Here is a 48,020-nt window from a genome sequence, read left to right on the forward strand (position 1 = left end):
CCAGGTAATTCCTCTATCTTCCATCCAACGGGTAAAAGGAACATTAAGGTAAGTAGTCGTTATTTTGTCCAACGCTCCTTTGAATACATCATCCAATCCATACGGACGCGCAACAAACTCATTCTCACCGATAGGAATAATGTCGATGCAAACCCCATCCGGCAAATTGATGCTCCACTGGTTTTCAGGAACTCCTGTAATAATCTGGCGGGAACCTAATTTCCATTCTTTTCCCACATGGCTATTCTCAATCCATAAATTGGCGTTGTCGGCAGAAAGAGAAACTTGTGTGATGGAATTCTGTATAAAGATAGCCGGATTTGGCTTTACTTTCCGGTGCATGATTCTTCTTTGGTCCCGTACCTTGTCCTGTATGGCTAAAGTAGAAGAAATCAGTTCGTGACTTGTGCCGTAATGGTAGAATTCTCCACCTGGCAACGGCAATATAGCTACGGATAACTGATTGATTTCTTCATCTTTCGTTTTAGGATGCTCTCCCAAAGCCAAACCATAGTCCGAGTATAAGTCATAATAAGTAATATCCTTCGTACCTTCTTTCAATGACCGTTTCATCAATACTTCTATGGCGCGGTCACTCAAAATCCAGATGCCGATATCCATCAGGAAAAGATGAGTTTTCGACAATCCTTCCAACTCTTCCAAAGAAGGTTTCTGCAACATGAAATCGAGCACCTCCGGTTTTTTCCGGTCGGAAACAAACACGCCATGATGAGTTGCCAATGAAGGATTCACCCACAGCCCGTAGCATACTACATCTGCGTTCGGAATATCCTGAAGCGGTTTTTCCGAACGGATATATACGTCTCCGCTAGCAATCAGCGTATTCAGACCGGCCGGAGCCTGATTCATAATCCTTTCATAGAGCGGGAGCTGCAATGATAACAGATTCTGTCCCAGCTTTTGTCCTCTTTCCCAACTGAAGATCGGGATAGGAGTTAATATTTTGCCGGAAGGGCCGTAGCTGGGTAGCCGACGGCTTTGTCCGCCTGCATGGAGCAATATTTTTTTTTCGTGTCCTATCCAGTTGCTGAAAGACTCTTGTGGAGCGAATGCCTGATGGCAAGCTTGCAATAACCATGTGGTTCCGCCGCCGGAGCCTAGTTTGCTCCCTATGGGGTCTGATGTACAAAACCAATCGGTATGGTTAACTTCTTCCAGTTCGTGGAAGCAATGGATCAAATTGGGTGGTAAAGATAATAACTTTTGCATAGTAGAATCTGCGTTGGCTTAGATAGAATCTAAGCGAATTAAACTCCCGTAAAAATACTATTTATATTCCTGCTTTTCAATATTTTTCTTCTGTTTTGAAGAATAAATTTTCTTTTCAGCTTTTAGATGTCATTTTCAGTCATCATGTCCCAGGTGTCATTAAGTGCCTGCATGGATGGAAATAATAAATCAGCCCCGGCATCCAGCAACACTTGCCCGTTCAAAGGACCCGTATTGACTGCTATGGTGAAAATACCCGCGTTGTGTCCGGCTTCCACTCCTAACGGAGCGTTTTCTACTACAACCGCTTCATCCGCTTTGATCCCTCCTTTTTTCAAAGCCATCAAATACGGCTCGGGATTGGGTTTGCCATATTTTACATCGAACGCTGTAACCATCAGTTCTTTGTGAAACATTCCCGGATAGTGGTGTTCCAGCCGTTCGAGCAGGGATAACTGACCGGAGCCGGTGACCACCATCGGAATCAGCCCGTCCTTCTTCACTTTTTGCAGTAACTCCCATGCACCGGGCATAGGCTTTGCTTCGGGATATGAATTGAACAAAACACTTTTCTCCTGATAGATACTTTCTATCTCCTCCTGTGTGGCTTCTCTACCCAATTCACGTTGAAAAACAATATTGATTGTAGAGGCTCCTGTCCGTCCTTCATGCATATATGCTTCTTCGCGACTAAGAGTGAGCCCATGAGATTTCATTACTTTATGCCAGGCTTCCGAATGATAAGGCATAGAGTCAAAGAGTACGCCGTCCATGTCAAACAGGACGGCTTTCAGTTTCTTTTTCATACTTTGTACGTTGCGGAATCTTTTTAAGATGATATTTTATTTTTTATGAGCATTTTCTTCAGATCAGACACGGGAATAACTACATCGTATTGTTTCCCGGAATCCTTGCCGATATATCTGTAGGTAATATTTTTATTGTTCTCCACGCAGGTTTTTATGAATATCTGGGTGGCAGGATCGGTCTGACTTGCTAGCGTTGACACAATACCCTCTTTCACTTCAGCTGCGTTTTCTTCAATCTGGCTGATAGGACACAACTCTTCGTCCACACTGCATATATAAACAACCGATTCACCTATGATTTCGATTTTTTCGACAACGACTTCTTCACTGGCCTGCATTGGAAATTGCAGATTCGCCATTTTCAGTTGCGCTTCAAGCTTTGTCTGTCCGCTTTGTGCCGGGTCGGCATTTGTATTGATAACCTCTTTCAATTCTTCGGCAGTAAGTTCGCAAACCGCTTGTTCGCCCGACTTATTCCCTACAAATATCATGTGTAATCCGGAATTACACTTAGCCATCAATTTCAGCATTTCCTTTACATCAGCAGCCGGATTCTGAAACATCATTTTGATAGATGATTTCATGCTTTCCGGATTATCTTTCAAAATCTTAATATTGGTAATTTCCTCGTTCATGTTGAGAGTGTACACTACGTTATCCCCGTCGTAGATGATACTGGTAATATTGCCGACTTCTCCCATGTCCAGCGGACACTGTTTGTTGGCTATCCCGATTACAGTTTTGAGTTTGGCTTCCTGACAACCGGTCATGACTATCATTAGCAATGATACGCTACATAGTAGCATGAGTCCACTGGACTTCTTTAATAAATTTCCTGCCATTCTATTTGTTTTTTAAGTTTGATTCGCTTCATCTACAACTGTATACGAGGCAAAGATAACGATAAAAAATGAGAGATAAGTTAGAAAGGGAAGATAGTTGCAAATGACGCTCCCAAGCGATTAACTACATAATTATTTGCTGTTTAGAAGAATATGTGTATTTTTGTAACGTTATAAACTCGACGATAGCATGAAAAAGAGAGTATTATTGTTGCTACCATTGTTTTTAGGCGCCTGCTCTGATAGTGGGGAAAGTCCTGTTATCAAGATAGAAAAGCTTTATGCGAAGATCGAATCGGACGGTGAAAATACCAGTTCCGATGAAAAAGACTATGCGAATCAGAGGGAGGAACTGCCCGCCTTGAAAGTGGGAGATGAAGTGAAAGCCTTTCTGCTTTTGGATGGAAATGGGGCAGAACTGAAAACCTTTAAACTTCAGAATGACGATGAAGTGGATACCAAACTCTTTTATGAGCAAACAGAAGTATCTACAGAGGGAAATCTGACAGATGTGGAAAAAGGACAGCTTCGTTTTAAGGATGGGGTGTCAAAAGCCAAAATTATGGTGATTGCGACCATTAAACAGGTAGATAAGAACGGTGATGTGAAATTAGAGTTCTATCTTTCTTCCAAAGCCGAATGTGAAGGAGCACAGGAAGAAATCGGTTTGAAGACGAAAGTGGAAGATGAGAAGTAGAAGTGGTGAGCAGTAAACGGTACAACGGGCAATAAGCGGTACAATCGGAAACTGCAATCAATTGAATATAATAATGAACGGTGAACAAATCCATGTATATAGCATAGTTGTTCACCGTTCATTGTTTATAGTTTACCGTTTATAAAACGTTCTTGATTTATAGTTTTGCACGGATTGCTTTGGATTCCTCTTCATAACCCGGTTTGTCCAGCAAGGCAAACATATTCTTTTTGTATGCTTCCACACCCGGTTGGTTGAATGGGTTCACGCCCAACAAATAACCGCTGATACCACAAGCCTTTTCGAAGAAATAGAGCAGACCACCAATGTTGTATTCGCTCAATTCCGGAAGTACGATGCGCATATTAGGTACGCCACCGTCTACGTGAGCCAGCTGCGTTCCCAGTTCGGCCATCTTGTTCACTTCGTCCACACGCTTGCCGGCTAAGAAGTTCAAGCCGTCCAGATTTGCTTCGTCAGAAGGAACTTCCAGTTTGTGGTTAACTTTCTCTACTGAAATCACAGTTTCGAAGATAGAACGTTCGCCTTCCTGAATCCATTGACCCATAGAATGAAGGTCTGTAGAGAAATCTACCGATGCAGGGAAGATACCCTTATTGTCTTTTCCTTCCGATTCTCCGTAAAGCTGTTTCCACCATTCGCTTACATAGTGCAGTTTCGGGCAGAAGTTAACGAGGATTTCGATCTTCTTGCCATTCCTGTACAACTCATTGCGGGTAGCAGCATAAATAGCAGCCGGGTTTTCAGTAAATGCAACGTCCGATCCGCATACTTTTTCCATATCGGCAGCACCGGCAACCAGTTTGTCGATATCAAATCCGGCTACTGCGATAGGCAGCAAACCAACCGGAGTCAGTACAGAGAAACGTCCGCCTACGTTGTCAGGGATGATAAATGTTTTATATCCTTCTTTGTCAGCTGTAACACGGGCAGCACCTTTTTTAGCGTCCGTCACAGCAACGATTACTTTCTTTGCAGTTTCTTTACCGCGCTGATCTTCACATTGCTTTTTCAGCAAACGGAAAGCAAGAGCAGTTTCGGTAGTAGTTCCTGATTTAGAAATATTGATGACACCGAATTTCTTATCTTTCAGATATTCAGTCAGTTCGTACAGATAATCTTCGCTGATATTGTGTCCTGCATAGATCATGACAGGAGCCGTTTTCTTTTCCTGCAGCCAAGTGAAGCTGTTAGACAAAGCTTCGATTACGGCACGGGCACCCAGATAGCTGCCACCGATACCGGCAACGATTACTACTTCACAGTTATCTCTTAATACTTTTGCTGTAGCGTTCAGGTCGGCTAAGTGTTCTTTAGTGATAGAAGAAGGCAAATGCAACCATCCTAAAAAGTCATTACCTTTGCCTGTACCTTTTTCAAGCATTTCCTGTGCGGCTTTTACTTCAGCTTCGTAAGCAAAAACCTTTTCTTTGGAGATAAATCCAAATGTCTTTTCAATGTTTAAACTAATCATATCGTTCTTGTTTAAAGATTATCTAAAAGAGTCAGTCAGCAATTTAATCTCGATCATTGGTGAGATACGTTCGTATAGGATGTTATACACAGCGTCCAGTATCGGCATATTGACATGATGATGCTTATTGATTTCTTTGATACATTTCGTACCATAGTAACCCTCTGCAATCATTTCCATTTCAATTTGCGCACTCTTCACGGAATACCCTTTACCTATCATCGTTCCGAAAGTACGGTTACGACTAAAGTTGGAGTAGCCGGTCACCAATAAATCCCCCAGATAAACAGATTCATCCACGTTTCTGTTCAACGGATGCACCGTGTTCAGGAAACGATTCATTTCCTGAATGGCGTTAGAAATCAATACAGCCTGGAAGTTGTCGCCATATTTCAGTCCGCTACAGATACCGGCAGCAATGGCATACACGTTTTTGAGCACCGAACTGTATTCGATACCCGCCACGTCATCACTGACAGATGTTTTGATAAAACTGCTTCCCAGACGGCGTGCGAAGATACGTGCCTTGTCTTTATCAGGGCAGGCGATAGTCAGGTAGGAGAGTCGCTCCAAAGCTACTTCTTCTGCGTGGCAGGGACCTGCAAGGACTGCTATGTTTTCTGGTGGCACACCATATTCTTTTGTGAAGTATTCCGATACAATAACGTTGTCATCGGGTACGATTCCTTTGATAGCGGTGATGATAAACTTATCTTTTATCTTGGTTTTCAACTTTTTCAGATGCGCCTTCAGATAAGGAGAGGGAGTGACGAAGATCAGTGTATCCGATTCTTTCACAACATCGTTGATGTTGGAACTGAAAGTGATGCGTCTCGTATCAAATTTCACTCCTGTCAGATAAGCCGGATTGTGCCCTAATCGTTTAAAATCGGCAATGCGGTCGTCTCGCCGCATGTACCAATTGATAGAGTCCTCTTGGGCCAGACACATCTTTGCGATGGCTGTAGCCCAACTTCCTCCGCCCATTATCGCTATCTTGCCGGGTAATTTCATTTGTATGGATTTGGATGAAGAACTTATTAAATTTTCTGTATCCACTCAGTTACGTCGTTTACCGACGGATTGGTCAGTTCTAATTTATATTTCTTGTTAATGCCGCAGATGTCCTGGTGCAGCTTCTGCGGATTGACATCTTTCATGTCGGCAACTGTGTTGTAACCGGCTTTTTGAATCACCGGAACCCAGTCTTCTGCGATTCCCAATTCCATGTATTTGGCAGCAGCGTCTTTTTTCACTACTTTTTCCGGGCGCATTTGCGGGAAGAACAATACTTCCTGAATGGTAGTCTGTCCGGTCATTAACATCACCAGACGGTCGATACCGATACCGATACCCGATGTAGGAGGCATACCGTATTGTAAAGCGCGCAGGAAGTCCTGATCGATAATCATCGCTTCGTCGTCTCCCTTGTCGGCCAAACGCATTTGTTCTTTGAAACGTTCTTCCTGATCCAGCGGATCGTTCAATTCCGAGTAGGCATTAGCCAGCTCTTTACCGTTCACCATCAGTTCGAAACGTTCGGTCAGTCCCGGTTTAGAGCGGTGCATCTTGGTCAGCGGAGACATTTCAACCGGATAATCGGTGATGAAAGTCGGCTGGATATATGTACCTTCGCAGAATTCTCCGAAAATTTCATCAATCAGCTTGCCTTTACCCATCGTCTCGTCGATTTCTTCCATCTTCAGTTCTTTGCAGACTTGGCGGATTTCCTCTTCGCTCTTGCCGTTCAGGTCATATCCTGTCTTTTCTTTGATAGCGTCCAGAATAGGCAGACGGCGGTAAGGAGCTTTGAAGTTGATGGTTTTTCCGTCAACCACTGTTTCTGTGCTACCGTTTACTGCGATACAAATACGTTCCAACAACTTTTCGGTGAAATTCATCATCCAGTTGTAATCCTTATATTGTACGTAGAGTTCCATACAAGTGAACTCCGGGTTATGGGTTTTGTCCATACCCTCGTTACGGAAGTTCTTACCTATTTCATATACACCTTCAAAACCACCTACGATCAGTCGCTTCAGATAAAGTTCTGTTGCGATACGCAGGTAAAGATCCATGTCCAGTGAGTTATGGTGAGTGATGAACGGTCGTGCGCTTGCTCCACCGGCAATAGATTGCAAGATGGGAGTTTCCACTTCCGTGTAACCGGCTTCGTCCAAAGCATTGCGCAATGTTTTCACAACAGTGGCACGTTTCAGGAATGTTTCTTTGATACCGTCGTTCACTACCAGGTCCACATAGCGTTGGCGATAACGGAGTTCGGGATCTTCAAAAGAGTCATAAGCTACCCCGTCTTTGTATTTAACGATAGGCAACGGTTTGATAGACTTTGCAAGTACAGTCAGTTTCTTAGCATGGATACTGATTTCACCCATTTGTGTGCGGAACACGAAACCTTCGATACCGATAAAGTCACCTAAGTCGAGCAGGCGTTTGAATACAGAGTTGTACAGTTCCTTGTCTTCTCCCGGGCAGATATCATCGCGGGTGATGTACACCTGGATGCGACCTTTAGAGTCTTGCAATTCAACGAAAGATGCTTTACCCATCACGCGGCGGCTCATGATACGGCCGGCTACGGAAACTTGGCGTGGCTCCTCGTCGTCTTTAAATTCAGCTTTAATATCTGTAGAGAAAGCATTGGTTACATACTCTGCTGCAGGGTATGGATCAATACCCATCGCACGAAGCTCATTCAGGCTGTTGCGTCGAATGATTTCCTGTTCACTTAGTTCTAATATATTCATTTCGTTACGTATTAACTCAATTTTGGAGGCAAAAATACGAAACTTTTCTCATATATCCTGTAATCCACCTCTTTTTTGTATCTTTGCCGTCTCAAACTAATAGGTATGACAGGACAAAAGACACCCACTGCGTTGGGTACGGAAAAGATTGGGAAGCTTTTAATGCAGTATGCCATTCCGGCAATTATCGCCATGACGGCGTCTTCTCTTTACAATATGGTAGATAGTATTTTTATCGGTCACGGGGTAGGTGCGATGGCTATTTCCGGGTTGGCATTAACTTTCCCGCTAATGAATCTTGCCGCGGCTTTCGGCTCGTTGGTCGGTGTCGGTGCGGCTACATTGATTTCGGTGAAGCTAGGACAGAAAGATTATGATACCGCACAGCAGGTTTTGGGAAATGTGTTTGTATTAAACCTTATTATAGGTATCTCTTTTACGGTAATCGTTCTTCCTTTTCTCGATCCGATACTTTACTTTTTCGGAGGAAGCGATGAAACGGTGAAGTATGCCCGTGAATTTATGCAGGTTATCTTGCTCGGAAATGTGGTTACCCATTTATATCTGGGGCTGAATGCAGTGCTCCGTGCTTCGGGCCATCTGCAGAAAGCGATGATGGCAACAATAACGACAGTGATAATCAATGTATTGCTTGCTCCATTGTTTATTTTTGTATTCGACTGGGGAATCCGTGGGGCGGCTACGGCTACGGTTTGTGCGCAGTTGATTGCATTGGTCTGGCAGCTTCATCTGTTCTGCCGCAAAGATGAACTGATACGGTTGAAAAAGGGGATTTTTCGTTTGAAACGGAAAATCGTGTTGGATTCGCTGGCTATTGGTATGTCTCCCTTTCTGATGAATATGGCGTCTTGCTTTATTGTGATTCTGATTAATCAGGGATTAAAAGAGCATGGAGGTGATTTGGCGATCGGTGCATTCGGTATTGTTAATCGTATTGTTTTTGTCTTTATTATGATTGTATTGGGACTAAACCAAGGGATGCAGCCCATTGCGGGATATAATTTTGGTGCGAAGCTCTATCCTCGTGTGACGGAAGTACTGAAAGTAACCATTTGTTGTGCAACTGTAGTGACAACGATTGGTTTTCTGATCGGTATGTTTATTCCGGAAATCGTATCTTCCATCTTTACTTCGGACGAAGAGTTAATCAGCATTGCTTCTAAAGGTTTTCGTATTGTGGTATTTTTCTACCCGATTGTTGGGTTTCAGATGGTAGCTTCCAACTTCTTCCAGAGTATTGGAATGGCAAGTAAAGCCATTTTCTTGTCGCTGACGCGGCAGATGTTATTTCTCGTTCCCTGTTTATTGATTCTACCTCACTATTATGGACAAATGGGCGTTTGGGCCAGTATGCCTGTGGCAGATTTGGCGGCTAGTCTTATATCCGGAGGAATGTTGTGGTGGCAGTTCCGGCAGTTTAAGAAAGTTACTGTTTGATAAGTTTGTTCCGATATTCTTTAGGAGATATACCGACATACTGCTTGAAATATTTCCCGAAGAATGATTGTGTGGGGAAGTTGAGTTTGGTTGTTATTTCCTTAATACTTAAATCGGTATTATCGAGCAGATATTTAGCTTCTGTAATGACATTCTGTATGATCCACTGCAAAGCACTGCTCCCTGATTTCTCCTTGATGACAGAAGAAAAATATCGGGCGGACAAGCATTGCTTGTCTGCATAAAAAGTAACATCACGTTCCTGACGATAATATCGATAAAGGGTAATCATGAAATTTTGGAAGATTTTATCCTTTTTATCCTGTGGCAGTGGTGTTTGGGGTTCGTTACTGAAATAAATGTTTAATAACTCATAGCATATCACCTGTCCCCAGGATTTGATTAATTCAGAAGTTAAATGTTGTTTCTGTCGGGAACTGTTACAAATATTCTCCCTGTTAATTCGTTTTTCTACAGATTTGAGCAAGTTCTCTACAAATGTATATTGCTCTTCAGAGAGCGACAGGCAGGGATTTTCCCGCAAATAAAGCAAATTTTCCGAGTTAGCTACTTTGTTTACTATTGGTATGACATAATCCAGGTCGACCTCTATCATGATTCCTTCCAAGTCTGCGCTTCTTTGGCGTATCTGTAGAAGGTTGGCTGCTGTATATATGAAAAGATTCCTTTTGTTAATCTGATATGGTCTACCTCCCAACAGGATTTCCGCCTGTCCTTTCTGGCAGAGGAAAAGTCCGCATTGGTTGAATTCGGAAATAATGCATCCTTCTTTCATGGAAGTATCTTCCGGAGATATTATAACATACTTGAATGGCATCAGTGGTTCCATATTCCTTTTCGTTGAAATGAATTTCTTTACAAAGTAATAAACAAATAAATACAAATAGCAAACTATTTCGGCTTTTTATCTTAGGTAACGTACAAATAGAACAATGTTTCGTCTAAATCAACCTTTCTCCTCATGTTTGCTTGGGATACTTTTGTGGCAACTAACTAATAAGTGAAAATATGAGACGATTAGACTTCTTATTAACAGGATTTTTAGCAGTTCTGTTGACTTCGTGTGGGCAACGTGTACAAAACACAGACAGTAAGCCGGCAGTGAAGATTGATACCGTACTTTCTGCCGACAGACAAATAGCTTTGCAGTTTCCGGGTCGAGTGAAAGCGGCACAGGACATAAGTCTGTCTTTCCGGGTGAGTGGTACTATTCAGTATATGCATGTAAATGACGGTGCCTATGTGCGTAAAGGGCAATTATTGGCAGAATTAGATCCGACAGACTATCAGATTCAGCTGGATGCGGCAGAAGCAGAATATCAAAGTGTGAAAGCGGAGGCGGAACGGGTGATGGCACTTTATAAGGAAAATGTGACAACACCGGATGCTAACGATAAGGCCGTGTACGGATTGAGACAGATTACCGCCAAATATAACCATGCTAAAGACCAGTTGGCATACACCCGTTTGTATGCTCCTTTTAACGGATATGTGCAGAAACGTCTTTTTGATTCCCATGAGACGGTAGCTGCCGGTATGCCCGTCGTTTCCATCATCAGTGAGGGAAGCCCGGAGGTGGAGATTAATCTTCCGGCAGTGGAATATATTCGTCGACAGCAGTTTACCCGCTACTATTGTACATTCGATATTTATCCTCATCAAAGATATGCTTTGGAACTGATTAGTGTCACCCCTAAGGCAAATGCCAATCAGTTGTACACTATGCGGCTTCAACTGAAAAAAGAAGATAAACAGGCAGTTCCATCGCCCGGCATGAATACAATGGTAACTATCGAATGTAGTGAAGGAGATGTGTGTAACCTGTCGGTTCCCGGTGGAGCGATTCTTCGTGAGAACGGGCGTACGAGTATCTTTCTTTATGATGCTTCCAGTCACGCTATTCGCCGTTGTGATGTGACAGTAACCCGTCTGCTTAGCGACGGCAGATGCCTGATTACTTCAGACGGAGCGAATCCCGGTGATTTGGTTGTCGCTTCGGGGGTGCATCATGTAAAAGAGGGAGAACAGGTGGAACCGCTTCTTCCGGCTGCTGAAACCAATGTGGGAGGACTGCTATGATTGATATTAGTAAATGGGCATTTGAGAACAAGAAGTTAATCTACTTCCTGATTGCCGTACTGATTGTAGGAGGAGCTTATTCCAGTTATGAAATGAGTAAACTGGAAGACCCAGAAATAACGGTAAAGCTTGCCATGGTAGTCACCACCTATCCCGGTGCGTCTGCGCATCAGGTAGAATTAGAGGTGACGGATGTACTGGAGAAGAATATTCGCTCCATGGGGAATATAGATAATGTGGAAAGTTATTCCTACAACGATCTCTCCCTGATTCAGGTAGAACTGAAAACGACTGTCAAAGAGACGGACGTAGAACAATGCTGGGATCTGTTGCGTCGTAAAGTGGTGAACGCACAGGCAGAACTTCCCGAAGGTGCCAACCCTTCTATTGTAAAAGATGATTTTGGAAATGTCTACGGAATGTTTTTCGCTTTGACGGGTGACGGACTTTCCGACAGGGAACTATCTGATTATTCAGAACTGGTGAAACGTGAAGTCAGTGAACTGGATGGGGTGGAGCGCGTTGACTTATACGGTAAACGTCCCGAATGTATTAACATCTCTCTCCTGCAAGACCGGATGGCCAACTTGGGTGTGAAACCCGCCGAAGTGCTAGCCACATTGAACGGACAGAACCAAACTACTTATACTGGTTATTATGATAATGGCGATAATCGTATCCGGGTGACAGTCAGTGATAAGTTTAAGACGGTAGAGGATATTGGTCGTATGCTGATTCAGGGACATGATGCCGATCAGTTGCGGTTGAGTGACATTGCCCGTATTGCGAAAGATTATGAAGACCCTACCCGCAACGAATTGTTTTATGACCGCCAGCGTGCGATAGGAATCATGGTGGCTGCTTCTCCGGATGCCGACATTATTAAAGTGGGGCATCGAGTGGAAAAGAAACTGGAGCAACTAAAGGCTGAACGCCTTCCGGCAGGAGTAGAGTGTCATAAGGTTTTCTATCAGCCGGAACGCGTAGGCACTTCGTTAGGGACGTTCATTCTTAATCTGATAGAATCTGTGATTATCGTAGTCGTTATCCTGATGATTGCTATGGGATTCAAGAGCGGGGTGATTATCGGTATCAGCCTGGTAGTGACGGTATTCGGTTCCTTCCTGTTCCTTTATTTTATGGATGGTACGATGCAGCGTGTTTCATTGGCCTCGTTCGTGCTTGCGATGGGGATGCTGGTGGATAACGCGATTGTTATCATCGACGGTATTTTGGTAGATTTGAAAGCCGGAAAGAGTCGGATGGAGGCAATGACTGCCATCGGACGGCAGACAGCGATGCCTTTGCTGGGAGCTACTCTGATTGCCATCATCGCTTTTCTTCCTATCTTTATGTCTCCTGATACGGCAGGCGTTTATACGCGCGATTTGTTTATCGTACTCGCTGTTTCCTTATTGCTTAGTTGGGTGCTGGCTTTGGTGCACGTCCCGTTGATGGCTGACCGGATTTTGCATCCGGAAATCTCTGCGGCAACTACTGCTGCCGGAAAACGTGTGTATGAAGGAAAGATTTATGCTGTGCTCCGTTCATTATTGAAATTCAGTCTGGCACATCGTTGGAGTTTTGTGTTTACAATGATTGCTTTGGTATTGCTTTCGGCTTTCAGTTATCGGTTTATGAAGCAGGGCTTTTTCCCGGATATGGTCTACGATCAGCTTTACATGGAATATAAATTGCCGGAAGGGACTAACTCCACTCGTGTAGCACGTGACTTGGAAGAAATCGAAGTTTACCTGAAAAAGCGTCCGGAAGTTACACACGTCACTACTTCTATCGGTGGTACACCTGCTCGTTATAACTTGGTGCGTAACGTAGCCAATCCTTCCTTATCTTACGGTGAACTGATTATCGACTTCACCTCTCCGGACGATTTGGTGGATAACATGGCGGAAATTCAACAATATCTTTCACAACATTATCCGGATGCTTACGTAAAGATGAACCGCTACAATCTGATGTTCAAGAAATATCCTATTGAAGTGCAATTTACCGGTCCTGATCCTGCTGTTTTGCATCAGTTGGCAGACAGTGCCCGCAAGATTATGGAGAATTGCCCGGATGTTTACCTGATTACCACGGACTGGGAACCGCAAATTCCGGTACTGACTATTGAATATGACCAGCCTGCGGCACGTGCTATCGGATTGAGCCGTAATGATGTAAGCCTATCTCTACTGACCGCTACCAGCGGCATCCCTATCGGGTCTTTCTACGAAGGTATTCACAAAGATAATATCTACTTGCGTTGTCTGGACGAACACGGAAATCCGATTGAAAACCTGGGCAATACGCAGATATTCTCGTCTCTTCCTTCTCTGAACGGTTTGCTGACACAGGAAATGATGATGAAACTGAAGACAGGAACACTATCAAAAGAAGAACTGGTGGAAACGTTGATGGGAACAACTCCGTTAAAACAAATCAGTAAGCGGATTGATGTGAAGTGGGAAGATCCGGTGGTTCCCCGTTATAACGGGCAGCGTAGCCAACGGGTGCAATGTTCTCCTGTTCCGGGGGTAGAAACGGAGAAGGCGCGGCAATCCATTGCCACGCAGATTGAACAGATTCCGCTGCCTGACGGATATCGGCTTCAATGGCAAGGCGAGAGGAACGCCAGCACAAAGTCTATGCAATATCTGTTCAAGAATTTCCCGTTTGCTATCATTCTGATGATATCCATTCTAATCATGCTGTTCAAAGATTACCGGAAACCGGTTATCATCTTCTGTACTATTCCGCTGGTATTTGTCGGTGTTGTTGCTGTAATGCTGCTTACCGGGAAGACATTCAACTTTGTGGCTATCGTCGGTACATTGGGATTGATCGGCATGATTATTAAGAATGGTATTGTATTGATGGATGAGATCACTTTGCAGATTAATCAGGGAGTAGAACCTGTGACGGCATTGATAGACAGTTCGCAAAGTCGTCTCCGTCCCGTGATGATGGCTTCGCTGACTACGATTTTGGGAATGATTCCATTGTTGCCGGATGCCATGTTTGGTTCGTTGGCGGCTTCTATCATGGGTGGGTTGCTGTTCGGCACGTTGATAACGTTGCTTTTTATCCCGATTTTGTATGCATTATTCTTTCATATAAAAAAGACAGACAAATGAAAAAAGAAATTCTTGTAGCCATTAGTGTAGCGGGTGTATTGTTCGGCCTGTCGGTTTCTCTTGCCGCGCAAGAAAAACTAAGTCTGGCGCAATGCCGTGAAATGGCACTGAAATATAATAAGGATATGGCTGCCGCTAATAAGCAGACGGAAGCAGCCCGATTGATGTCTCTTAGTTATAAAGCCAATTTCTTCCCTAATTTTACAGTCAACGGAACGGGTATTTATAGCACAGCGGACGGAAGTCTCGGAGTTCCGGGAGGAAACCTTCCGGTTTTCTTGCCCAATCCTGCTACCGGAGAACTGGTATCGAGCGGTTTCGCTTATTTTCCCGGACTGAATCTGGACTATAAGGTCGGAACTGTTTACTCGGGCGGTGTACAAGTGGAGCAACCTCTTTATATGGGAGGAAAAATCCGTGCCGCCTATAAAATGTCACTATTGGGAAAGGAAATGGCACATTTGAACGAAGCTTTAACTACTTCGGAAGTTATTCTGAATACAGATAAAGCATACGTGCAGTTAGTGAAAGCCAAGGAGATGAAAAAAGTAGCGGAAAAATATCACGCCTTACTGACGGAACTTTCCAAAAATGTAAAGAGTGCTCATCGGCATGGCATGAAACCGCAAAATGATGTACTGAAAGTGCAAGTGAAGCTCAACGAGAGTGAACTTTCTTTGCGAAAGGCTGATAACGCCCTCCGTCTTGCAAGTATGAATCTTTGTCATTACATCGGCCGCCCTTTGACAGCACAGATTGATATATCCGATGATTTTCCGGAAGTGGAGCAGGAGTGGAAAGTGCAGGTCTCTGACATAACTGCCCGTCCCGAATATGGAATCTTGAACAAACAAATAGCCATTGCCGAGCAGGAGGTAAAGCTGAATCGTAGTGAACTGTTACCGCGTATCGGCGTCAGAGGTAGTTATGATTATCTTCACGGATTGGAAGTCAATGATGAAACTTTGATGAAAAAGGGTGCTTTTTCCGTATTCCTGAATGTCTCTGTCCCTCTGTTTCATTTTGGCGAACGTACCAATAAAGTAAAGTCTGCCAAAGTGAAGTTGGAACAAGCTCGTCTTGAACAGGAAAATGTCAATGAAAAGATGTTGCTGGAGTTGATGCAAGCTGCCAATAATCTGGATGAGGCCCGGTTGGAAACGGAGCTTTCCGAACGTTCGCTGGAACAGGCAGAGGAGAATATGAAAGTCAGTGGTAAGCAATATGAAGTGGGACTGGAAACTCTTTCGGATTATCTGGAAGCACAAGTGCTTTGGCAGCAGGCTTATCAGACGAAAGTGGATGCCCATTTCCAATTGTATGTGAATTATGTGGCTTATTTGAAAGCGGCGGGACAACTCTCGTCGGAGATATGATAAGATTCTCAATGATACTTACCCTTATGAGAAAAAATACTCATACCTATGAGAATATATTCCCATTGGTATGAGTATTTTTTCTCATAGGTGTGAGTATTGTCCCTTGTCAGAATATCCGGAAACGCCGTTTTATAGTGTTTCTGATAAAGGTCTTACCAATCGAATAAATCAATATATTGGTCGAATTCAGGTTTGTTTTCGATACCATGTTTTAGAAAGACAGCGATAATCTGCTTTTGTTCGTCAGGATGCAGCATCCGTTCTTTGTTGCGGATGCGGTAAAACATGCTGCGCCCCATCAAAGAATATAATTCTTTGCGGATGATGACAGCCGTAGAATATGGAATGTTGTCCAATATGTGGTCTATTCCGCAGGCAAAGCGTGAAGTACGGTATGGCTTGAAAAAACTGCAGTTATTCTCGTTTCCTATTATGTGGTTGGGATTGACTGTTCGGAAATCAGGAACGTTTTGCGGTATACGGAGCGTAGCTTGATGGCGTAGGCATTCATTGCGGCGCGGACATTTGTTATAGGTGCAGTATAAATAATTTTTTGGGACGTCGTTAAAGTCAATTTTTTTGTTCATGATTCTCGATGCTTTTATAGTTTGCTGTTGTTATCCTTTTTTTATTTTATATTCTGCTTGCAAGAGCAAAGGTACGTCTTTTGTTCTATATACAAAATAATAATACAGGCTATTTACTTTATTTCGTATGCAAAATAAAGCTGGTGAGTAAAAGATAACTTCGTAATAACTTGCACTTCCTGATTTATTCAATTGTTTTAGTAGCGTATAAACCAAAAGAAAGGAGTTGTATAGGTATGGCAAGACCAATTAAGGAAACTCCGATACTTTTCGGAGAAGATGCTCGGCGATTTGAAGAACGGATGAAAGAGAAGCGTAGTGAAACGCCGGAGCAGCGGGAAAAAGGTTGAAAGATTATGAACTGGCAATGAAAATCTTAAAAAAATAAAATACGAATCTTTTCTTTATCGGGAAGCTTTGTTAGCTGTAAGTAATGTACTTGAAAATAAAACGGATTGTCGCTTTTTAACTGTAGATGTGTATGCGGCAGCTGTTTCTTTTTATGATAAGAATGGATTTATTCCTTTGAATAATGAAGATGTGGATTCTGCTACACGTTTGCTTTATTTTGACTTGAATGATATTATGAAATAGATTAGAGCAGCTTTATCAAATATTTTGTTTTGTATACGAAACAAAACGACACACCTTTTATTCTATATATGAAACGAAAAACTTATTGAAGCCTGCTTTTTATATACATACGCTTTAATTATACAATCATCATTCGTTTTCTTTCCTAAACATTTATAAATCTCTCTTGTTATTTTCCGAAAAGAATTTGTACCTTTGTCATTGGAACGTAGCATGCCGTTTTATGGTATGCGATTGTGCGTTTCCTCGGTGAACAGGAAATCGTAGCGGATTTTTTTTCAGACACCGGGAGACGCCTGTACTTCTATGACTTCTCATAGGGTACGGGCTGTCTGCCCGTGTCTGAAAGGTAGCCGCTACTACCTCCTGTTTGCGGGATTGTGACAGCTCCGTACTCTTTTATAATAAAAGGTACGGAACTAGTTGATATTATTAATCTAGTTCCGTTTTTTTATGTCAAATTGGCTCACAACAAAACAGATGTCTGAAAGACGCGACATCCAAGAAGCTATTTTAAAGAATTGGGCAAATCTTGGATATATTACGAGTTCCCGAATCAACGATCAGTTGTTTTTGGATGATGAGAGTTTGGATGCTTATCTGGAAGCTCACAAAAGACTTGGTTTAGAAGCAGGTTACCTTTCCAAAATCGTAGAAGAAAAGAAATTGGAACGTGACTTTATCATTTCCAAATACGATGATCTGCTATATGTATTGAGAACACAGAAGACTTGTAAACCTCTATATCAAATAATCATTCGTGAACTGGCAGCATTGATTCTTCACCCTGTTGCCCGCAATGTTTTCTATTCTATTTCTATAGGAGAATCAGTAGAGAAAGTGGCTGGTAGGCATCGAATTACCTATGAAAAGACATTGCAAATTTATAACTCTATACTTAAAGGATTAAAACTGAAGAAAGATATATTGGCTACTTATCGAAAACGTGCTATCAATGCCCGTTTTTTATCTTTGGCAGATAATAATAAGAATATAAATATTGAGCAGGAGGAGTGGATACTTCAATTACCCGTTTGTAAAGTAGCTGATACGCGGTTGGCTAATGTCTTGTATAATCAAGATGTTCGAACGGTAAAGGACTTATTGGAAATCGTATCGGGAAGAGGGTGGAAAAGCCTGTTGAGAATAGAAGGAGTAGGAAAAATCTCCTATTATCATTTATTGTCCAAGCTTCAGATGATAGGTGTTGTGGATGAAAGTTTGGACCGGATTCTTGCCGGACACTCTGTTGGTCGGTTTGAGAAGAGATGATAAATGATGGATAAAGCATAATGCAAAGAAATGGAATGTAAAAAGACTATTTTAAAGGAAGATAAGAATTTCGGCCTTTAAAATAGTCTTTTTATATCGTGTATGTATGAACATACTCTTTATCTTTCCGCCTCTATTGTATAAGTAAAACTGTCTGCCCGGTAGTATCCGATGTTGTATTCAATCGGCACTCCGTTCACATCATAAACAAATCTTTTCCTTATTAATATAGGATCGCTGGATTTTATTTCCAGTTTTTCTGCGATAAATTCCCCTGCAAGTCTCGCTGAAATCTCCTCCTTGCTGGTTTTTACCACTATGTTATATTGAGTTTCCAGCATTTCATATAATGGGCGTGTGTAGTCTTCTTCTCCAGTCAATGGAATGTTCGGATTGAAATAAGAGATAAAGTAGACAAACGGGTATTCCTTTTTTCCTCTGACGCGCTCCATTACTACGCAGCGGGCATCAGGGTTAGAACCTAAATTAAAGAATGTGCCGATTTCTTCAGTCGGACGTTTCAAACTGATATGTAGTTCGAAATTACGAATTTCGATACCTAACATCTTCATTTCCTGCGAGAAACTAAGCCAGTTCTTTACTCCGCCTACGATACCTTTCTTTACCACCTTCGTTCCGTATCCTTTCTTTCGTACTAGAAGTCCCTCAAATACGAGTTTGTTGATAGCTTGTCTTAATGTGTTCCTTGAAATGTGTAATTGTTCAGACAATTCGACTTCATTGGGAAATAGCTTCCCGTTTTTGTACTCTTCAGATTCTATGAGTCTTCTAAGTATCTCTTCTGCTTGAATATGAAGAGGTTTATCACTATTATGGTCTATTTTCATATCTATCCGGATTGGTTTATTTTCAGCAAATATAAGATTTATCAAAAAATAATCCAAGTTTTGTTTGGAATAAAAATAAAATCTATATATTTGCACAATCTAAAATATGTATGAACATATAAAATTAAAAACAACTATAATATGAGAAAAGCTAATTATGATAAATTTCCTTCTACGAAGTTGGCGGGGATGCTTGTTCAGGGTTGGGATGCTATCATTTCTGTGTTAAAAAAGCAAATGGATGCAAGAAAAGTGCTGGCAGTGGATTTATATACTGGAGTATATGAAGAAGAAGTGCTGGATGCTTTTTCAAAAGAATTCTCCGGAAAGGTGATGAATGTACGTGATTTGATGAAACCGGAACAAGAGATCCAAACTTTGACGGAACGCTTCATGACGGAAGATGTGTTGTTTGGCTATGTGACCAATTTGAAGCTGGAAGATTATTTTGATGCGGATAAATTGGCTGCTGCGCAAAAGCAAATTAGTGAAGCGGAGGATACTATTGTAATAATAGGTACGGGAGCTGCCATGGTGGCTCCGCAGGATGCGATGATTGTATATGCGGATATGGCACGTTGGGAAATTCAACAACGTTTCCGTCGGCATGAGGTAAAAGCTTTAGGGATAGACAATCGGAAAGATGCCGTTTCTTTGCAATACAAGAGAGGCTATTTCAATGATTGGAGAGTATGTGATAGGTATAAGGAAAGATTGTTTGACAGGGTAGAATTCTGGATTGACACCCATGTGGCCGGAACACCGAAGATGATTGATAAGGATACTTTCTTTAAAGGGGTAGAGGCAACGGTGAAAACACCGTTCCGGGTAGTTCCTTTCTTCGATCCGGCTCCCTGGGGTGGTCAATGGATGAAAGAAGTTTGCGACTTGGATCGTGAACGCGAAAATTTTGGCTGGTGCTTTGACTGTGTGCCCGAAGAAAACAGCCTCTATTTTGAGGTGAACGGAGTGCGCTTCGAACTTCCTTCGGTCGATTTGGTTTTGCTGAAAAGTAAAGAGTTGCTTGGTGAACCGGTGGAAGCACGCTTTGGAAAAGACTTCCCCATCCGTTTCGACTTTTTGGATACGATAGGTGGAGGTAATTTGAGTTTGCAGGTGCATCCTACCACTCAATTTATCCGTGATAGTTTCGGTATGTACTATACACAGGATGAAAGTTACTACATGGTAGATGCGGAAGAAGATGCCGTAGTTTATCTGGGAGTGAAAACGGGCGTTGATAAAGAAGCGATGATCGACGATTTGCGTAAGGCACAAAAAGGCGAATTGGTGTTCGACGCAGAAAAGTATGTCAACAAGATTCCGACAAAGAAACACGATCACTTCCTGATTCCGGGAGGAACGATTCATTGTTCCGGTGCGAATAGTATGGTACTTGAAATCAGTTCGACTCCGAACCTCTTTACTTTCAAACTATGGGACTGGCAACGTCTGGGACTGGATGGAAAACCACGCCCAATCAATGTGGAACGTGGTAAATGCGTAATCAACTGGAACCGGGATACGGAATATGTAAATGAACATCTTCGCAACCAGTTTAAAGAAGTGGCTTCCGGAGATGGGTGGATTGAGGAACGTACCGGATTGCATCCGAATGAATTTATCGAAACCCGCCGTCACCGTTTCTCGTCACCGGTGCTGCATCACACAAACGACAGTGTAAATGTGCTGAATCTGCTGGAGGGAGAAGAGGCCGTCGTTGAGAGTCCTACTCACGCCTTTGAACCTTTCGTGGTGCATTATGCGGAAACATTTATCATTCCTGCTTCTGTTGGCGAATATACAATCAAACCTTATGGAAAGTGTCGCGATAAGGAATGTGTCACTATCAAGGCATATGTCAGATTTTAGTACTTGAACTTTTAAACCTAAAATAGTATATGTATGAATATGATAAACGGGTAGTTTTGACTCTGGATGCAGGAGGAACAAATTTTGTATTTTCTGCCATTCAAGGGAATAATGAAATGATAAGTCCAATAGGGCTTCCGGCAGTTTCTGATAACTTAGACGAGTGCCTGGAAGTATTGGTGAAAGGATTTGATAGAGTGATAGCTGCTATACCAGTTCCCCCAGTTGCGATCAGTTTTGCTTTTCCGGGCCCTGCTGATTATGAGAATGGAATCATAGGAGATTTGCCCAATTTTCCTTCATTTAGAGGAGGTGTTGCATTAGGTCCTTTTTTGAAGCATAAATACGGAATTCCGGTTTTTATAGAAAATGATGGAAATCTGTTTGCTTACGGTGAAGCCTTATCGGGTGCATTGCCTATGATAAACAGGGAATTATCTTTAGCTGGTTGCAGCAGGGAATATAAAAATTTGATTGGTATAACATTGGGAACCGGATTCGGTGCAGGAGTTGTTATAAATAAAGTCTTGTTGACCGGAGATAATGGTTGTGGAGGGGACATCTGGCTTATGAGAAATAAGAAATATCCGGATATGCTTGCTGAAGAAAGTGTTAGCATACGCGCTGTGAGAAGAGTATACAGCGATTTGTCCGGACAAAGCTCTGCTTCATTAAGTCCAAAAGATATTTATGACATTGCTGAAGGTATAAAGGAAGGTGACAGTCATGCAGCAATCGCAAGTTTTAATGAACTTGGTATAATGGCAGGTGCTGCTATTGCTTCGGTACTGAATGTTGTGGATGGTCTGGTGGTTATAGGTGGAGGAGTCGCAGGAGCCTCAAAATATATATTACCAGCTCTGATAACAGAACTTAGGGCACAACTGACAACTTTTTCGGGAAATAAGTTTCCATGCGTTTCTATGCAAGTATATAATGGAGAAGATGAATCGGAGAGAGCTCGTTTCTTGAGTTTATCTGATAGTCAGGTTGTCATTCCTGGTACTCATTTGACTACTACCTATCATCAATTAAAACAGACCTTGGTGCTGTGCAGTAAAGAAGGTGCTAGCCGCTCTATTATGCGAGGTGCTTATGCCTATGCGCTACAAAAAATAGATTTAACGTAATATTCGTAAACTAAATATCATATGAAAACACTAAAAAAAATCATTTTCATTTCTATTGTATTAGGAATGATATCATCATTAATTATTTCGTGTAAGAGTGATGATAAGCAACAGACAGGGTTACTGACCTTAAGTATTTTGGAGGGGAAAATTAAGATTGGGGATTATGTTTCTGTAGAACTGTCATTGTCTCATCCTGATTTGATTTCAAAAATTGTGGTTAAGAAAAGTATCGAAGGAAAAGAAGTCAGTTCTTATTTAAAGGAACTGAATGTGAAGGAATTGAGCTTTCCATATACATTCACTGAGGAGATTATCGCCGGTGATGAAAATGGAATATTAGTGTACTCCTTTTATGGAATGGATGAGAATAATAGTGTGGTGGATGCCGCAGATCTGGTTTTAACAGTGGAGCTGGCGCAGATTCCGTTATTGCTAAAATATGACTGGGTATTGGCATCACAAACTATTAAAGGAGAAGATACAGCTACTCCCGATTTGAAAGATGATATACATCGGTTTAATTCAGACCTGACTTGGCAGGTTGATTGGGGATTCATATTCTCAAGTGCTGCTTTGGAAACATTAAACTCCTATTGTGCATGGCAGGTTACCATGGACGGCGCTACTGTCAAGACTCTATCTACCATTCACTATAATGTGTTTTCACCGTCCCAAGCTTTGATGACTCATTATAATGTATTACAGTTGTCGGATCGTAAAATGATATTGGAAAGTTATCAAGACCTTTCAGGGCTGGGGGATGGCTATTCTTCAAATGAAAGAGTGTTGGAAGTTTATACGCCAGTATCCAAAACTGAAGATTTTACTCCTTATCGGGGACAAAATCCGGATAACTATATTGTAGCGTCTTGTAATCCGGGATCTTATTAATAAACAATCTAATCATAAAAACACATGAATAATTTATTTAGGAGCATAACTTTATTGTTGTTGATGTTTATTCTGGGAAGTGTTAGTGCACAGAATCAAAGTTTGAACGTCAAGGGTACAGTTCGTGATGCAATGGGTGACCCCATTATCGGAGCTACTATTTTACAGCAAGGTTCAACTTATGGAACCATTTCTAATAAGGATGGAGAGTTTTCATTATCTGTTCCCGACAAATCAGTACTTGAGATTTCTTTTGTAGGATACCAAACAAAGATCGTTAAAGTTACCGCACAAAAGAGAGAATTTCACATAGTGCTGGAAGATGATATGCAAGTATTGGCTGATGTGGTAGTGGTAGGATATGGTGTGCAAAAGAAAAGTGATCTGACTTCGTCAATTTCTACTATTAAGTCAGAACAATTATCTTCCACTTCGATAACCTCTTTAGATCAGGGTATTCAGGGAAGAGCAGCCGGTGTGGCTGTTTTAAACACTTCGGGTCAGCCAGGTGCCGGAACTTCTATTCGAATCAGAGGTACCAGTTCTATTAATGGAAACAATGAACCTTTGTATGTGATTGATGGTGTTCCTGTGATTAGTGATGCAAATACATTCAGCACCGGGACTTTAAAGAATCCGGCTCTTAATCCTTTGACTAATATCAATCCCAATGATATTGAATCTATTGAAATTTTGAAAGATGCTTCTGCAACTTCCATATACGGTGCCCGTGGGGCGAATGGTGTGGTGCTGGTCACTACCAAACAAGGTAAGAATGGAAAGCCTAAAGTCTCTATCGGAGCTAAATACACATTGCAGCAGGTAACTAAAAAAATGGATATGCTGAATGCGGTCCAATTGGCCGAGTTGGGAAATGAGGCAACGGACAATGCTGGTGAAGAAAGAAATCCCGTTTTTGCTGGGTTGAATAATCTGTCCAAACTAAATACGGACTGGCAAGATGAGATATTCCGTACAGCACCTATGCAGAACTATGATATTTCAGTATCAGGTGGAAATGATAAAACTACTTATTTTGTTTCCGGTAATTTACTGTTGCAAGATGGTATAATTATTGGTTCAGATTTTGGAAAAGGAAGCTTTCGTATTAACCTGGGGCAGCAAATAAATAAATGGCTGAAGACTGGCGTTTCTGTAAATCTGAGTTATAGCCGTTCAAATGGTGTAGTAACGAACTCGGAAGGAGGATTTGCTTCTTCTATCACTTCTTGGGCGTTGGAAATGAATCCGGCTCTTCCCGTGAGAAATGAATCCGGAGATTACATTTATGAAAACAATTTGACTACAACTAATAATGTGGGTAATCCTGTGCAAGATGCCTATGAAGCGAAAAATAGAAATACTTCATTCCGGACATTGGCTAATGCTTATTTAGAATGGGTTCCAATTAAAAATCTAACCTTTAAGACTAGTATCGGTGTTGACTATTTCTATATAAAGGATCAGGCTTTTGCTCCCGGGGAGATTAAACGTGCAGAATCGAATGGTGGCTATGCCAGCATAGGAAATCGTGACGGTTACAACTGGGTATGGGAGAATACCGTCAACTATACAAACACTTTTGAGAAGCATACGATTAGCGCTTTGGCCGGTATGACAGCGCAAGCTTTTGTCTCGGAAAATTCGGCAGTTTCAACAGCTGATTTTACAGACGGATTTTTAGGATTCAACTCAATACAATCAGGAGCGTTGCGTCAAGCTGCAAGTTCGGGTATCTCCGAATGGCAGATGTTATCTTATTTGGCTCGTGTGAATTATAATTACGGTGGTCGTTATTTAATGAGTCTGACCGGTCGTATTGACGGATCTTCAAAATTTGGTAAGGGCAATAAATATGGCTTTTTCCCTTCAATCTCGGGTGCATGGAGAATTTCAGAAGAGAATTTCATGAAGCGGGCGCAAGCCATTTCAAATATGAAGTTGAGAGTAAGTTATGGTATTGTGGGCAATGAAGGAATTCCTCCATATAGTTCGCAAGGGCTGATGTATAACACAGAAGCGTATTTTGGCAATAGTGAAGTGGCAACCGGCGTGGTGCCTTATACATTGAGTAATCAAGACTTGAAGTGGGAAACAACTTCGCAGGTGAATCTTGGTTTTGACTTGGGTTTATTTAATAATCGTCTTACCTTAACTGCGGACTATTACCGAAAAAATACGCGCGACTTGCTGCTTGCTATGCCTGTGTCGTTTAATACCGGTTATGATACAGCCGTAAAGAATGTTGGCAGTCTGCGTAATGAGGGTTTTGAATTTGCTTTGGGTGCAGTACCTTTTGCCGGTAAATTCGGCTGGGATATGAATTTTACTCTCGGTTACAATAAGAATGAAATTACAGATTTAGCTGGAAGCCAGGAAAATCTTTCGGGGGCATCTATTTTGGGAGTAACCTATTGGACTAAAATAAATGAGGGTAAGCCTATCGGTACAATTTATGGATATAAAACTGATGGAATAGCACAATTGAGCGAAGACTTGTCTAAAATTCCATATTTCTCTGGAAAAACCTTGAAACATGGTGATCGTAAATATGTCAATAAGAATGGTGATAATGTGATTAATGAGGACGATTTATATGAGTTGGGAAATGCTAATCCGGATTTTACTTTCGGATTCAATAATACCTTTACTTATAACCTGCGCGATCATTCATCCATTGGGCTGACAGTCTATTTGCAAGGTGCGGTAGGTAATGAGATTGTGAACTTCAATAAGTTTTCATTGGAAAGTTTTGACGGACATAAAAATAATTCTGTGGCAGCATTGGAAAGATGGACTCCTGAGAATCCTACTAATAAATATCCTCGTGCCACGACTAAATCATCTGGTACTATTTTGTCCGATCATTATGTGGAAGACGGTTCATATCTCAGAATAAAAGATATCACGTTAAGTTATACTTTCCCCAAAAGCATCCTTCAGAAATTTTATTGTGAGGGACTTACAATCTTTGCCGGATTAAAGAATATTTATACGTTCACCAATTATTCCGGATATGATCCTGAGGTAAGTCGTTTTTCTAACGACAATCTTTCAATGGGAGCTGATTATGGTTCTTATCCGATGTCTAAATCGTATGAGTTTGGTTTAAGAATGAATTTTTAAAAAAGAATAGATTATGAAAAAATACATATTAAGCATTTTATTGAGTGGAGCATTCATGTTCACTGCTTGTTCGGATTTCCTCGACGAAGTGCCTAAAGGGAATATTACAAGTGAAGGATATTATAAAACAGCTCAGCATGCTATATCCGCCACCAATGCTATTTATGATTATTTGATTATCGGATATGCTCCGAATGGGTTATGGGATAAAAACTATGGTGGTACTTTCTACAATGATTATTGGGTTCTTCAGGATATGTTTGCTGATAATTCGGAAACTAATCAGACCAGCATTGACTACCAATCGGTGGAAAATATGCAAATAGACCAATATAATCAGCCTGTAGAATTGCTGTGGAGAGATTTTTATCAAACGATAAAATGTTGTAATGTCGTGATTGATAAAGTTCCATCTATTGATATGGATGTGACTTTAAGAAATCAGTTGGTGGCCGAAGCAAAATTCTTTAGAGCAATGATGTATTTTGATTTGATCCGGATGTTTGGTGATGTTCCTTTACGCGAACATAATGTTGAAAGTGCAGAGGAAGATGCAACTAGCCGGACCTCCAAAGAGACAATTTATGAATTGATCTTTTCGGATCTTAAGACTGCTGAAACCGATTTGAAGTACACTGAACGCTTTGGCGGAGGAAGACCTTATCCTGCATCTGCATCAGCTTTGTTAGCCAGGGTTTATCTAACTTATGCAGCAGAACATCATAGTCAGGAGCATTACCAGCTTGCTGTAGACAAGGCTAAATCTGTCATCCCGAATTTCCCTATGCTTGAAAACTACGGTGATTTATTTAAAGTGGCCAATCGTTTTAATACGGAAATAATCTGGGGAGTAAACTTTAGCGCAACGTTGAGTGAAGGTTGGAAAGGTGCACAGTTTTTGGTACGTTTATTGCCTGCCCTTGACGGAGTAAGCAATGCCCAAGGATGGGAAAATGCTACCGAAGATTTATGGAATAGCTTTGACCGGCAGAATGACCAGCGCCTGGATGTTACTTTGAAGAGAAGTTTTACTTATAGTGATGGTAGCATTAAGGATTTCGATAAGCCCTATGTTTTTAAGTATTGGGATAGTCAAGCCGAACCTAAAGGGAATAATACAGAGGCTATATTTCCGGCAATTCGTACAGCAGAGATGTATTTGATTATAGCCGAAGCTTTGAATGAAATAAATCAAGGAGCTAATGAGGAGGCGGTAATCGCAATTAATGCTGTAAGGAACCGTGCCGGACTGACCACGGCTGTACCTACTGACTATAAGGGATTTAAGAAGACCGTATTGAATGAGTATCGTCATGAATTTGTGATGGAAGGACATCGTTGGTTTGATTTGACCAGGATGTGTACACCGCAAGAATTTGTGTCTATCATAAAGGCTGCCAAACCGGAATCTACTCCTAAAGAATACCATGTGAAATTTCCTATTCCTCAAAGAGAAATAGACCTGTCACAAAACATGATTACGCAGAATGAAGGCTATGGACAATAACCAAAAAGATAGAATTATGAATAAGTTTATCTATTTGTTGGCCTGTACATTATTTGTATCTTGCCAAAACAACAATAAGTCATCTGTAACACAGATGGAAGTCGAACTGGATTCAATGTGGTGTACACGGTTGATGCCTGGACTTGGCAGTGGAGTGACAGGAGGTGACGGTGCTATATCAATAGACTTGAAGGATGGACGGAATCTTTTTATGTGGGGTGACTCGTTTTTTGGAGATGTTGTCGATGATAAAAGGAGTAAAGACTCTAAATTTGTGATGGGTAACACTTTTACGATTATCAATGAGAAAGGAGAACTGGAGACCTTGTATAGTGGTGATTTGAAGAATCCTTCTGCATATATACTGGCAGAGCAGGATGGGGATTCACCCCGTTGGTATTGGCCTGGAGATGGATTTGTGAAAGATGGTATTCTTCATTTGTTCATGTCCAAGTTCAGGAAAGTGGGTGAGGGATCTTTTGGTTTTGAATATATGTGTTGTGACTATTTTCGTCTGGATGTGAAAACCATGAAGATCATTGATAAGATGAATATCCCTGCTGCCAATCAGAATGGTGTACACTATGGACATGCAGTGATGCCTTATCAAAATGCAATCTACATTTACGGAACAAAGTCGGACTCGACAGGAGCAAAGGCAGTTGTTCATGTGGCGAAGGCTGAATTGGTTGATAATAAGCTGGCGAACTTTGTGTATTGGGATGGGGCTAGCTGGCAGGCGGATGCTACTAAAACAGCGAAACTTGAAGGACTTCAGAAAAATATCTCTGAGCAATTCAATGTATTTAGTCTAAATGAAAAAATTGTGTTGGTTTCCCAAAATCGTTCGGGAAATGCCAAAGAAATTTATTCCTATATTGCCGACAGCCCTGAAGGTGCATTTAGTCATGAGAAATTGCTCTATACGGTCGATGAACCTAATTTTGAAAAAGACAGTATGATGACTTATAATACAATGGTACATCCTCAATACATGAAAAATGATAAAATATTGATGTGTTATAACGTTAATACCTATGATTTGAAGAAGGTATTTGAGAAGGCATCATTGTACCAGCCTCGTTTCTTCTGGGTACCCGTAGATCATATATTAAAGTGATAGTTATGGTAAAGAATAACTCTTATTTGAAAGCCATTCCCGTGCTTGCCGCTTTTTTTGTTATGGGATTCTGTGATATAGTCGGTATTTCATCCGACTATATGCAGAAGAGCTTTAATTGGTCTCCAACTATGACAGGTTTTGTTCCTTCAATGGTATTTATCTGGTTTCTATTTTTAGGGATTCCTGTTGGTAACAGAATGAGTAAATACGGACGGAAAAATACAGTACTCGCCAGTATGGCGGTAACAGTTGTTGGGATGTTTTTGCCATTGTTGGTCTACAGTAGTGTAACATGTGTTATTGCGTATGTTTTGCTAGGTATAGGGAACGCCATATTACAGATCTCTTTAAATCCGTTATTGAATAATGTTATTTCCAGCCCTCGGCTATTGACTAGCAGTCTGACGGCCGGACAGGTTATCAAGGCTGTCTCTTCGTTGGTAGGTCCTGAAATTGTATTATTTGCTACCCTGCATTTTGGTGATGATAAATGGTATTATTGTTTCCCCATTTTAGGCGCTATTACATTATTCTTTGCTTTATGGTTGACGTTTACTCCCATTCGGAGAGAGCAGGTGGAAGAGAGTAAAGTATCTGTTTCTGATTCTTTCAACCTGCTGAAAAATAGAACCATACTCATTCTTTTTTTGGGAATATTCTTTATTGTAGGTGTGGATGTCGCTACAAATTATGTCAGTTCAAAATTAATGAGCATCCGGTATGATTGGACTGCGGAACAAGTGAAGTTTGCTCCACAAGTATATTTCTTTAGTAGAACGGTTGGTGCTCTTCTCGGTGCTTTCTTGCTGACCCGCATTGCAGGTGCCCGCTATTTCAAAGTCAATATTCTGGCATGTATCATGATGCTTGTATTATTGATTAGTGTTCAGAATCCCGCTGTTAGTCTATTATGTATTGGCGGAATTGGCTTTTTTGCTTCGTCTGTATTTTCTATTATTTACTCGATGGCATTTCAAGAGTGTCCCACAAAAATGAATCAGATTTCCGGGTTAATGCTGACGGCTGTAGCCGGAGGGGGAGTGGTAACTCCTGTTATTGGGTTTGCAATAGATAACGCCGGAATTACGGCTGGAGTTATTGTCATTTTACTTTGTGTGTTGTATCTCACCTATTGTGCTTTTGCGGTAGGAGAACGGAAATGTGGAGAGCAGACATATAATAAATAAAAATATAATGATGAATCAAAACATAATAAAAGGATTGCTAGTAGCTGCTATATGGTGCAGCAATATTCTTGTACTTCAGGCAGCACAAGATAATATAGCCCCACGGGCGCATGTCACGGTATCTAATGTGTTGAATGAGAATTATGCTGCCGACAACCTGGTTGACGGTAAAATAATGTATGATGATAAGGGCGAGTGGGCTTGCAAGGGAAGTGTTACATCGTGGGGAGTCATGTATACCCCGTGGGCACAGTTGGAATGGGATGAAGAAGTGTGTGTGGATCGAGTGGTGCTGTATGACCGGGTATCTCTTGCTGAACACCTTGCCGGTGGAACTCTTCATTTCAGTGATGGATCTCAGCTTAGTGTAACAGCTATTCCCAATGATGGAAGCCCGAAAAGTATCTCTTTCCCTAAGAAAAAGGTGAAATGGATTCGTTTTGAGGCAACAGATGGGAATGGAAAGAATTTGGGGTTGTCTGAAATCGAAGTTTTTGCCGCACATGGTAATCAAACTGACTATGTAGAGTGGGTTGACCCTTATATTGAAACTACCCGGGGACGGTGGTTTTTCTGTACTCCGGGCGGACGTCCCTTTGGTATGGTGGCTGCTCATGCTTTCACCCGCAATAAAAATCAGGGAGGTGGCGGATATAATTATAATTTTCCGGATATCTTAGGATTCTCTCAAATAAATGAATGGATGATTTCCGGTCCGAACATTATGCCGGTTGTAGGGGAAATAAATCCTACTGAAGGTATGGCAGGATGGAAATCACCTTTTAAACATGAAAGTGAAATAATTCAGCCAGGCTATCATCGTCTGTATTTGGACCGGTATAAGACTTGGGTGGAGTATACGGCAACAGAGCGGGCTACATTCTACCGTTTGAATTATACCGAAAATGTAAATGCCAAATTATTGGTGGATGTAGGTAGTGTTTTAGGGAATTGCTCTATGGATAAAGCTACCTTACTGCGTGTCAGCAATACACGTGTTGTAGGAGAATTTTTCACGACAGAACGCTTTTGGGGTGGTCCTGACAGCATAAAAATAAGCTTTGTACTAGATTGTAACCGTCCCATAAAAAGCATTGACGGATGGAATGAGAAAGGTGTCTTGCCCGATGTTGAGGCTATTGCGGGGAATGCTGCCGGTATGGTTTTGAACTTTGGACAATTGAATGCTGAAGAGTTGCTTTTTAAAATGGCATTCTCATATACAAGCGTAGACAATGCAATAGCCAATATGGATGCGGAACTGAACCATTGGGATTTTGACAAGGTATGTAAAGAAACCCGTTCTGTCTGGAATGAGGCTTTAGGACGTATAGCTGTTGAAGGTGGTACGGATGCTCAACGCATCAAATTCTACACTGACCTTTGGCATGTATTGCTAGGGCGACATAAAATAAATGATGTGAATGGCTATTATCCGGATTATGCCGGAAATAAATACGTCAATAAACGTACGTCTGAACCTATGAAGGTACGTCGTCTTCCACTTACGGCGGATGGAAAACCTAAGTTTAATATGTATGGCTTTGACGGGCTTTGGTTGACACACTGGAATTTAAACGTATTATGGGGTCTGGCATGGCCCGAAGTCATGGATGATTTATCTGCTTGTTTAGTTCAGTATGCTGATAATGGTAAGCTGTTGCCTCGTGGGGCATGTTCGGGTGGATATTCATTTATTATGAGCGGTTGTCCGGCTACCAGCTTGCTGGTAAGTACATATATGAAAGGAATTATGAAAAAAGCCGATCCTTTGCATACATTTGATGTCATAAAACGTAATCATATGCCTGGCGGAATGATGAGCTATGAGAGTGCTGATGATTTAAAGTTTTATATCAGTCATGGTTATTGTCCGGACAATGCAAGTAAAACTCTGGAATGGGCATTTCAAGATTGGGGAGCAAGCCGGATGGCTGCAAGGTTGGGAAAACACTCGGATGCACGTATGTTTGAAAAACGCTCACGAGCATGGACTCCTTTATTCAATGCGGAACTGGGCTTGGTATTTCCGAAAAAGAGAAATGGTGAATGGCTGCATCAGGATGCATTGAGTGGAAACGGTTGGGTGGAAGCGAATTCCTGGCAGGCCACATGGTCTTTGTCTCATGAACTGCCTAAGCTGGTAAAGATGATGGGAGGAGCAGATAAGTTTTGCGAGAAATTAAATTTCGCATTTGAGCAGGCAAGAGATTTAGATTTTGTTTATGCTTACAGTGGAGGATACGTAAGTTATGCTAATCAGCCCGGATGTTCTAATGCACACATCTTTGCTTATGGTGGAAAACCTTGGTTGACACAATATTGGGTACGTCAGGTAAAAGAACGTGCGTATGGAGGAATTACTCCAGATAAAGGGTACGGTGGTCATGATGAAGATGAAGGTCAAATGGGAGGGGTCAGTGCATTGATGGCACTTGGACTATTTAGTGTAACAGGTACGGAATCTGATACTCCATACTACGATATTACTTCACCTATTTTTGATAAGATCACAATCAAACTGAATGGGGATTATTATGAAGGAAGTACATTTACTATAACTACCCACAATAATTCTGCTGAAAATTGTTATATCCAACGTGCGCAATTGAACGGTATGGAATGGAATTATGCACAATTTAATCATGCAGACTTTACGAAAGGAGGAAAGCTTGAGCTATGGTTAGGCAATGAACCCAATAAATCGTGGGGAAAACTTAAATATTTGGCTCCGGACTCAGATTTATAATTGAAATAAAACAGTTGTTATTTCTCTATTAAGTGATTGGAATAATGCCGAGTAGTGGTTCTGTTATAACTAATCATGTTGACAGAACCACTTCTTTTAGAGGCGTCTATTAAAGAGAAGAAGATGCTATCTTCGCCCGAATCCTACTTAGCGACTGCGGAGTTATCCACAAGTAAGACGCAATATGTTTTAAAGGTACATATTGCAATAATTCCGGAGTCTCTTTGATAAGGTTGAGATAGCGTTCTTTAGCCCGTGGGCTTCCCGAGCTGATAAGCCAGTTCTCCTGTTGAAGAAACTGATGATCCATGAGGCGGAGCCCCAAATTAGCGAGTCCGATGGATGAGGCGAATAGCTGATTCAGAGCTGTTCGGGAAATACAATAGGCCACACTGTCACACATGACCTCAATATTTATTAATGAGTAGGCATTATCTACATAGCCCCAGACGGAGAAAGCAGCTTCTCCGTCTGAAGCAAACCAGATGGTAGTATCCACTCCGTCTTTATGATAATAGGCTCGCAATATTCCTGTCTTGATAAAATAAAGATTACAGTTCTTTGTCCCCTCGCGTACTATTAAATCTCTCTTTTTGAAATGTACCTCTTCCATACAGTTCAGTAGAGACTGTACATCGGTTTCTGATACCTTGTATCTATCGCAAAGTTTTTCAATGAATGTTCTCATATTGCAAAGATACTTATCGTCGGCAGACAATGAAACGATCTTTCAAATAAATTCCGAAAATATAGAAAGTGGTTAATAACTCTGCCAATGGTACGGCTAGCCAGATACCCGGTATACCCAATACCGGAGGGAGCGCAAAGAATCCGATCAACATAAATACGACTCCCCGGAGAAGAGTGATAATTGTTGCCCGCTGACCTCTTTCGACACTCTGATAATAACCAATGCCAATCATGTTGACGGCAAAGAAAATGAATCCTACTTCGAAATAAGGAAGCCCGTTTACTGCTATATCAAATGCAGCGTAGCTGCGGTCAATGAATAACGAAACAATGTCCTGACAGCATAGTGCGGTAAGAATGAAAAAGCTGATACCGCAGATTAAAGCGGTCCGAATGGCGAGATGCAGTGTCTTTCGTACACGCTCGGGTTGTCCGGCTCCGAAGTTATAGCTGATAATCGGCTGTGCGGATTGTGCAATGGCATTATAGACCATGAAGATGATAGGGAAGAAGTAACAGGCAATACTGAATGCTGCCACTCCGTCTTCACCGAGATGGCGGATGAAAACGTAGTTCCCCAGAAACATCATACAGGCAATGGAGGCTTCACTGATAAAAGCAGAACTTCCCAGTTTAATCATATAACCGATGTTGCGAAGAGTCAGTAACAGACTTTTGATACTTAACTTTATCCGGCATAGATGGAGGGTACGAGAGAAACGGAGTAAGTAAATCAGTGTCATCAACCCTCCCACGACAGTTCCCAGACTGGTGGCAAAAGCTGCTCCCATTATTCCCCAACCAAGTTCGAAGATGAATATATAATCCAGTATGATATTGAGTATGGCTGCAACCGCATTACACATCATGGCATAGGTGGGTGAACCGTCCAGACGGATGCAGAACATACCTATATTTAAGACTTCGTAGAATACGAGAAAAGGAATGTACCATGCCATATATTCTACAGCTAACGGCAACAATCGGTCCGAACTACCTAATAATCTGGCTAATGGCTCTATAAAATAAAGGCACAGAGCAGACAGGATAAGTATGAGCAATGTGGAAAAAGCAATTGCCTGAGTGATATTAATACTTGCTACTTTGCGTTTTCCCTGAGATAAATGAATGGAAGCCACCACCGAAGCTCCCACTCCGAACATCAGTCCGATACCCGCTGCGATCATAAAAAGCGGTGCAGTGATATTTACTGCCGCCAGCGCGTCACTGCCAATTCCTTTTCCTACAAATATCCCGTCCGTAATAACGAACAGAGCCGAGAATACCATCCCAAGTACCGTAGGAATTAGTAACTTACGGAACAACGTGGAGATGTTCATACTGCCGAAATCAATACTATCTTTCATAACTTTCTACCTTTGTCGTTGAAAATGGCGACAAAGGTAGGGTTATGGGAGGAGATAAAAATTACCAAATGGTAATTTTTATCTCTATATTTAATAGGGAAAAGAATCTCTTATGTATATTCTATCAATTATTTGAGCATGTTGAAATCCTTTATTCCAAAAACTTCAGTGGATATTTCACCCAACCAACCGCTTTTACTATTAACACCCACTTGTACTTTGATAAAATCAACGTACTTCAGGTTTGCATCCTTACCGTCGAAAGTTACAGCATGGGATATCTTGAAATGATTGTCAGACGGTCCGGCATTATAGTTGTCATCATCTGTCAGACGATCAATGGCGCTGAAATTATCAGCATATCCCCATTCATAACTATCATTTACCCAATAAGTACCATTACCGGATTGATCGTAATTACGCTCTTTCAGGCGAGTACCTCGCAAAGTATATTGTTTTTCCTTTACCCAGGCGGGATAATAATAATCTTGCCGGTGAAAAGCACCCAGATAATCAATAGACCCACTTTGACCATGATTGTCTGTCCATGGGGTGGGAAGCTGAATACCAGTTGGTTTATGATAGGTGACGGCATAGTCCTGCCAGGTTTCGGCTTTCCCATATTCGGATCCGCGCAATTCATACCAAGTGTCATTAGGTAACCCATCACCATTTTCGTCCTGCATTACCCATACAATTCCCGGTTCTGACGAACCATCAAAAGCGTTTCCTGTAATAGCAATGTTGTAATCTCCATCATTCACGATACTATGATCGAATCCAACGATGATGTATCCACCGAATCCGCCTAGGGAAACATAAGCCGTCTGATTGATTCGTTCTTCTGCATAGGTGCAGGCTTCTGCCATAGTTGTTGTGTTATGATTCTCATTGATGAATTGACCGGGAGCCGGTAAATATTCATATACTTTGTTCATTGACGCAGAACTTGTGGCGCTAATCTTCCGCTGGTATGTTCCTGCGGGAGGGCAAACATTGACTTTTAATGTTTGCGTAGCGAGTATATATGAGTTCTTCATTTCGACCTTTACCGTGTGTTCTCCCTGCTGCTCGGATGTAAACAGATAAGTATCATTTTCTCCGGATTGCACTTGTTCATTGTCCACGGTCCATGTATAGACTGCATCCAGTGCATTATTCACGTCAACCGGTTTGATACGGATAGTTCTGCCGGCTGACATGTTATATTCCGTTTGCAGGAATGTCCAGTTGAAATCTACTTGATCCGGTGAACAAACTTCTACTTTGAAAGTTACTTCGTCATCGCCATCTTCATTGTGAGTAGCAAAACGAACTTGATATTCGCCAAGCTCGATTGTGGGGAGAGTACAGGTTAATTCGTTCGAAATATCTTCACCGTTTATTTGCCAGGAGTAACTGGTTTCCAGAAAAGAATCTACTATAGGTGTAATGGTTAGTTCAGAGCCTTGAAGCACTTTGAAACCTTTGTCGGCATCCGCAATAGAGATAGTCGGTACATCAAGTTGAAAGACATCGATACGTATCTCCTTTTCTGTTGTCCCTCCGGCATTGGTGGCAGAAATCAGAATGAAATACCTGCCTGCTTCATCGGCTGAAAATGTCAGGGTGGAAGTGGTACAGATACTCTTTCCATCTATTGTCCAGTTAAAGGTCGTTTCCGAATCGGTATTTTCATAAACAGGAGCGATGGTTATCTCCCGACCAATTTTTGTTTTATAGATGGGGGATTCTTCTTTCAAGGTAATGACAGGAGCGGAAAGAAGAGGAGAGTCCTCCTCTTCTTTCACGCATGATATTAATGCTAACAGAACAAATAAAAAAAGTATAATATGTTTCATTAGAATCTCACTGCTACATCATCATAAGCAAAATAGGCAGGTTGGCTGAAACCATATCCGTTATCATTACTTCCAGTGACATTAAAGTCTATTTTGACCACTTTGCCTAATGCGGATAAATCCCATTTTGTCCATTCAAGTATATTACCCTCGGCTCCAACCAAATAAAATTCCGGACGTGTAGCTACTTCTTTTCCATCTTCATCATAACCGATAGCAACCAGTTTCACCCAATCATCTTTGCCTGCGGGTGCGGTCAAACCGTTACCGTTGGCCACACAGTTGGCTAGGTAGGTCGTCATAGTCACATACATATGGTCAACTACACGAGCAACTCCGTCTCCAAAGTAAATATAGGGTAATGGACCGTTGGCATATCCGGAATTGTCTGCATAGCCGTAATGTACGCAGAAGTTTTTGGAACCATTATGTCCTCCAAAACCAGTTTTTGCATCCTGATAATAAACGGCTAGTTGGTGCTGGAAGTCTCCATGAGTAAGATCCATATCCAGATAATTGGAAATTGCGTGTCCGCCACCCCAGTATTGGTAATCACCCCATCCGTTAGGAAGTTCGGAAGCAAGAAAAGTGTTGTTTGCATCACTCCAGTTATAGAGTTGGTTATTCTTAGGATAAAGTAGTGGGCCACCATATTGTTGGCTGTCAATTAATGATGACCAGTTTCTTTCTCCTACCATGTTAGCATCACCTTTATAATCAACATCCTCGAATGTCAAGAAGTGTGCTTCACGCACTGCTCTTAATTGCATTTTTATTACTTTACCGAAAGCTTTGGACGGAGTGACAAGTATTTTAAGTTCACCATCTTTGACATCATCACCTGAAACTGCCGGAGCTGTGATTCTTAAGTCTTTATCATTAAGAACCGCTGTCCATCCTTGCGGAATAGCAATTAATGTTGCGTCGTCTATATTGGCAGTTGTAAGAAGATACGTCCTTGTTTCATTAGACGAGAACAAGGTATAATCCCTATTGGCAATGTCAAATGTATATGTTTCCCCTTTGGGCAATGTGAACGACGTTCCATCTGCAAGAGTAACTAGTACATGATTGTCATTAACTGTAACAGATTTGAAGAAAGAGTCTCCGTCTTGTCCTTCCGCTTTCACAGGTTTTCCGTCTGTTCCGTTAATACGTTTGGCTCCTTCGCCTGTATCAACGGTCCAGTATCCGTCACTGTCAACTCCCATAACTGGAGTTGTACCTGTCACTTTTAACTTGTTAGTTGCATCCGGCAGCCATTCTGTAGTACCGTTGGTAGTAATGGTCCAGTAATATATTCCGTCTTCGTCAGCTTTCACTCCAATCACAGGAGCATCTGTACCATTCTTTCCATTTTTGATAGATACGGTGCTTCCATCACTGAAAGTTAATGTGTAGCCATCAGATGTCTGTTCCGTGTTGGTGATTACTTTCCCTTGATTTAATGCGTCTACCAAACTCTGTAAAGTTGTAATTTCAGAGTTCATTTTCTTGACTGTTGTTTCTAGTGTTTCTACTCGTCCGTCGAGATCATTGACTTTATCCCAGAGATCATCGTCATTGTAGCAACTGCATACTGTAACGACAGTGAGCAGTAAAAATAGAATTTTCTTCATTGCTTTTGTTTTTAATTATTAATAGAATTGTGAATTATTGAATCTCTTTTAGTTTCTTATCTGTAAAGGCAATATGTGCCGGAATGTCCCCCGTGATGACTGACCATTTCTTTTTTCCATCCCGGGAGAAACAGTATAATGTGCCGGGAGTCACATAGTCTTTGGCATCGGTGACGAAGAATTCACCTGTTTCCGGATTGATTGCTATTCCATAAGGTATCTTGATAGATTTTTCCGTACCATCTGTAATAAAATTGCGGGTATCAGTTTTCTTTGTTTTTGTATTATAGATGGCGTAAGAGACTGTCCAACTGTTGGTGTAATAACTCCATTCTGTACTGTATACATACAGTGAATCTCTGCAAATAGCCATTTCTGTATTGGGAAGAAGCGGTAATTCTTCGATTACTTTATCGGTATTGGAATCTATTACAAATGTTTCGGAGTAAGTGTCATAATAATCTCCCCGGGATGAGACATAAATATTTCCGTATTGGTCTAATTCCATTCTATGCAAATTGATTCCCACATCAATGGTTTTGATAACTTTGAATGTGTTCAAGTCGATGACGGATACCGTGCGGTCATAATTAGGTACGCGATACCCGCCGGAGTTGGCTACATAGAGTTTGTTGCCCACAATCACCATTTCTTCCGGCTGGTAGCCGACCACACAGGTATCTTTGACAGTCAGTGTGGTAGTGTCAACACGTGCTACATACCCCAGTCTGGCGTTGGGATCTATTTTGACAGGGCCTGCATACGAACTGACGTATGCATATTTATCTTTAAAGACGATATAACGGCAATTAGGTATGGAAATTTGCGTGATGTGTTTTGCTGTTTCTACATTCATCACTTCTACGAAATGAGAACAGTTGATGATGGCATATAACTTATTTCCATAGATTTGGATATCATTTCCCACATCCCCCAATTCTTGTACGACTCCCGGGTTCCGTTCCGCATAGATATTCTTATGATAGATACCGGTTTCGTAATCAAAGTAATCAAGGGTAGCCTTGTTGCTTCCCATATTTCCTTCATTGAGTAGAAAGAAACCTTTGACAGAGGTACCGCTTACTCCGGGAGTAACTTGGTTGGGAGTTGACGGAATAATGCGTTCATCTTCGCGACAAGAAGTCGATAGAAGAACAAAACAGATAATGATGGATAGAACAGATATTCTCATAACATGACGTTTAATTTGATTTTAAAACTTGTACCGGGCATAGGATAGCATTGCACTACTTCATATTGCTGATTGAAGATATTATTAATTTCTGCCGTTACACGTATTCCCGTTTTCCCCCATTGAAAAGTTTTGGATAGGGAAAAATCGTGGGTATACCAGGGCTGTGCGTAGTTCTCCGGGATATTGGCGACTGCTTCATAACGTTCACCTGTATAAATGAAACTATAGTTACAGGACCATGTTTGGTAACTTCCATTGAGGATGATGGAACCTCCATGCCAAGGTATATAAGGAATCTGGCCTCCATACCATTCACTGGTAGGATCGGTAAAATCCTGTGCCTTTTGATAGGTGTAATTGAAGAGAGTGCTAAGTTCCACCTTTCCGAAGCCCCATTCTCCTCGTATGGCTGCGTCTAATCCCCGAATTTCCACATGTCCGAGATTAATCATAGTCCAACGGAACTGGTTGGAGGTAGGCATGGCAATGATTTTATCATCTACTTCATTATAGTAACCATCTATTTGTAAGTCCAGGCTTTTCAGCCAATGGTTATTCCAGGTGTGAGAGAAAGTGATACCCACATCGTATTGGGTGGTATATTCTGGTTTTAAGTCCTTATTGCCTATAAAAGTATAATACAAATCATTGAGAGTTGGCATGCGAAAGACTTTCTTATAAAAGGCCCGTACATTCAGAGGGAGCTTGGTCAATGGTTGCCAGGTGGCTATGACAGACGGAGTGTATTTGTTTTTGGTGCCTGCATTGGCTCCTTTGGTACGTGTATTGTCATCGACATGAGTATATAACAGGCTCGCCTGCAACATGAGGCGGTTGAAGTCAAAGGACGTGGCAGCAGAAGTCAGGATTGTATTACGGGTTGGATAGACAAAATCTATGAGATCGGCCCGTAATGCATTCCATTGAAAATCGTTGGATAATGACATTCTCCACCAGGGATAGATGGTGAATAAATGGGCGGCCGAAGCATAGATTTCTTGCTGTCGGTAGTGATTGTCTACGTACATGGTGGTGACATCCAGTCTGGGATCGGATAAATAGTGGAGATAGTCATAAGCATATTTTCCGTTGGCTAGCAGACTGTACCAAGGCTTAAAATAGTTTTGAAAAGAGCCTTGCACAAACAGATTGGTATCCCACTGCCGGTCCTGATGGCGAAACTTACCCGGTTCTTCTCTTACCGCAGCTCCGGGGTATCCCCGTTCCGAATTGTATAGGTATGCTTTGGCTTTCCATTCTCCTTTGGGGACTTTTCCGAAGAATGCATTCTCCAAACGTAACATTCTTACGTCTCCATTTTGACGAACAGCTGTTGTGTCGTAACCATCTTTCTTGGCGTATGTGAATTTATATCGTCCTGATGTATACATATACTCCGTACTGATGGAACTGCTTATTCGTTCGTTGAAACGATGTTCCCAAAGTAGTGACGGATTGATGGTAGAGAATGAACCGCCTTTCACCCCGATGTTCAGATTGTTTTTCTTTTCCCCTTTGAATAGGGGTTTTCGTGTCTGCATATATATGGCACTTGCGGAACTATAATCTTTGGCAGGTTGGAAGATGGCACTTTTTTGACCATTATATAGTGAAATGACTTCCATATTATCTAATGAAAAACGGCCTAGATCGACGACTCCATTTTGCGCATTTCCTAATTCAATACCATCGTAAAATACTCCGACATGATGACTGCCCATACTTCGTATATTGACGGTTTTTAGTCCTCCAATACCTCCGTAATCTTTTATCTGTACTCCGGAAAAGTAGCGCAAAGCATCAGCAACGGAGTAAACATTGAGCTTCTCAAGTTCTTTGCCGGACAGAATCTGTACAGGAGACATCTTTTTTTGCATCCGGTTGCTGTAGATAGTAACTTCTTTGAGTTTGAGAAGTGTATCAGACAGAGAAGTCTGATGCCGAACCCTGGACTGGGAAATGGCCGGTAATGTGGTAAATAGAGATAGAATCAAACATAATATCCACCGTAAATGGATATAATGCTTATTGTATGAATGGACTTGAATAGAAAGCATGTCTTTTATTTTATAGGTATAAAAAATCCGTTTGTTCAGATCTGAATTCAATCTACACAAACGGACATATAGCTATTATACCAAATAAAAGATAATTGCTTATTTTCTATTTGACTACTACCCGAAATCCCGCAGGTGTAAATCAGAGCATCAAGGCAGGTCTTCTGACTCATCCCATTTTGCAACGCCTTCCCAGATAAACTATCCAGTGACTTTTGTGTTGCAATTTTGCTCTTTGATTACAAGGAGCGGAGATTTACAGCAGCAGGTACTGTTGCCGGTTTACACGGCATTCCCTTTTCATTCCTTTACAACGCAAAAGTTGTTCAAGGAAACCTTAACGGCACAAAGTTAGAAAGTTTTTATTAATTAGTTTGTTTTATTCTAAAAAAATATCCCATTGACCAATAACAAATATTCCGGCATCTGATCCTATTCTCTCCATTTGTTAGTAATCAATTGGATGGAAAAGGATATATTAATATGTTATCCCAACGACAGAATCAATATTTGTGCCGTCAATACTCGCAGAAACATGGTGAGCGGATACACCGTAGCGTAGCCGACGGCAGGCGCATCACAGGAGGTCAGGTCATTGGAGTAAGCCAATGCCGGCGGATTGGTGGTAGAACCAGCCAGAACTCCGATAAGCGTGAAATAATTCAGCTTGCAATAATACCGTCCTATCAATCCCGTAATCAGAAGTGGCAGGATGGTTATGATTACTCCGTAGCCTACCCATATATATCCTCCGCCATGAATGACTGTGTCTACAAAGCCTTCGCCTGCTCCTAAACCTACGCAAGCGAGGAAGATGGAAATACCGATTTCACGAAGCATCAGGTTGGCACTCATGGTGGTATAAGTAATCAGCTTGTATTTCGGACCGAAACGGCTAATCAGGATAGAAACGATGAGCGGACCGCCTGCCAATCCTAGTTTCACAGGTTGCGGAATTCCGGGAAATGCGAAAGGAAGACTTCCCAGAATACATCCTAAAGCGATACCTATAAAGATAGGAATCAGGTTCGGATGATTTAAGCGTTTCATGGAGTTGCCAAGTACTTTCTCTGCATGGGCAACAGCCAGTTCGGAACCTACAATGGTGACACGGTCTCCCATTTGTAACTGTAATTGTGGAGAGGCTACCAAGTCTACTCCCGAACGATTGACGCGGGTGATGTTTGCTCCGAAGTTATTTCTGATTTTGAGTTGTGAAAGCGTTTTCCCGTTCAATTCCGGTTTAGTAATCAGGATACGGCGTGAAATGAGCTCTTTGTTCAGTTGTTCCCATTCCATTTTGATTTCCTTTCCGAAGAATATAGTGATTGCTTCCACGTCAATCGGGGTAGAGATCACTAATATGATATCCCCTACATGTAGAATTGTTTCGGAATTGACCAATTCGGTTTCTCCACCCTCGCGGTGTTTGATGCGGGAAATGACAAACTTACGGTTCAGTAACGGGCGGAGTTCTTTAATCCTGATGCCGTCTACCGATTCGTTTCTCACTTCAATGGAGATAGGGCGTACGGTAAGTTCCTGGAGATGTCCCAGACCGACTTCTGCTTCTTTTTCTTCTTGAGCAGTATTGATGCGAAGGAGATATTTCAAAGCAAGCAGGGAAAGGATGATACCTACTACACCCAGCGGATAGCTGACTGCATATCCTAAAGCAATTTCGGGAGCATCTATGCCATTCAAATCACTGTTGGCCTGTTGTGCGGCTCCCAGTCCCGGAGTATTGGTGACGGCTCCGGACAAAATACCTACCATTGTGGTAATCGGAGTTCCGGTGGTGAAGTGCAGGATAATAGTAATGGTTACTCCTAATACTACTACGAGCATAGCTAGCATATTCAGGGTAAAGCCCCCCTTTTTGAATGCTGAAAAAAAGCCGGGTCCTACCTGCAAACCAATTGAGTAAACAAACAGAATCAATCCGAATTCTTTTAGAAAGTGGAGCAGGTGTTCGTCCAGATTCATGTTGAAATGGCCGAATACGATTCCGACAAAGAGTATCCAGGTAACTCCCAGAGATACTCCCCGCACTTTGATTTTTGCAAGGATGATTCCAAACGCTATGGTTAGTGACAGAATCAGTACGGAGTGTGCCACTCCGCCGCCCCAAAGATTGGGGTAACCTTCAAATAAATTTCTTAGAACTTCCATTGTGATTATTATATGATGATATTTAGTTTAGCTAAAAGTAACCCCGGAGAAATCACTTCTGCGGGGATACGCACACATTGAGCATGACGGTCTAATGCCGTCCTTTTGATATTTTAGCTAGAGAGAATTTATCCTCCTTCAATCATTTCCGATGTCATGACTACTCGATTCTTTTTTTACAGTCTGCCGTTTTCCTATCCCACGAGTAAAAACAACTATAAAGGTATGAATGGCAGGTCTTCTGACTGACTCCCTTCCTGATGCCTTCCCGACCTTGACTATCGATACCTGGTCAGTGGTAAAAGTAAATATCAAGAAGTTGAATGGAGTTTCACAGCAGCGGGACTGTCCGGGATTTACACCCGATTCCCTTTTAATTCAGATAGTTGATATGGCTATCTGAAACCAATTCGGGGCAAAGATAGCGAATTTATATAGGAACCCAAATGAATGCTACCTATTTATTTTATACACAGTCTGATTCTTGTCGGATATCTGTTTGTTTATTTGATGCGTACTCTCATCTCCTGCACATCAAACGTGACGGATTCATTTCGGAAAAGTCTTTCTATATGTCCGCTAGCCACCATTTCCGGAGTAGGCAGCGTGTACATCTGCGGATTATCTATGAGCATGATGGAGTCGCAAAGCGATAAGGCGATGTCGAGGTCATGAGTGGAGAATAAGACACATTTTTTTTCTTCCTGTGCCAGTTTCTTTAAAAGCAAACAGAGCTCGTAGCGGTTAGGTAAGTCCAGGAAGGCGGTCGGTTCATCAAGCAGGATGACGGGAGTATCCTGTGCAAGAGCACGGGCAATCATGATTCGCTGACATTCGCCATCGGACATTTTATCCATTGTCTTTTCTGCATAACCGGACATACCGACTAGCTGCATAGCGTCATCCACCCGCTTTTGGTCTTCCGGTTGCAGTTGGCCGATCCAGTTGGTATAGGGAGCACGCCCTAAGGCTACTACATCTTTACAGCGGAGATTAGCGATACGTACTTTATCGGTGGTGACAAAGCTTATATTCCGGGCTAATTTTTCCGGTTTCAATGATGCTATGTTTTTTCCTTGCAGAGTAATCTCTCCTGATTGAGGCTTTTCCAGCCCCATCATAGCACGGAGCAGGGTGCTCTTTCCCGTTCCGTTACGTCCTAACAGGGCAACGAGTTGTCCGCCTGTGATTCGGGCATTTACCGTTTCCAACAGCGTGCGCTGTCCATATCCTAATGTCAGTTCTTTAAGTTCTATCATTTGAATCTACGCAAGTTTTTAGCAATTACCCATAAAATAACCGGAACACCTAGTAAGGCGGTGATGCAGTTAACCGGAAGTAGGAACTTCTTGGCGATGATGTCGCAGAGAAGCATGCTGATAAGCCCTGTCAGCATGGTGCCGGGGACCAGTATCCGGTGGTCGGCATTGTTGAATAGCAGTCGTGTGACATGCGGTACTGCCAGGCCGATAAATCCTACCGGACCACAGAAAGCGGTGACCGTTCCTGTCAGCAGTGCGGTAGAAACGAAGATGAACGTGCGTGAACGTTTAATGTTCATTCCCATCGTTCGTGCATAATTTTCACCGAGCAGTAACAGGTTCAGCGATTTGATACAGGCTACGGAAATTAGTAAACCGATACATAACATCGGTATCATAATTCCCAGTTGGGTGACTGTGATGTGGCTAAGAGATCCCATTGACCAGAGTGTGAACATTTTCAGTTGTTCGGCAGAACTTAGGTATTGGAGTATCTGAATGATAGCGCCTGCTACGTAGCCTATCATAACTCCCATAATCAATACACCGAGAATGTTTTTTACTTTCCGGCTGATAATGGCTACTCCCAATAAGATTACGGCAGTTCCTACCCAGCCCGAGCCAACGATACCCAGCGACTGAAGAATTGGAAACTCCGCCCATCCAAGTAATGGAGCACCTAGTATGAACAGAGCTACGCCCAGTCCTGCACCGGAACTTACTCCCAACAGGTAAGGGTCTGCTAATGGATTCTGGAATACTATTTGCATCTGTAAACCGCTAACGGAGAGTGCTATTCCTATTAAAGCCGCTACCACTACCCGTATGAAACGGATAGAAAGGAGAATATTCCGTGTCATTTCGTCACATTCGCCTCCGGTGAGTACAGCCCATACCTTGGTGATAGGAATATATGTATCTCCCGTTGCCATGTCTATCAGTAATAACAGTATGGCAACTATACCCAGTGTAATGAATAAAAAGGGAGTGCGTTTATCAGGCTGTTTCATTCCAGATGTCTGTAATAGTAAAGTGAATCGGATACGAGTTCGGGGTGAAAGATATGAATCAGGTCACGCAATACGACGTCGGGACGTACCACTGCAGATTCCCAGTAGTCATTACCTCCTGTCGGTGTTGTTCGTAAATTATTGTTGTAAACAGTTTTTTCGCGTACAGCTTTGGCGTCTACAAATTTAGGATTGACCGTCTTTAGTTCATCCAACGTAGAAGCCATGCCTACATTAATCCAGTAGTCGGCCTTTTGTATCAGTTTGTAAGCTGTTTCCAGTCCGATGGGAGTGGAACTGTTAGACTTGTTTTCTTGGTAGATGTAATCCGCACCCGCATCAGTTACCAATTGTGCCATGTAACTTTGTGTGGAAGGCATCACCCAACTGTCGTTCCACGGGGTATTGAGCATAACGGTAGGACGTTGTTCTACCGATTCGGTGAGCGCTTTCAAAACTTGATAACGTTTAGGGATTTCACGGAATATTTCGATGCCTTTTTCCCTGCTGTCTGTTAATTCGGCAAGAGCTACCAGCCATTCGGCTTTACCAAGCGGCGATTCCTCCAAATATTCTCCTACATACATATAAGGTATATACAGTTCTTTCAGTTTGTCTGTTACGGCAGTTTGCGCATCTCCGATACCGTATAACAGGACAACATCCGGTTTCAGTCCCAATAATAACTCATAATTCATTTCGGGGCCCATGTCCTTGATAGAATTTTTATGTGCGAGAATATATGGATTGGATACATAGTCGATGCCCGATACTCCGACAATTTTGTCCACTTGACCTAGAGCGTCGAACATGGCGATGTAGGAAGAAGCCATACATACGATACGTTTTGCTCCGGCAGGAATCGTAGGACCGGTAAATCCGGCAGGCGCTTGTTCACCGTTGCGGGAAATGAAATAAGACATTTTCACGTCCTTGGCTCCCTGCCATGGGTTGGAAACCTGAATAAGTGTGCTGGCGGTATTGTCCGCACCCAGAATCTTGAATCCGGTTGCGTATTCAGGTGTATAGACATCCTGTTTGAAAGCCTCGAGAGAAGTCTTCTTGTTGGATATACAACTAGCCAGGAAGAGAAGACATAGCCATGTGAGGATTGAAATAGGAGATTTCATCTTTATTCGTGTATCTTTTAAATGAATAAATAATTTTCGGTGTCTGAAGATTGACATTGCGGGGCAAAGATAAGTATCTTTGGAGATATTCTTTCTTTTTTTATTGCATTTTCTCCGAAATCATTCCTATTTATGTATCCTCCCCTTAGGCAGGCAGAATGGATTAAGTTTATCGGTCTGCTGATTACTTCAGAGAATTTCTGCACCTTAAAGATTCAGAAAAAGTTTGGAGATGCTTTTTACCCTCGCACTCTCACCCATTGACTCAAACCGCTTATTCATCATAGTTACAGGTGTGAGGGTAAGAGTGAGAGTAGGGTGAGGGTAAACAGTTACTCTCACCCTGTCTCGTCTTGATTTGGTTGATAGGTTAAACCTGAAGTTTATAAGGATATAGTAAATCCATCGAAAGTATGTAGTTATTTGCAGAATCTATGCAGATAATGGCTTGTTCATATAGGTAAACACTTAGTTTCAAGTAGCGAAACATTTTGTTTCTCGGTGTGAAACACTTCGTTTCATTACTTGAAACTGTACTGTACTGGATTTAGTTGACAACTTCGCTTGTTATACCTAAGTTCGTTTACTCAATATTTTTTAAAACCTAAATAAGTTTACTTGTCCCTTTGTAATTCCTGTATAAGTTGTCATTTTAGATATTTTGCAAAATTATGTATCTTCTCTTATAAGTGCAAGACTTCGGGCTGTAAACTTTCATTAAATAACAAAAACTCTTCGCTCGGGGATCGCCCTAGCGGCAACCTTAGATTTGCAGCATCAAAATATTTATCTTTGAATTGATATTGAAAGGAAAGCAAAAGGAAAACCATCAGCGGCAATAGAAGTCAAGTCTAAGTCCCTATTCGGTCCTTT

34 protein-coding genes and 2 riboswitches (1 of these 36 running past the window's edge) are annotated in these 48,020 nt (G+C 41.8%); of the genes, 15 read left to right on the plus strand and 19 right to left on the minus strand.

Annotation, left to right across the window (positions count from 1 at the left end; genetic code table 11):
* The 3 genes from N5O98_RS08315 to N5O98_RS08325 all read right to left on the minus strand — a co-directional run.
* On the minus strand, window positions 1–1,230 hold the beginning of the coding sequence (locus N5O98_RS08315) for a bifunctional fucokinase/fucose-1-phosphate guanylyltransferase (protein WP_008650155.1). The gene continues 1,623 nt to the left of window position 1, outside the view; 1,230 of the gene's 2,853 nt are visible here — the first part of the coding sequence; the start codon lies at window positions 1,228–1,230; its stop codon lies off the left edge, out of view.
* Window positions 1,231–1,352: 122 nt separating this feature from the next.
* Window positions 1,353–2,036 (minus strand): HAD family hydrolase, encoded by a 684-nt coding sequence (locus N5O98_RS08320; protein ID WP_004312359.1) that lies wholly within the window; start codon window positions 2,034–2,036, stop codon window positions 1,353–1,355.
* A gap of 23 nt (window positions 2,037–2,059) precedes the next feature.
* Window positions 2,060–2,881, minus strand: a complete 822-nt coding sequence (locus tag N5O98_RS08325; RefSeq protein ID WP_004306654.1) for a hypothetical protein — start codon at window positions 2,879–2,881, stop codon at window positions 2,060–2,062.
* A gap of 190 nt (window positions 2,882–3,071) precedes the next feature.
* On the opposite strand from N5O98_RS08325, the gene N5O98_RS08330 reads away from it, so the two are divergent.
* Window positions 3,072–3,578, plus strand: a complete 507-nt coding sequence (locus N5O98_RS08330; RefSeq protein WP_008650173.1) for a DUF5035 domain-containing protein — start codon at window positions 3,072–3,074, stop codon at window positions 3,576–3,578.
* Window positions 3,579–3,735: 157 nt separating this feature from the next.
* Here the strand turns inward: N5O98_RS08330 and N5O98_RS08335 are convergent, their stop codons facing one another.
* From N5O98_RS08335 to lysS, 3 genes are read right to left on the minus strand one after another with little or no spacing between them, the layout of a single operon-like run.
* Window positions 3,736–5,073: a glucose-6-phosphate isomerase gene (locus N5O98_RS08335; protein WP_008650174.1), complete on the minus strand. Its 1,338-nt coding sequence runs from the start codon at window positions 5,071–5,073 to the stop codon at window positions 3,736–3,738.
* Between the two features lie 18 nt (window positions 5,074–5,091).
* Window positions 5,092–6,087: an NAD(P)H-dependent glycerol-3-phosphate dehydrogenase gene (locus N5O98_RS08340; RefSeq protein WP_004299378.1), complete on the minus strand. Its 996-nt coding sequence runs from the start codon at window positions 6,085–6,087 to the stop codon at window positions 5,092–5,094.
* Window positions 6,088–6,113: 26 nt separating this feature from the next.
* Entirely contained in the window at window positions 6,114–7,841 is a 1,728-nt protein-coding gene (gene lysS / locus N5O98_RS08345; RefSeq protein ID WP_004306657.1) for a lysine--tRNA ligase, read from the minus strand.
* A gap of 105 nt (window positions 7,842–7,946) precedes the next feature.
* On the opposite strand from lysS, the gene N5O98_RS08350 reads away from it, so the two are divergent.
* Window positions 7,947–9,299 carry an MATE family efflux transporter gene (locus tag N5O98_RS08350; RefSeq protein ID WP_032856310.1) on the plus strand — a complete coding sequence of 451 codons (1,353 nt, stop codon included), beginning with the start codon at window positions 7,947–7,949 and terminating at the stop codon, window positions 9,297–9,299.
* Here N5O98_RS08350 and N5O98_RS08355 read toward each other — a convergent pair.
* The gene (locus N5O98_RS08355; protein WP_008650181.1) at window positions 9,289–10,149 is read right to left on the minus strand and encodes an AraC family transcriptional regulator; all 861 of its coding nucleotides are present in this window, start codon (window positions 10,147–10,149) and stop codon (window positions 9,289–9,291) included. The genes N5O98_RS08350 and N5O98_RS08355 overlap by 11 nt on opposite strands.
* Window positions 10,150–10,328: 179 nt before the next feature.
* Between N5O98_RS08355 and N5O98_RS08360 the strand changes: the two genes are divergently transcribed.
* From N5O98_RS08360 to N5O98_RS08370, 3 genes are read left to right on the plus strand one after another with little or no spacing between them, the layout of a single operon-like run.
* Entirely contained in the window at window positions 10,329–11,399 is a 1,071-nt protein-coding gene (locus tag N5O98_RS08360) for an efflux RND transporter periplasmic adaptor subunit (protein WP_008650182.1), read from the plus strand.
* Window positions 11,396–14,536 (plus strand): efflux RND transporter permease subunit, encoded by a 3,141-nt coding sequence (locus N5O98_RS08365; RefSeq protein ID WP_118161211.1) that lies wholly within the window; start codon window positions 11,396–11,398, stop codon window positions 14,534–14,536. The genes N5O98_RS08360 and N5O98_RS08365 overlap by 4 nt, the downstream gene beginning before the upstream one ends.
* Window positions 14,533–15,912, plus strand: coding sequence for a TolC family protein (locus tag N5O98_RS08370; protein ID WP_022199249.1), 1,380 nt, complete (start codon window positions 14,533–14,535; stop codon window positions 15,910–15,912). Before N5O98_RS08365 ends, N5O98_RS08370 begins: the two co-directional genes overlap by 4 nt.
* Window positions 15,913–16,067: 155 nt before the next feature.
* Here the strand turns inward: N5O98_RS08370 and N5O98_RS08375 are convergent, their stop codons facing one another.
* Entirely contained in the window at window positions 16,068–16,502 is a 435-nt protein-coding gene (locus N5O98_RS08375) for a DUF6078 family protein (RefSeq protein WP_008776266.1), read from the minus strand.
* A 417-nt stretch (window positions 16,503–16,919) separates the two neighbouring features.
* Between N5O98_RS08375 and N5O98_RS08380 the strand changes: the two genes are divergently transcribed.
* Together N5O98_RS08380 and N5O98_RS08385 are read left to right on the plus strand one after the other, a co-directional pair.
* A complete protein-coding gene (locus N5O98_RS08380) occupies window positions 16,920–17,096 on the plus strand; it encodes a hypothetical protein (protein WP_008776268.1) in 177 nt (58 codons plus the stop codon).
* A 480-nt stretch (window positions 17,097–17,576) separates the two neighbouring features.
* Window positions 17,577–18,368 (plus strand): hypothetical protein, encoded by a 792-nt coding sequence (locus N5O98_RS08385; protein WP_004312374.1) that lies wholly within the window; start codon window positions 17,577–17,579, stop codon window positions 18,366–18,368.
* Window positions 18,369–18,487: 119 nt separating this feature from the next.
* Here N5O98_RS08385 and N5O98_RS08390 read toward each other — a convergent pair whose 3' ends face one another.
* Window positions 18,488–19,216: a GntR family transcriptional regulator gene (locus N5O98_RS08390; RefSeq protein ID WP_004312375.1), complete on the minus strand. Its 729-nt coding sequence runs from the start codon at window positions 19,214–19,216 to the stop codon at window positions 18,488–18,490.
* A 141-nt stretch (window positions 19,217–19,357) separates the two neighbouring features.
* On the opposite strand from N5O98_RS08390, the gene N5O98_RS08395 reads away from it, so the two are divergent.
* From N5O98_RS08395 to N5O98_RS08430, 8 genes are read left to right on the plus strand one after another with little or no spacing between them, the layout of a single operon-like run.
* Window positions 19,358–21,088, plus strand: coding sequence for a class I mannose-6-phosphate isomerase (locus N5O98_RS08395; protein WP_004312376.1), 1,731 nt, complete (start codon window positions 19,358–19,360; stop codon window positions 21,086–21,088).
* Window positions 21,089–21,117: 29 nt separating this feature from the next.
* Window positions 21,118–22,218, plus strand: a complete 1,101-nt coding sequence (locus N5O98_RS08400; protein WP_004312377.1) for an ROK family protein — start codon at window positions 21,118–21,120, stop codon at window positions 22,216–22,218.
* A gap of 21 nt (window positions 22,219–22,239) precedes the next feature.
* Window positions 22,240–23,112 carry a hypothetical protein gene (locus N5O98_RS08405; protein WP_004312378.1) on the plus strand — a complete coding sequence of 291 codons (873 nt, stop codon included), beginning with the start codon at window positions 22,240–22,242 and terminating at the stop codon, window positions 23,110–23,112.
* 24 nt (window positions 23,113–23,136) lie between these two features.
* Window positions 23,137–26,238, plus strand: coding sequence for a SusC/RagA family TonB-linked outer membrane protein (locus N5O98_RS08410; RefSeq protein ID WP_004312379.1), 3,102 nt, complete (start codon window positions 23,137–23,139; stop codon window positions 26,236–26,238).
* 13 nt (window positions 26,239–26,251) lie between these two features.
* Window positions 26,252–27,745 carry a RagB/SusD family nutrient uptake outer membrane protein gene (locus N5O98_RS08415; RefSeq protein ID WP_004312380.1) on the plus strand — a complete coding sequence of 498 codons (1,494 nt, stop codon included), beginning with the start codon at window positions 26,252–26,254 and terminating at the stop codon, window positions 27,743–27,745.
* Between the two features lie 16 nt (window positions 27,746–27,761).
* Window positions 27,762–28,865 carry a DUF4185 domain-containing protein gene (locus tag N5O98_RS08420; RefSeq protein ID WP_004312381.1) on the plus strand — a complete coding sequence of 368 codons (1,104 nt, stop codon included), beginning with the start codon at window positions 27,762–27,764 and terminating at the stop codon, window positions 28,863–28,865.
* Window positions 28,866–28,870: 5 nt separating this feature from the next.
* The gene (locus N5O98_RS08425; protein ID WP_004312382.1) at window positions 28,871–30,055 is read left to right on the plus strand and encodes an MFS transporter; all 1,185 of its coding nucleotides are present in this window, start codon (window positions 28,871–28,873) and stop codon (window positions 30,053–30,055) included.
* 10 nt (window positions 30,056–30,065) lie between these two features.
* The gene (locus N5O98_RS08430; RefSeq protein ID WP_008776271.1) at window positions 30,066–32,804 is read left to right on the plus strand and encodes a GH92 family glycosyl hydrolase; all 2,739 of its coding nucleotides are present in this window, start codon (window positions 30,066–30,068) and stop codon (window positions 32,802–32,804) included.
* Window positions 32,805–32,913: 109 nt separating this feature from the next.
* Here N5O98_RS08430 and N5O98_RS08435 read toward each other — a convergent pair whose 3' ends face one another.
* The 10 genes from N5O98_RS08435 to N5O98_RS08480 all read right to left on the minus strand — a co-directional run bounded on the left by N5O98_RS08435 (window position 32,914) and on the right by N5O98_RS08480 (window position 47,147).
* On the minus strand, window positions 32,914–33,492 hold the full coding sequence (locus N5O98_RS08435) for a Crp/Fnr family transcriptional regulator (protein ID WP_008776272.1): 579 nt from the start codon (window positions 33,490–33,492) through the stop codon (window positions 32,914–32,916).
* Between the two features lie 13 nt (window positions 33,493–33,505).
* On the minus strand, window positions 33,506–34,861 hold the full coding sequence (locus tag N5O98_RS08440; RefSeq protein WP_004312385.1) for an MATE family efflux transporter: 1,356 nt from the start codon (window positions 34,859–34,861) through the stop codon (window positions 33,506–33,508).
* Between the two features lie 128 nt (window positions 34,862–34,989).
* Window positions 34,990–36,702 (minus strand): PKD-like domain-containing protein, encoded by a 1,713-nt coding sequence (locus N5O98_RS08445; RefSeq protein WP_004312386.1) that lies wholly within the window; start codon window positions 36,700–36,702, stop codon window positions 34,990–34,992.
* Window positions 36,702–38,321, minus strand: a complete 1,620-nt coding sequence (locus N5O98_RS08450; RefSeq protein ID WP_004312387.1) for a PL29 family lyase N-terminal domain-containing protein — start codon at window positions 38,319–38,321, stop codon at window positions 36,702–36,704. The genes N5O98_RS08445 and N5O98_RS08450 overlap by 1 nt, the downstream gene beginning before the upstream one ends.
* Before the next feature lie 34 nt (window positions 38,322–38,355).
* Window positions 38,356–39,513, minus strand: coding sequence for a DUF5074 domain-containing protein (locus N5O98_RS08455; RefSeq protein WP_004312388.1), 1,158 nt, complete (start codon window positions 39,511–39,513; stop codon window positions 38,356–38,358).
* Entirely contained in the window at window positions 39,510–41,573 is a 2,064-nt protein-coding gene (locus N5O98_RS08460) for a TonB-dependent receptor (protein ID WP_022199253.1), read from the minus strand. Before N5O98_RS08460 ends, N5O98_RS08455 begins: the two co-directional genes overlap by 4 nt.
* Window positions 41,574–41,710: 137 nt before the next feature.
* Window positions 41,711–41,928: riboswitch (cobalamin riboswitch) on the minus strand.
* Between the two features lie 131 nt (window positions 41,929–42,059).
* Window positions 42,060–43,745, minus strand: coding sequence for a putative transporter (locus N5O98_RS08465; RefSeq protein WP_004312390.1), 1,686 nt, complete (start codon window positions 43,743–43,745; stop codon window positions 42,060–42,062).
* Between the two features lie 214 nt (window positions 43,746–43,959).
* A riboswitch (cobalamin riboswitch) is annotated at window positions 43,960–44,170 on the minus strand.
* 78 nt (window positions 44,171–44,248) lie between these two features.
* Window positions 44,249–45,004, minus strand: a complete 756-nt coding sequence (locus N5O98_RS08470) for an ABC transporter ATP-binding protein (RefSeq protein WP_004299412.1) — start codon at window positions 45,002–45,004, stop codon at window positions 44,249–44,251.
* On the minus strand, window positions 45,001–46,017 hold the full coding sequence (locus N5O98_RS08475) for a FecCD family ABC transporter permease (RefSeq protein WP_022199254.1): 1,017 nt from the start codon (window positions 46,015–46,017) through the stop codon (window positions 45,001–45,003). Before N5O98_RS08475 ends, N5O98_RS08470 begins: the two co-directional genes overlap by 4 nt.
* Complete coding sequence (locus N5O98_RS08480; RefSeq protein WP_004312392.1) at window positions 46,014–47,147, minus strand: ABC transporter substrate-binding protein; 1,134 nt, start codon at window positions 47,145–47,147, stop codon at window positions 46,014–46,016. Before N5O98_RS08480 ends, N5O98_RS08475 begins: the two co-directional genes overlap by 4 nt.
* Window positions 47,148–48,020 lie beyond the last annotated feature (873 nt).

Source organism: Bacteroides sp. LFL-34 (assembly GCF_027257075.1).
Lineage (GTDB): Bacteria > Bacteroidota > Bacteroidia > Bacteroidales > Bacteroidaceae > Bacteroides > Bacteroides ovatus.

Excerpts from the sequence above, each read along its gene's own strand:
- N5O98_RS08480 (WP_004312392.1), bottom strand. The coding sequence starts at position 47,147 with ATGAAATCTCCTATTTCAATCCTCACATGGCTATGTCTTCTCTTCCTG.
- N5O98_RS08425 (WP_004312382.1), top strand. The coding sequence starts at position 28,871 with ATGGTAAAGAATAACTCTTATTTGAAAGCCATTCCCGTGCTTGCCGCT.
- N5O98_RS08340 (WP_004299378.1), bottom strand. The coding sequence starts at position 6,087 with ATGAAATTACCCGGCAAGATAGCGATAATGGGCGGAGGAAGTTGGGCT.
- N5O98_RS08475 (WP_022199254.1), bottom strand. The coding sequence starts at position 46,017 with ATGAAACAGCCTGATAAACGCACTCCCTTTTTATTCATTACACTGGGT.
- N5O98_RS08330 (WP_008650173.1), top strand. The coding sequence starts at position 3,072 with ATGAAAAAGAGAGTATTATTGTTGCTACCATTGTTTTTAGGCGCCTGC.
- N5O98_RS08375 (WP_008776266.1), bottom strand. The coding sequence starts at position 16,502 with ATGAACAAAAAAATTGACTTTAACGACGTCCCAAAAAATTATTTATAC.
- N5O98_RS08470 (WP_004299412.1), bottom strand. The coding sequence starts at position 45,004 with ATGATAGAACTTAAAGAACTGACATTAGGATATGGACAGCGCACGCTG.
- N5O98_RS08335 (WP_008650174.1), bottom strand. The coding sequence starts at position 5,073 with ATGATTAGTTTAAACATTGAAAAGACATTTGGATTTATCTCCAAAGAA.
- N5O98_RS08450 (WP_004312387.1), bottom strand. The coding sequence starts at position 38,321 with ATGAAGAAAATTCTATTTTTACTGCTCACTGTCGTTACAGTATGCAGT.
- lysS (WP_004306657.1), bottom strand. The coding sequence starts at position 7,841 with ATGAATATATTAGAACTAAGTGAACAGGAAATCATTCGACGCAACAGC.
- N5O98_RS08440 (WP_004312385.1), bottom strand. The coding sequence starts at position 34,861 with ATGAAAGATAGTATTGATTTCGGCAGTATGAACATCTCCACGTTGTTC.
- N5O98_RS08355 (WP_008650181.1), bottom strand. The coding sequence starts at position 10,149 with ATGGAACCACTGATGCCATTCAAGTATGTTATAATATCTCCGGAAGAT.
- N5O98_RS08420 (WP_004312381.1), top strand. The coding sequence starts at position 27,762 with ATGAATAAGTTTATCTATTTGTTGGCCTGTACATTATTTGTATCTTGC.
- N5O98_RS08320 (WP_004312359.1), bottom strand. The coding sequence starts at position 2,036 with ATGAAAAAGAAACTGAAAGCCGTCCTGTTTGACATGGACGGCGTACTC.
- N5O98_RS08395 (WP_004312376.1), top strand. The coding sequence starts at position 19,358 with ATGAGAAAAGCTAATTATGATAAATTTCCTTCTACGAAGTTGGCGGGG.
- N5O98_RS08445 (WP_004312386.1), bottom strand. The coding sequence starts at position 36,702 with ATGAAACATATTATACTTTTTTTATTTGTTCTGTTAGCATTAATATCA.
- N5O98_RS08385 (WP_004312374.1), top strand. The coding sequence starts at position 17,577 with ATGTCTGAAAGACGCGACATCCAAGAAGCTATTTTAAAGAATTGGGCA.
- N5O98_RS08400 (WP_004312377.1), top strand. The coding sequence starts at position 21,118 with ATGTATGAATATGATAAACGGGTAGTTTTGACTCTGGATGCAGGAGGA.
- N5O98_RS08435 (WP_008776272.1), bottom strand. The coding sequence starts at position 33,492 with ATGAGAACATTCATTGAAAAACTTTGCGATAGATACAAGGTATCAGAA.
- N5O98_RS08370 (WP_022199249.1), top strand. The coding sequence starts at position 14,533 with ATGAAAAAAGAAATTCTTGTAGCCATTAGTGTAGCGGGTGTATTGTTC.
- N5O98_RS08415 (WP_004312380.1), top strand. The coding sequence starts at position 26,252 with ATGAAAAAATACATATTAAGCATTTTATTGAGTGGAGCATTCATGTTC.
- N5O98_RS08455 (WP_004312388.1), bottom strand. The coding sequence starts at position 39,513 with ATGAGAATATCTGTTCTATCCATCATTATCTGTTTTGTTCTTCTATCG.
- N5O98_RS08365 (WP_118161211.1), top strand. The coding sequence starts at position 11,396 with ATGATTGATATTAGTAAATGGGCATTTGAGAACAAGAAGTTAATCTAC.
- N5O98_RS08465 (WP_004312390.1), bottom strand. The coding sequence starts at position 43,745 with ATGGAAGTTCTAAGAAATTTATTTGAAGGTTACCCCAATCTTTGGGGC.
- N5O98_RS08430 (WP_008776271.1), top strand. The coding sequence starts at position 30,066 with ATGAATCAAAACATAATAAAAGGATTGCTAGTAGCTGCTATATGGTGC.
- N5O98_RS08405 (WP_004312378.1), top strand. The coding sequence starts at position 22,240 with ATGAAAACACTAAAAAAAATCATTTTCATTTCTATTGTATTAGGAATG.
- N5O98_RS08350 (WP_032856310.1), top strand. The coding sequence starts at position 7,947 with ATGACAGGACAAAAGACACCCACTGCGTTGGGTACGGAAAAGATTGGG.
- N5O98_RS08360 (WP_008650182.1), top strand. The coding sequence starts at position 10,329 with ATGAGACGATTAGACTTCTTATTAACAGGATTTTTAGCAGTTCTGTTG.
- N5O98_RS08460 (WP_022199253.1), bottom strand. The coding sequence starts at position 41,573 with ATGCTTTCTATTCAAGTCCATTCATACAATAAGCATTATATCCATTTA.
- N5O98_RS08390 (WP_004312375.1), bottom strand. The coding sequence starts at position 19,216 with ATGAAAATAGACCATAATAGTGATAAACCTCTTCATATTCAAGCAGAA.
- N5O98_RS08410 (WP_004312379.1), top strand. The coding sequence starts at position 23,137 with ATGAATAATTTATTTAGGAGCATAACTTTATTGTTGTTGATGTTTATT.
- N5O98_RS08325 (WP_004306654.1), bottom strand. The coding sequence starts at position 2,881 with ATGGCAGGAAATTTATTAAAGAAGTCCAGTGGACTCATGCTACTATGT.